Below are 57,214 nucleotides of genomic sequence, written 5' to 3' on the forward strand. Positions count from 1 at the left end.
GGACCGCGTGAACGTTGGGTTTGCAGCTTTGCAGATGAACAAGGATCTCGGTTTTTCGGCGTCGCAATTCGGCTTTGGCGCTGGCGTTTTCTTCATTGCCTATTTTTTCTTCGAAGTCCCATCGAATCTGCTGCTCGAGCGTTTCGGCGCGCGGCGATGGATTGCACGCATCATGTTCACGTGGGGCATCGTGGCGGCGGCCATGGCCTTTATCCCACACATTTCCCAATATACGGGCATGTCCAACACCAGCGTGTTCTATGGACTGCGTGTGCTACTCGGTATTGCCGAAGCGGGCTTCTTCCCCGGCATTATTTTCCTGCTGACGCTATGGTTTCCCGCTGTCTATCGAGGTCGAGTGGTCGGCTACTTCATGGCGGCGATTCCGCTTTCCACCGTGATCGGTGCGCCGATTTCGGGCGCGCTGCTGTCGCTCGATGGGCACGCGGGTCTCGCGGGCTGGCAATGGCTGTATCTGCTCGAAGCTTTGCCCGCGCTGCTGCTCGCGTTCGTCGTGTATTTCTATCTGACCGACAAGCCGTCGGATGCGCATTGGCTCGCCGCCGACGAGCGCGATTGGCTCGTGACGCGCCAGGCCGAGGAGCGCAAGCATCGTGAGGCTGTGCGTGCGTTCAGCGTGACGCAGGCGCTGTTCAATCCGCGCGTGCTCGCCATCGCGCTGATCTATTTCGGTGCGAATGCAACGAACTATGGCTTGAGTTTTTTTCTGCCGCAGATCGTCAAGTCGTTTGGTCTTAGCAACGTGCAAACCGGTTTTGTCACGTCGCTACCGTACGTCGTCGGCGTGATCAGCATGATCGTGTGGGGGCGTCATTCGGACCGCAAGCTCGAGCGCAAACGTCACGTCGGCATCGCGCTGCTTGTCGCGGCCGCCGGCATCGCCGCATCCGCGGGGCTCGACAATCCGGTGCTGAAAATGATCGCGTTGTCGATTGCGGGGTTTGGCATTTTCGGTTGTCTGCCCGTTATCTGGACCTTGCCTGCGGCATTCCTGTCGGGCGCAGCCGCGGCTGGGGGTATCGCTGCGATCAATTCGCTGGGCAACCTCGCCGGCTTCTTCGGCCCGTATGCGATGGGCTGGATCAAGGACAGCACCGGCGGTTTCGGCGCGGGCCTGATTTGCCTTGCAGGCGCGGGGCTCGTCGGGATGGCCGCGGCGCTGCTGCTCCATCACGATCGGGCGCTCGAAGCCGCGACGAACGGCGAGCTCGACGCGCACGAGGAAGGAAGCGTCGTGCGGCCCTGACACATAACGACACGAGCGCATGCGATAGCACAGTGATGGCGCTATCGCATCGCTGCCCGATGTTTGGCGCGCAACGATGCTATAGCAATCGGTTGTGGCACCGGCTTTCCGGATGGCGATTCGATCGCAATCGACGCACGCATCATGCACATGTCATAACATGTTATAATGGCGTTGCTGGCGGGAGTCAGCTGCTTCTGGTGCGCTGGCTCCCGGCAGCGCCTCCATCGTCGTTCACCTACCGTCAACCCATTGCGGCGCACGATGAGTCTCACCACTACACTCTGGCTGTTCTTCGCGGGCCTTGGCTCGAGCGCGCTCGGCGGCATGCTCGGCATGGCAAGCGGGCTCTTTATCGTGCCCATGCTCGTCGTGTTGTTCCACTTCGACCTGCATGTGGCGGTCGGCGCGAGCATCGTGTCCGTCATCGCGTGTTCATGCGGCGGCGCTGCCGATTTCTTGCGGCACGGCCTGACCAATGTGCGTCTCGCGCTGGTGCTCGAGACCGGCACGACGCTCGGCGCGTTGACCGGCGTGCTGGTGGCGGGCCTGATTCCGGTAGTCGCGCTCGATTTCCTGTTCGCGATAGTTCTGCTGGTGTCCGCCTGGCAGATGTATCTGCGCCGCACGGATCCGGTGGCCGGGGCAATGCCGGTGTCGCGCGGCGGTCTCGCTGCCGCGCTCGATCTGCATTCGAGCTATCGCGATCCGCGTCTGAACCGCGATGTCGCCTACGAAGTGCGGCGCGTGCCAGCCGGTCTTTCGCTGATGTACGTCGCGGGCCTCGTGTCCGCACTGCTGGGCATCGGCAGCGGCATCCTCAAGATTCCTGCGATGGACCACGCACTGCGGCTGCCGATCAAGGTGTCCACCGCGACGTCGAATTTCATGATCGGCGTAACCGCGGCCGCGAGTGCGGGTGCGTACTTTCTGCGCGGGGAGATCGTCGGAGCGATCGCGGGGCCGGTTGCGCTGGGCTCGGTCATCGGTGCCGTGATCGGCACACGCGTGCTGATGAAAGTGTCGAACGAAAAACTGCGGCTGCTGTTTTTGAGCGTTCTCGTGCTTGTTGCATGTGCGATGCTGCTGCAGGGATTCGGTATCGATCTCACGGCCCGGGTCGCATGATGAACGCGCCGCGACTGTCCCTTCCCGTGCTCGATCGTTGGCTCGCGATACTGCTTCAGTACGGCACGTGGATCGCGTGCACGGTGATCGGCGCCGGACTCGTGCTGAACGCGGCGGCGGGCGCCGGGATGTTGCAGGCCAAGTATGTGCCGTGGGGCGCCAACGTCATCACGGCGGGCGTCGGCCTGTTCGTGCTGCTGCCGGTTTCGCGCGTCGCGCTGATGCTCGTGGTGTTCGCACGGCAGCGTAACCGTCGATATGCGGCGATCGCGGCAACCGTTCTTGCGATCATCGCGGCAGGCTGCGTGCTCGGGATCCGCCTCGGGCCCGTCGGCGGATAGTCGCTGAAGGCGGCCGCGTAACGTAACATCGCGTGTGCGTAGTACTCGAAGTCGTTGCCGTTGCACGTCATCGTGCGCTCACCTTCCCTTACGATCCGCATTCGACCCATGAATCCAGATACCGTACGTTCTGCTTTCGCGCCCACAGGAAAATTGCGCGCGTCGATCAACCTGGGCAATCCGATTCTTGCGAACCGCCACCCGCAGACGGGTGAGCCAGGCGGCGTGTCCGTCGATCTCGCGCGTGCACTTGCCGGGCGGCTTGGCGTGGAGATCGAACTCGTCGTGTTCGATACGGCCGGCAAGTCCGTCGAGGCCGTGTCCGACGAACGCGCCGACGTCGGCTTCTTCGCGATCGATCCGCTGCGCGGCGCGAGCATCGCATTCACGGCGCCTTATGTGCTGATCGAAGGCTATTACCTCGTGCGCGACGCTTCGCCGATTCGTCGCAACGACGAAGTCGATGTACCGACGAATCGCGTCGCGGTAGGCCTCGGCAGCGCGTATGACCTGTTCCTCACACGGGAACTGAAGCAGGCGACGATCGTACGCGCGCCGAGTTCGCCGGCCGTCGTGCAAACCTTCCTCGATCAGGAACTCGAAGTGGCCGCTGGCGTGAAGCAGCAACTCGAAGCCGACGCCGCGCGCACGTCGGGCCTGCGGCTGCTCAACGAGCGCTTCATGGTGATCCAGCAGGCGATGGGCGTGCCGAAGAGTCGCGGCGACGCCGCCGCCGCGTTCCTTCGCGCCTATGTCGAGGACCAGAAGCGCAGCGGCTTCGTGGCACAGGCGCTCGCGCGTCACGGTATTAACGGCGCATCGGTGGCGCCGGCCGCCTGAGCAGATTTGCCGATTTTCGATAACACCCGGATTTGTGGCTGCCTAGCATCGGCTGATGCGTGCGCGTCTGCGGTTCGCCGTCCGAACCGCGACGGACGCCCATCTCAGGGAGCCCATGATGAAATCCGAGTCGAAATCGCAGCATGCCGGCGCCGTTACGCATCACGAACTGAAGCAGACCTTAGGGACCTGGCAGCTATGGGGCATTGCGGTCGGCCTCGTGATCTCCGGTGAATACTTCGGCTGGAGCTATGGCTGGGCGAGCGCCGGCACGCTCGGGTTCGTGATTACCGCGATCTTTATCGCGGCGATGTACACGACGTTCATCTTCAGCTTTACCGAACTCACCACGTCGATTCCGCATGCCGGCGGCCCGTTCGCCTATGCGCGGCATGCGTTCGGACCGACGGGCGGTTTTCTGGCGGGCGCGGCCACGCTCGTCGAATTCGTCTTTGCACCGCCGGCCATTGCGCTTGCGATCGGCGCATATCTACACGTTCAATTTCCGGGGCTCGAGCCGAAGCATGCGGCAATGGGCGCGTATCTCGTGTTTATGGCGCTGAACATCGCGGGCGTGCAGGTGGCGGCGACGTTCGAGCTATGCGTGACGCTGCTCGCGATCTTCGAGTTGCTCGTGTTCATGGGCGTCGTGTCGCCGGGATTTCAATGGGCGAACTTCGCGAAGGGCGGCTGGGCAGGCGCCGATCACTTTTCGCCTGGCGCGTTCCATGGCATGTTCGCCGCGATTCCGTTTGCGATCTGGTTCTTCCTCGCAATCGAAGGCGTCGCAATGGCGGCCGAAGAAGCAAAAAACCCGAAGCGCTCGATTCCGATCGCGTACGTAACCGGCATTCTGACGCTCGTTGCACTCGCTGTCGGCGTGATGGTTTTCGCAGGCGCGGCCGGCGACTGGACCAAACTGGCGAATATCAACGACCCGCTGCCGCAGGCGATGAAATACATCGTCGGCGCGAACAGCGGCTGGCTGCATATGCTCGTGTGGCTCGGCCTGTTCGGACTGGTCGCGTCGTTTCATGGAATCATCCTCGGCTACTCGCGGCAAATCTTTGCGCTTGCGCGAGCCGGATATCTGCCCGAATGGCTCGCGAAAGTGCACCCGCGTTTCAAGACGCCGCACCGCGCGATTCTCGCGGGCGGCGTGGTCGGCATCGCGGCCATCTATAGCGACGAACTGATTCAATTCGGCGGCCAGACGCTGACGGCGAACATCGTGACGATGTCGGTGTTCGGCGCGATCGTGATGTACATCGTCAGCATGCTGGCGCTCTTCAAGCTGCGGCGTGTCGAACCGGACATGGAGCGGCCGTTCCGCGCCCCGCTGTTTCCGTATTTCCCGGCGTTCGCGCTGTTTGCCGCGGTCATTTCGCTCGCGACGATGGTGTATTTCAATCTGCTCGTCGCGGTCGTGTTCGTCGCTTTTCTGCTGCTTGGGTACGGGTATTTCCTCATGACGCGGCATCAGCGGGAAGCGGCTCCTATCGACGCGTTGATCGAGGAGTGATCGGGCTGCATTTGCGGCGCGGTGCCCGCGCGCAGTGGCTTGCCGGCGAAACGCGTGACGCCTCCGGCATTTGGCGCTATCGTGGGGACATCGCCGTCATGGACGGGGCAGATCGCACGGCGCCGGCCGATGCCAGACAGGGAATGCAACGATGAGCTACACGGAGACGATCGGCGCGCGCTGCTACCGCTTCGCCGACCTGAAGACCTTGCTCGCGAAAGCGAGCCCGCTGCGCTCCGGGGACCAGCTCGCCGGCGTGGCGGCGGCGAGCGAAGAGGAACGCGTCGCCGCAAAAATGGCGCTTGCCGACGTGCCGCTGCGCACATTTCTCAACGAAGCGCTGATTCCCTACGAAAGCGACGAAGTTACGCGCCTGATCGTCGATACGCATTCGCCCCATGCCTTCGCCGGGATCTCGCATCTGACTGTCGGCGACTTTCGCAACTGGCTGCTCGCGACGAGCACGGATTCGGATGCGCTCGAACGCGTCACTGCGGGCCTCACTCCTGAGATGGTCGCTGCGGTGTCGAAGCTGATGCGCAACCAGGATCTGATCGTCGCGGCGCGCAAACGGCCGGTCGTCACGCGTTTTCGCAGCACGATCGGCCTGCCCGGCCGCCTGTCCGTGCGTCTGCAGCCGAACCATCCGACCGACGACGTCAAAGGCATCGCCGCTTCGATGCTCGACGGCCTGATGTACGGCTGCGGCGATGCGGTGATCGGCATCAACCCGGCGTCGGATAGTCTCGCCGCGATCACGAAGCTGTTGCAGATGATCGACGACTTCCGTCAGCGTTATCAGGTGCCGACGCAATCGTGCGTGCTGACTCACGTGACGAACACGGTTGCGGCGATCGAAAGGGGTGCACCGGTGGACCTTGTTTTCCAGTCGATCGCGGGCACTGAAAAAGCCAACGCGAGCTTCGGCATTTCGCTTGCGCTGCTGCAGGAAGCATACGAAGCCGCGCTTTCGCTCAAGCGCGGCACGGTCGGCGACAACGTGATGTATTTTGAAACGGGACATGGCAGTGCGCTTTCCGCAAACGCGCATCACGGTATCGATCAGCAGACCTGCGAAGTGCGCGCGTATGCGGTTGCGCGCAAGTTCAAGCCGCTTCTGACGAACACGGTGGTCGGCTTTATCGGACCCGAGTATCTGTACGACGGCAAGCAGATCACGCGCGCAGGTCTTGAAGACCACTTCTGCGGCAAGCTGCTCGGCGTGCCGATGGGCTGCGATATCTGTTACACGAACCACGCCGAAGCCGATCAGGACGACATGGACAACCTGCTGACGCTGCTCGGCGCCGCCGGCGTCAACTTCATCATGGGTATTCCGGGCGCGGACGATGTGATGCTCAACTATCAGAGCACGTCGTTTCACGATTCGCTGTATCTGCGCGAAGTGCTCGGCTTGCGGCGCGCGCCGGAGTTCGAAGCATGGCTCGAGTCGATGCAGATCACGGACGCACGCGGCGCGCTGCTGAACAGCGCCGCAGCGCGGCAGCCGCTGCTCGAAGGCGCGCGCGAATGGGTTGGGGCGGCGCCATGAGCGACCCTGTCGAGAAAAATCCGTGGGACGCATTGCGCGCCTTCACCCCTGCACGCATCGCATTGGGCCGCGCCGGCAACAGCGTGCCGACGGCGCCGCTGCTCGCGTTCAACCTGTCGCATGCGCAAGCACGCGATGCGGTTCATCATCCGCTCGACGCCGACGCGCTGCATCGGCAATTGCGCGAGCATGGCTTCGCCGCGACGCTCGACGTTCACAGTGCGGCGCCGGATCGTGAACACTATTTGCGACGGCCCGATCTCGGGCGCAGGCTGTCCGACGAGAGTCGCGGTCTGTTGGCGAAGGCTGCGGGCGCATCGCAGCCCGATGTCGTGTTCGTGGTCGCCGACGGGCTCTCCGCAGTTGCGGCGGCGAAGCAATCCGTTCCGATGCTGCGAGCGATTCACGCAAGGCTGCAGCAGGACTGGGAGATGGGCCCCGTGGTGGTGGCTCGTCAGGCGCGGGTTGCTTTGGGCGATGAAATCGGCCAAATGCTGCGCGCGCGGATCGTCGTCATGCTGATCGGCGAGCGGCCCGGCCTCAGCTCGCCGGACAGTCTGGGCATTTACCTGACCTACGCGCCGAAGGTCGGCTGCAGCGACGCGCAGCGCAACTGCATTTCCAACGTGCGCCCCGAAGGGCTGAATTTCGACGCGGCTGCGCACAAGCTCCACTATCTGCTCACGCATGCGCGTCGTCTGGGATTGACCGGTGTCGGACTAAAAGACGAAAGCGACGCGTTGCTCGACGCCACTGCGGCGGCCGGCAACGCCTCGCTTGCCGGCGGACGGTAGCGGCAGCGGTGACAACCCATCCGACACGCGATAAAACGCCTGGCTCAAGCGTCGGCGCGTTGTACCGGATGCGCCGCGAGCCATTCGTTCTCCGCATCGTCGTAGAGCCGCGAACGCGTCAGGAATCTCAGGCCAGTCGGGCGTTCAAGCGAGAACATCCCGCCGTTGCCGGGCACCACGTCGATAATCAGCTGCGTATGCTGCCAGTACTCAAACTGAGATTCGCTCATATAGAACGGCACGCCCGCGATCGCGCCGAGCTTCACGTCGGACGCACCCACCATGAATTCACCGGTCGGAAAACACATCGGCGCACTGCCGTCGCAGCATCCGCCCGATTGATGAAACAGGATCGAGCCGTGTTCGGTGGCCAGTTTTTGAATCAGCGAAACGGCGGCATCCGTCGCGACTACACGTTCAACAGACATTCGGTTCCCCGGCAAAAAGAAGCAGACCGCGACCGAGGCGACCTGCCTATGGACAAGCAAGCAGACGGACAAACACGAACCCATCAAGCGGAATAACAAACGTCTCGACGAGCGAGCCGATTGGCGCTTAGAAGAAGCCGAGCGGCTTGTCGCTATAGCTGACGAGCAGGTTCTTCGTCTGCTGATAGTGGTCGAGCATCATCTTGTGCGTTTCGCGGCCGATACCCGATTGCTTGTAGCCGCCGAACGCGGCATGCGCCGGATACGCGTGATAGCAGTTCGTCCAGACGCGCCCGGCCTGAATCTGCCGGCCGAAGCGATATGCACGCGTGCCGTCGCGCGTCCATACGCCGGCGCCAAGTCCATACAGCGTGTCGTTTGCGATATCGAGCGCTTCGTCTTCGTTCCTGAACGTCGTCACGGCAACGACCGGCCCGAAGATCTCTTCCTGGAAAATGCGCATTTTATTGTTGCCGCGAAACACGGTCGGTTTCACGTAGTAGCCCTTGCCGAGTTCGCCGTCAAGCGTATTGCGCTCGCCGCCGATCAGGCATTGCGCACCCTCCTGCTTGCCGAGATCGATGTACGAGAGGATCTTTTCGAGCTGTTCCTGCGAGGCCTGCGCACCGATCATCGTCTGCATATCGAGCGGGTGCCCTTGCGCAATGGCTGCGACGCGCTTGACCGCGCGCTCGATGAACCGGTCGTAGATCTTCTCTTCGATCAGCACGCGCGACGGACACGTGCACACCTCGCCCTGATTCAGCGCAAACATCGCAAACCCCTCGAGCGCTTTATCGAAGAAGCTGTCGTCATGGTCCATTACGTCGGCAAAGAAGATGTTCGGGCTCTTGCCGCCCAGCTCGAGCGTGACGGGAATGAGGTTCTGGCTCGCGTACTGCATGATGAGGCGGCCCGTGGTCGTCTCGCCGGTGAACGCGATCTTCGCGATGCGCTTATTCGAAGCGAGCGGCTTGCCCGCTTCGAGGCCGAAGCCGTTCACGACGTTCACCACGCCAGGCGGCAGGAGATCCTGAATCAGTTCCATCAGCACGAGGATGGAAGCGGGCGTTTGCTCCGCGGGCTTCAGTACGACGCAATTGCCGGCGGCGAGCGCGGGTGCGAGCTTCCACACGGCCATCAGGATCGGGAAATTCCACGGGATGATCTGACCGACCACGCCCAGCGGCTCATGAAAGTGATACGCGACGGTGTCTTCATCGATCTGCGAGATCGAGCCTTCCTGCGCGCGAATGCAGCTTGCAAAATAGCGGAAGTGGTCGATTGCAAGCGGGATATCGGCGGCCGTCGACTCGCGCAGCGGCTTGCCGTTGTCGATCGTCTCCGCGACCGCGAGACGCGCGAGATTCGCTTCCATACGGTCCGCGATCTTGCTGAGGATGTTCGCGCGCCCGGCGGCCGAGGTCTTGCCCCAGCTCGCTTTCGCGCGATGCGCGGCGTCGAGCGCGAGTTCGACGTCCGCTTCCCGCGAGCGCGGAATCGACGTGAATGCTTCGCCCGTGATCGGCGAGATATTGTCGAAATACTCGCCGCCGGCCGGCTTCACCCATTCTCCGCCGATAAAATTCGCGTACTGCTTTTTGTACGGGTAATCGGTGCTTAGAAACTGCATCTCCGCGTGATTCATCTGAATGCTCCTCACATGTGTCGGGTCGTTCGAGTCGGCAGCCTTATCGCATCAGCCGCGCGCTCGTTACGCCAGATCCATGCCAGTCGCCGCAAACCGCGTTTGATCGCGGTGCATCGGGCACCGTCGCAATGCATAGTCGTTTCGCATACCTAGATGTGTGCTTTCGAGGCGCATCGATACTGAACAGGTGTCTCAGCCGCTGTTCATGAACTGAACAACGGGTGCGCGCGAGTCGGCTGCAACGGCTTGCGCACAGCGCTTTTTTGAGCAGCTAGAGTGTCGAGGGCATCCATTGCACGACATTTGCTCCCCGGTGATCTCCATGACGACCGACACCGACCTTCCCGATGCCGCTGAGTCCGAGGCAGCGGCACATGCGCAGCGGCACGCGTTGTATCGCGTGCAGACGCGCATCGCTCACGACGCCGACGAACAGGCGCGCAATCTTCACGGCTGGCGGCAGACCTACGATCAACTGACGTCGGGCCGCTTTATCGGCCAACTCACGGGCTTGCATGTCGACGACATGCACGTGTTCCGCGAAACGACGAGCGAGACGCTGCGCCAGACATGCGAGGTCCAGTCGGACGCATACTGGCTCGGCATTCCCGTGAATCGCGGCGCGACGGGGCGCATCGACGGTGGTCTTATCGATGGCGAGACTGTTGCGTTGAGAGCGGGCGGCATCGAGTTCGAACTGGTGACGCCGGCCGGCTATGAAATCTTCGGTGTGGTCGTGCAGGGCGGCATCTTGCGTCGACATGCAGCGTTGGCGGGGCACGGTGATGCGCTGATCGATCGCGCGTCGCTTTCGCGCGTGCTGCGGATCGATCCTGCGCGCAAGACGCAGCTCTGCGCACGCCTCGCGCACATTCTGGCCGAAGGTGACGCCGCGCTCGCGACGTGCGCGCGGCCCCAGCTGCATGCATCGGTGCTCGACGCGCTGCTCGACGCATGCGCCACGACGACGGATGGCGAGCCGATAGAGGCGCCGTCGTCGCGGTCGCGCCGGCGCCGCATCGTCGGCGAATCGCGCGATTATGTGCTGGCGAACCGCGATCGTCCGGTGAGTGTGCCCGAACTCTGCGAGCACCTGCACGTGAGCCGGCGCACGCTGCAGTACTGCTTCGAGGACGTGCTCGGCATGGCGCCTGCGAGCTATCTGCGCGTGATCCGGCTGAACGGCGCGCGCCGCGAGCTCTGCGATGCCTCGCGCGGCGGCGCGCTCTCCGTGCAGAATGTGGCGGCCGCGTGGGGCTTCTGGCATCTGAGCCAGTTTGCGACCGACTACCGGAAGCTGTTCGGCATGCGGCCTTCGGATACGCTCAAAGCCGCGCAGATGCTGCACAGCGAACTCCGCTTTGCCCACTGACGCCGCGCCGGCCTGCCCTTTGCTGCGGCTTGCTACCGGGTGCCGACCCGGGTGCCGACCCGGGTGGTTGCGCAAGCTTTTCCTCCCGGTACGTGCGGTCCGCGATCGCCCATCCGCTAAAATCGCCCGATATCGAACGCATCTACCTGAGGAATCACCGTGTTTATCTGCAGAAACCAGTCCTGCGGCGCCGAGTGGGAGCTGTCGGACGTCGTCATCAAGAACGAGGGTCAGGGGCTGCTGTTCCGCTGTCCGATGTGCGGCGCGCGCAATTACGTCGAACGCTTCGAGTCGGACGACGGCGCCGTGCTCTACGAGCAGCTCGATGGCCGTCCTTATCAGGATTGAACATGAATAGCCCGACGTCTTCCACCGCCTTCGGCACGCTGCCGCTGTCGCCCGCCGCGCTCGCGAATCTCGCGCAATTGGGCTATGTCGACATGACGCCGATCCAGGCGGCCAGCTTGCCGCTCGCGCTGGCCGGCCACGATCTGATCGCGCAGGCGAAAACAGGCAGCGGCAAGACCGCGGCCTTCGCGCTGGCGCTGCTCGCGCGGCTCGACGCGCGCAAGTTCGACGTGCAGGCGATGGTGCTGTGCCCGACACGCGAGCTCGCCGACCAGGTCGCGCAGGAAATCCGGCGCCTTGCGCGCGCCGAGGAAAACATCAAGGTGCTGACCTTGTGCGGCGGCACGCCGATGCGCCCGCAGACCGCGAGCCTCGAACATGGCGCGCATATCGTCGTCGGCACGCCGGGACGCATCATCGATCATCTCGAGCGCGGCAGCCTGCCTTTGCAGGCGCTCAACACGCTCGTGCTCGACGAAGCCGATCGCATGCTCGACATGGGCTTCTTCGACGATATTGCGACCGTCGCGCGTCAATGTCCGAAGGAACGGCAGACGCTGCTTTTTTCGGCGACTTACCCTGACGGTATTGCGAAGCTGAGCCAGCAGTTCCTGCGCAACCCGAAGCAGATCACGCTCGAGGAGCGCCACGACGACAGCAAGATCCGTCAGCGTTTTTATGAAGTGACCGACGACGAGCGGCTGCACGCGGTCGGCCTGCTGCTCGATCACTATCGGCCTGTCAGCACGCTCGCGTTCTGCAATACGAAACAGCAGTGCCGCGATCTGCTCGACGTGCTACGTGCGCAGGGTTTTCACGCGCTTGCGCTGCATGGCGAACTCGATCAGCGTGAGCGCGATCAGGTGCTGATCCAGTTCGCGAACCGCAGCTGCTCGGTGCTCGTCGCAACCGATGTCGCCGCACGCGGACTCGATATCGCGCAGCTCGAAGCAGTCATCAACGTCGACGTGACGCCGGATCCCGAAGTGCACGTGCATCGGATCGGCCGCACGGGCCGCGCCGATCAGGATGGCTGGGCGCTGAGCCTCGCGAGCATGGACGAAATGGGCCGCGTCGGCAGCATCGAGAAAGCGCAGGGGCGCGAAGTGGAGTGGCATCCGCTCGCGGAGCTCGAGCCGAGCGGCACGAACGGCAGCACGCCGCACTTGCTGCCGCCGATGGAAACGCTGCAGATTCTCGGCGGCCGCAAGGAAAAGATTCGTCCCGGCGATGTGCTCGGCGCCCTGACTGGCGATGCGGGCTTCGACGGCGCGCAGATCGGCAAGATCAACGTGACCGAGTTCTCGACCTATGTGGCGGTGGAGCGCGGGATTGCGCGCGAGGCGCTGCGCAAGCTCAACGCCGGTAAGCTGAAGGGGAAGAGGGTCAAGGTGCGGCTGATGGACGAATAGATCCGAGCGAATAAACCCGGACGAATGAGGGCGGACGAATAAGGGCGAACCAATAAACCCGACCGAATAAAAGCGAACGCATCAAAGCAGACGAACAAAGCAGACGAGTACAAGCGGAGACACCCCATGCAAAGCGCGATGCAAACCCGCTCGAAGCTGCCCGATGTCGGCACGACGATTTTCACCGTGATCGCTCAACTGGCTGCCGAGCACGACGCGTTGAATTTGTCGCAAGGCGCGCCGAATTTCATGCCGGACGCTACGCTGATCGAAGACGTCGCGCAAGCGATGCGCGACGGTCACAACCAGTACGCACCGATGACCGGTATCGGCGCGTTGCGCGAAGCGCTCGCACGGAAGGTCGAGACGCTGTACGGCGTGCGATACGACGCATCGTCGGAAGTCACGGTAACCGCGAGCGCGAGCGAAGGGCTTTACGCGACGATCAGCGCGCTCGTGCATGCCGGCGACGAGGTGATCTACTTCGAGCCGTCGTTCGACAGCTATGCGCCGATCGTCCGCCTGCAAGGCGCCACGCCGGTGCCGATCAAGCTGTCGCTGCCCGATTTCCGCGTGAACTGGGACGAAGTGTCCGCGGCCATCACGCCGAAGACGCGGATGATCATCGTCAATACGCCGCACAATCCGACGGCCACGGTTTTCCGGGACCACGACATCGAACGCCTGAAGGCCGTCACGCGCAAGACGGACATCGTGATCCTGTCCGACGAAGTCTACGAGCACGTCATATTCGACGGCGCGAAGCACTACAGCATGGCATGCGATCAGGAGCTGGCCGGGCGCAGCGTGATCGTGTCGTCGTTCGGCAAGTCGTATCACGTGACAGGTTGGCGCGTGGGCTTCTGCGTCGCGCCCGCAGCGCTGATGGACGAAATCCGCAAGGTGCACCAGTTCATGATGTTTTCGGCCGATACGCCGATGCAATATGCGTTCGCCGCCGCGCTCGCGCAACCGCAAAGCTATCTCGGCCTTGCCGCCTTTTATCAGCAAAAGCGCGATCTGCTCGCGAACGCGCTGCGCGAGTCGCGTTTCGAACTGCTGCCGAGCGAGGGCAGCTTCTTTATGCTCGCGCGCTTTCGCGGTTTCTCCGACGAAAGCGACAACGACTTCGTGCTGCGCCTGATCCGCGACGCGCAAGTTGCGACGATCCCGTTATCGGCGTTCTATACGGACGGTACCGATTCAGGACTGATCCGCTTAAGCTTTTCGAAAGACGACGCGACGCTGCTCGAAGGCGCGCGCCGTTTGTGCGCGATCTGACGCATCGACTTCATGCTGTCTCGTCTGAATAAATTCATATCAAAAGGGAGAAAGTCGAAATGAAGCTGCCAGGAAACCGGTTATCGGGCGCGTTGCTGCTTGCGTGCGCATTCGCCTTGCTCACCGCCGCGGTTGCACCGCTGCCGGCGCAAGCCGCCGACGTGAAGACGCTGCGCTACGGCCTCGAGGCGCAATACCCGCCGTTTGAATCGAAGGGGCCGAACGGCGAGCTGCAGGGCTTCGATATCGACGTCGGCAACGCCGTCTGCAAGGCTGCGAAGCTCAAGTGCAGCTGGGTCGAGACGTCGTTCGACGGGCTGATTCCGGCGCTGCAGGGCCGCAAGTTCGACGCGATCAATTCGGCGATGAACGCGACCGACAAGCGCCGCGAGGCGATCGACTTCACGAATATCATTTACCGCGTGCCGACCGTGCTGATCGCGCGCAAGGACAGCGGCCTGCTGCCGACGTCCGAAACGCTGAAGGGCAAGCGCGTCGGCGTGCTGCAGGCGTCGATTCAGGAAACCTTCGCGAAGGCGCACTGGGAACCCGCCGGCGTGATGGTCGTGCCGTATCAGGATCAGAACCAGGTGTACGCGGACCTGCGCTCGGGGCGCCTCGATGCGACGCTCGTGCTCGCGCCGGCCGGCCTGACGGGCTTTCTGTCGCGGCACGAAGGCAAGGATTTCGCGTTTGTCGGGCAGCCGGTTCGCGACGACAAGATTCTTGGCAGCGGAATCGCCTTCGGCATCCGCAAAGGCGACGATGCGCTGCGCGAGCAGCTGAATGCGGCGATCGCCGCGGTGCAGGCCGACGGCACCGTGAAGGCCCTCGCGCGGAAGTACTTCGGGAACATCGACGTATCGGCGAAATAAGCCGCGTTCGGTGGCGCCCCGCCGTGCCGTCCGCAACAGTGGCGTTTGCCGGACGTCAGGATCGGGAATAAAGCGGCTCGTGACGCTGTTTGCGCATGGGAAGAGGCACCTTTTTCCACGCTCAGATCATGGCGCATAGCGATTTCACCACCGACTCACCGCTGACCGAAGCGGACATCCAGGCGTTTGCCGACGGGTCGCTGTCGCCTGAGCGCGCCGCGCGCGTGCAGCGCTACCTCGGCGCGATGCCGGGCGAGGCGAGCCGGATCGCGTTCTATCGCCGGTTGAATGGGCAAATGCAGCGTTCGTTCATGCCACATGCCTCCGCTCAGGCCGCCACGGGCAATTCGGTGAAGTTCGGCCGGCGCAACACCGCCCCGCGCGGCTGGCGGGCGACGCTGCATGTCGCCTGGCGCGCCATCTCGGGCTCCGTTGCGCAGCGCATCGCCTTGCTCGTGCTGGCATTGTGCGGCTGGGCGGCTACCGCGTTCGTCTCCGATCGTCAGTTGAACGCCGCGGCGGTGATGAGCTACGCGCAGTGGGCAGCGGCGTCGGCGCAGACAACGGCGCGGCAACCCGTTCCGGCGAATCGCGACCCGTTTTCGACCGAGTTCGCGCAGCTGGGCTGGCGGCTCGAATCGGCGAGGACGCTGCGGCTCGGCCTGATCGCCGACGCTCAGGAGTTCGACTATCGCAATGCGGAAGGCCAGCCGGTCGTGCTGCTGACGACGAGCGCGCCGTTCGTCTTCGACCGGCCGCGCTGGATGGGCCATCGCGTCGGCGAATGGCGGCTGCTCACGTGGACCGAGAACGGCACGCGCTATGTGCTGGCGGGCCGCGCCGACACGCACGGCCTGATGCGCGCGGCCGACGCGGCGACCTTCCGATGAACGCGTGCACGCCGCGGCGCGGCCTCGCGCCGGCTTGAATCCTACCCTTTTACGAAAGTTACATGGGCGGGGAATAGAATCGCTGGAATATTGTTCGCAGTGGTAGAACCGTCGTGCGCCGGGCAGGTGCGCGGCCCGCGATCCCTGACGGGTATAGAGAATGGACATCCGTGACGAACTGATGGAACACGTACCGCGTCTGCGCCGCTATGCGCGGGCGTTGGTCAACAACCGGGACTTTTCGGACGACCTCGTTCAGGACACGCTCGAACGCGCGCTGTCGCGGACCGAGAAGTTCAAGGAGGGCAGCGACCTGCGCGCGTGGCTCTTCACGATCATGCACAACGTGTTTATCAATCAGGTTCGCAAGGCGTCGACCAAGGCCGTGCACGTCTCGGTCGACGACGAGAGCGTGGTCGAAAGTGAATTTGCGGTGTCGCCGAACCAGACGCAGTCGCTCGAGGTGCGCGACCTCGACTACGCGCTGCAGCGGTTGCCGGCGGACCAGCGCGAAGTCGTGCTGCTGGTCGGCCTCGAGGAGATGAGCTATACGGAGGTCGCGCTTGCGCTGGACATTCCGATTGGTACCGTGATGTCGAGGCTGTCGCGCGGCCGCGAGCGGCTCAGGGCATTGATGGCGGGCGCGCATCCCGGCGCGAAATTACAGGTGGTGCGATGAGCGAACAGCAAACCCCGATCAGCGAAGAGGATCTCCACGCCTACGTGGACGGCGCGCTTTCCGAAGCGCGCCGCGAGCAGGTGGAGCGTGCACTCGAGCAGAATCCGGCGCTCGCGTCGAAGGTCAGCGATTACTTCTCGCTGAACAGCATGTTCCACGATCGCTACGACCGTGTGCTTGCCGAGCCGGTGCCGGCGCGTCTGCGCCCGCGCAAGACGCGCAACTGGCGCGAGGCGATGAACTGGCCGCAATTCGCGGGGATGGCGGCTGCGCTTGTGCTCGGTGTCGGGATCGGCGTCGGCACGAATATGGGCAAGAGCGTGCCGGGCGGCGGCTGGATGGGGATGGGCGCCTCGACCTCGGATACGCGGCCGGTCAGCGCGGACAGCACCGAAACGTTCGCGCGCAGGGTGGCCATCGCGCATGTCGTGTACATGCCCGCGGTGACACGGCCATCGGACCTGATGGGGCAAGGCCACGAGGAAGACTTCGTGCAGATCCTCGCAAGCCGCCTCGGCACCGACGTCCATCCGCCGATGCTGACGAAAAGCGGCTTTCAGCTCGACGGCGGCCGGATGCTGCCGGGCAAGGACGGCCCGATGGCTCAGTTCATGTACCGCAATGCGCAGGGCGAGCGCGTGACGCTCGTGATTTCGCACCGGAATACGAGCGCGAATACCACCGCGTTCAAGCTGTATCAGGATGGCCCGGTGAATGTGTTTTATTGGGTGGACGGCAATTTCGGCTATGCGGTGTCGGGCGGGCTCGATCGCAATGTGATGCTGCAGCTTGCGCACGACGTCTATGCGCAATTAACCGGGGCGACTGCGGGTTAAAGCGCGGCGTAAACGTAATTCGACGGGCGCTTTGCTTGTCGCTATAAGGCCGATCGGCGCGAGCCGGTCGGCTTTTTGTTTTGTTGCGTGCGGTTCAGGATCGCCGTCGTGCCGGCGTGAGTAAGCGTCGATCAAAGTAATTGTCGGGCAAACAAAAATATCAACCGTATGTCGGAAAACGGGTAATAGCTTATTGCGCGAATTAGAAAATATTCTCCGGGTACACTCGCGAGCCGGTTGCTTTACCCGATTAAACGTTTCTCCTTAACGGACTCACGGATTGCCCATGAAGACCACCCACACTACTGATATTTCTCTGCAGAATAGCCGCGTCGTCATCGCTGGCGGCACGTCGGGCATTGGCCTCGCGGTCGCGCAGGCGGCGGCGCGCGCCGGCGCGGAAGTGACGATTGCGTCGAGCGATATGCGGCGCGTGCAGGACGCACTCGAACTGCTGCCGAAGGGCACGCGCGGCGAGACCGTCGACTTCACCGACGAAACGCGCGTCAATGCCTTCTTCGAGCGCGTCGGCGCGTTCGACCATCTTGTCTATACCGCAGGCGAATCGCTGTTTCTGCAGACGCTCGCCGAACTCAGCATCGAAGAGGCACGCAAGGCCTTCGACGTGCGCTACTGGGGCGCGGTGACCACCGTCAAATACGCGGCGCCTTATCTGCGTACCGGCGGTTCGATCACGCTGACGAGCGGCGTGGCGTCGTCGCGGCCGTTATCGACATGGGTGATTCCGTCGAGCATTCTCGGTGCGATGGAATCGCTGACGCGCGCGCTGGCCGTCGAACTCGCGCCGCTGCGTGTGAACGCGGTGAAGCCGGGCGTGTTGCGCACGAACCTGTGGAGCAACATGACCGAGGACGACCGCAACGGCCTGTATGAGGTCGTCGGGAACAAGCTGCCCGTGCAGCGGGTCGGTGAAGCGAGCGAGGTCGCGAATGCGTATCTGTATCTGATGCAGCAGGGCTACAGCACGGGGCAGGTCATTGTCGTCGACGGTGGGCATATGCTTGTGTAGGGCGAGGCGGGCGTCGCTGCGGGCCGGCGCGGGTTCCGGTATTTTTTCGTATTGCAGCGCGCGTTACGCCTTTGGTGACTGATTAATGTCGGATTCCGTCTTGGGCTGCCTGACCTCGGCGTCCTACACTGCATCGCATTGACATTCACCGATGGGAGCAAGCAATGAGCATAAAGGACAAACTGCCGGCCGGAACGAAGCTCGGTTTCGGCACCGCGCCGCTTGGCAACATGTTCCGTGCGATTCCTGAAGAAGAAGCGGCCGCGACCGTCGAAGCGGCATGGCAGCACGGGATCCGCTACTTCGATACCGCGCCGTTTTATGGCGCGGGCCTTGCTGAAATCCGGCTGGGCGATATTCTCGCGAAGCACAAGCGCAGCGAGTACGTGTTGAGCTCGAAGGTCGGCCGCGTGATTCTCGATGAAATCGAAGACGTCAGTGCGCGCGAGCAAGGGGAAAAAGGCGGCGTGTTCGCGCATGGGCGTCCGAACAAGATCGTCAACGACTATTCTGCCGACGGCACGTTGCGTTCGATCGAAGATAGCCTGAAGCGGCTCAAGACCGATCGCATCGAGATTGTCTGGGTGCACGACATCGCACAGGATTTTTACGGCGACGATTGGCTGTCGGTGTTCGAAACGGCGCGCAAAGGCGCGTTTCGCGCGCTGACGCGGCTGCGCGAAGAAGGCGTGATCAAGGCGTGGGGCGTTGGCGTGAATCGCGTCGAGCCGTGCGAGCTTGCGCTCGATCTCAGCGAAACGAAGCCCGATGGCTTTCTGCTGGCGGGGCGTTATACGCTGCTCGACCACGAGCGCGCGTTGCAGCGTTTGATGCCGTCCGCCGCGAAGCATGGAGCCGAGATCGTGGTCGGCGGTCCGTACAGTTCGGGTATTCTCGCCGGCGGCGCGCACTTCGAATATCAGAAGGCGTCGCCGGATATTGTCGCGAAGGTCGAGAAGATCAAGGCGATCGCGAAACGTCATGGCGTCAGCGTGAAGGCCGCCGCCGTGCAGTTTGGACTTGCGAATCCGGTGGTGGCGGCGGTGATTCCAGGGGCGAGCAAGCCGGAGCGGATTGCTGAAGATCAGGCTGCCGTCAACGAAGTCATTCCGGCGGATTTCTGGCGTGAGATGCGGCAGGAGAAGCTCGTGGCGGAGAATGCGCCGTTGCCGATCGATCGATAAAGCCTGATCGCCTGCGCGCCTGACGGGTGGTTTCCGACTTCTGCGGGCCGGCCTGGCGGTCGGTCGGCGTTGGCGCGGGCGTGCGGCGGTCGGCGCATCGAGTGCGTTGTTGCGGGCCGGCACACCCTGAGTGTCGCGGTCATGCCGCGCTGCTTCACCGCTTTATTGACCGCCGCATGCGGTGTCGCCTTCCTGACAGTGCAACTGGCTATCGAGCAGTTTCGTTTGGGCTTTCGTGAGGTCGTCGAGACACGACGCGAGGACCATGCCGTGAATGCTGCCATCGCTCGAGCCCGACGCATTGAAATTGCACTGCGCATCGCGCCATGCGATCCACGCGCGCTGCGCTTTCTGTAGTTTGTCCTTGCCCGGCTTGCTGACTTTCGCCTGTAGTGCGCGGAAGGTCTGGTTGAGCTTTGCGTCCGAAGCCTTCAGGCTGTTGTTCGCGCATTGGGTTAGCGTGGCCTGGTCCGTCGCGTTCGCGCAGTCGAGCTGGGCGGCGAAGGCGGGATGGGCGGTGAGCACGAGTGCTGCTACCGTATACGGGATCGAGGCGCGCATTGGATGGGTCTCTTGCTGGTTGGCTAATTGGGGAATTCGGCAATTGAGCGAGCCGTTGAAAGGTACCGTGGTTAGCGCTTGATTGGCGGTATCTGAGCCGGTTTTGAAGCTTGATGGCACGAATGCGCATTAGCGATTATCTGCGAGACAGATATTGAGGGCGAGCATTCTGGCCTTTTAGGGAAGCCCGGTTTGGATACTAGGTTTGGCGGAATGCGTCGAGGGTTTGTTTGATTCACCTACGGCGGAATTCGACTGCGGCACACAGGCTGAACCACCCGACAGGTCGGTCTGTCCTCAGGCGACACGACAAAACAAAAAGCCCGGCCAATAGACCGGGCTTTCTGCTTGAATTTATTGGTGGGGCGTGAGTGACTCGAACACTCGACCTACGGATTAAGAGTCCGCTGCTCTACCAACTGAGCTAACGCCCCAACGAAGAGCGAGATTATGCAGCATTTTTCCGCACTTGCCTAGCCCTTTCCAAGGTCGCAAAAGCGAAAAAACCCGCGAAACGCGCTTTCGCTGCAGCGAAGCCCCACCCAAAGCGGGCTCAGCGCTTAAAAACGCGCGTGCACAATCGTCCCGGTATCATTTGCCACTCGCGCTGCGCCGCACGCACTGCGTATCTCCGAGGGCCGGACCAAGGACGAAAGATGGACGAAAGCGCAGTTCAGGAATTGCTCAACCGGGTACTCGCGCCCTGGGTGCGCGCGGTCGGTCTCGCGCCCGTGAACGCCAATGACGAAAGCGCGACGCTGCGCTTGCCGTTCTCCGGCGAACTGCGTCACAGTGGCGGCGTGATTTGCGGACAGGTTTTCATGGCAGCCGCCGACGCCGCGATGGTCGTTGCCATCTCGGCGGCGCTCGGCGGCTTCAAGCCGATGACCACCGTGTCGCTCAACATCAGCTTCATGCGCGCGGTACGCAAAGGCGATGTGCTCGTCACCGCGCGCGTGCTCAAACTCGGCCGCAATCTCGTGTTCGGTGAAGTCGAACTCGTCGACGAAGACGGCAAAATGGCGGTCCATGCAACGACGACGCACGCGTTGCCCGATTGATGCGAGAGATCGAAGTTACGCGAAGCTACCGATTGATTCCGCGCACAACACCACAACCAGACCGATGTTCGATCAAGTCGTATTCGCAGGCGGCGGCAATCGCTGCTGGTGGCAAGCGGGTTTCTGGGACATCGTTCAACCTGAGTTGCACATCCGTCCGCGCGTGATCGCGGGCATTTCCGCGGGCGCGGCCACCGCGTGCATGCTGTACACGCGCGACGCCGAATGGGTCATGCGCTACTACGAGCACGCGCTGCGCGACAACACGAAGAACGCCTATTGGGGCAATCTGTTGCGCGGCCGATCGGTGTTCCCTCACTACCGCATCTATCGACAGGCACTGCTCGACATCTACGGCGAAAATTTCGGCAAGCTTGCGCACGCGCCCGAGATTCGTGTCGGCGTATCGCACCTGCCGCGCTGGCTCGGCGCGCGCAGCGCCGTCGCCGCAGGATTGATCGCGTACAACATCGAGAAATACGTGCGCAAGACACTGCATCCGACGCTCGGCCAGACACTCGGCTTTCATCCGGAATTCGTGCGCGCACAAGATTGCGCGAGCGTCGACGATCTGGCCGACCTGGTCCTGCAATCGTCTTGCACGCCGCCGTTTACGCCTGTATTGCGGCGCAATGGGCGGCCGGTGCTCGACGGCGGCATGGTCGACAACGTGCCGGTCGGCGCGCTCGACGAAGCGTCAGGCGACGTGCTCGTGATGGTGACGCGTCTCTATCCGAGGCCGCGGATGTTCGTTGTGCCGCACGGCAACCAGCGGCGGCTCTACGTGCAGCCGTCCCGCAAAGTGCCGATTTCGAGCTGGGATTACACGAGAGCGTCGCAGATGCAGCACGCCTACAACCTCGGACGCGCCGACGGCGAGCAGTTCCTGCAACACTTGCCGCAACTGCTCGGCGCCGCAACACGCGATTGACGTCGCCTGGATCGACGTCGCTTACTTTCGCCGCACGAGCTGCAACGCTTGCGGATTCGCGACACTCGACGTGTCGCCTTGATCGAACGCGAGTATGTTCTTGAAGGCCGCGCTGAAGTACAGCTCATAGCTTTCGCGCTCCACGTAGCCGATGTGCGGCGAGCAGATCACGTTCTCCATTCGCAGCAGGCTATAGCCCTGCAAGATAGGCTCGCTTTCGTAGACGTCGATCGCGACCATCCCCGGCCGGTTGTGCGCCAGCGCGCCCAGGAGCGCGTTTTCCTCGAGCAGTTCGGAGCGGCTCGTGTTGACGAGCAGCGACGTCGGCTTCATGCGCATCAGGTCTTCCTGCTTGACGATGCCGCGCGTCTCGTCATGCAGACGCAGATGTAGCGAGAGCACATCGCTTTGTTCGAAGAACGCCTCGCGGCTTTCCGCGACGTTGTAGCCGTCTGCTTTCGCAGCCTCGCGCGTATGCTCGCGGCCCCAGATCAGCACGTTCATTCCGAACGCCTTGCCGTAACCTGCAACGAGCCGCCCGATCTTTCCATAGCCCCAGATGCCGAGCGTCTGCCCACGCAGCACCTGGCCCAGGCCAAAATTCGGCGGCATCGCCGACGTCTTGAGCCCCGACTGTTGCCACGCGCCCTGCTTCAGATTCGCGACGTACTGCGGGATGCGACGCTGCGCAGCCATGATCAGCGCCCACGTCAGTTCAGCAGGCGCGATCGGCGAACCGACGCCTTCGAGCACCGCGATGCCGCGCTCGGTACACGCATCGAGATCGATATGGCTCGACGCCTTGCCCGTCTGGCTGATCATGCGCAGATGCGGCAGCTTGTCGAGCAGTTGCGAATTGATGCGCGTGCGTTCGCGAATCAGCACGAGCGCATCGACTTCCGAGAGGCGGCTCGCGAGTTGACCGAGTCCGCGCACCGTGTTGTTGAAGACCTTGACATCGTGGTCGGCGAGCAGTTGAAAACAGTCGAGTTTACGGACAGCGTCCTGGTAATCGTCGAGGATGGCAATCTTCATGGCGAGAGTGTTTTGCGGCGCACCATCAGGGTGCGGAACGGAAACCGGCGCTTGCATGTCCCACGTGTGCTGTAGGGAACATGCCGGGCTTGATAGATGCTTTACCGTACAGACGCCGCCCTTTTGCACGGTCGCATTACGCGCGTCGTGACGTTCGTCGTGCAACTCGACGGCAGCTTCGTATGACGGAAAACATAACTGACCTCGTTTTTAACAGTTTGTTGCATGTCCGCGCAAGCCGCTTTACAACCCGTTTCATCGCGGCGAGGCGATGGCGGATCGACAGCGGACCCCATGCGGGACCACACGCGGTGCAACACGCTGATGGCCTTTGCGACCTGCGGGATCGCGCGCCACGCATGACGCGCTGATGCGCCGGTGTCGTGCGTGGTCGATGCGTCGATCGCGCTCCGGTATTGCGCCGTTTTGACAAGGCGCAATGCGGCGTCGCTGGGCGTGTACCGTTTTCAATTACTTTTCTAAAACGGAGACAGCTCAATGAATCATCCCGCGTTCAAGGCAGGCCAATCCACTCAGGTCGACGTGCATGCGCCTGCATGGGTTAGAAACCGCAAACTGATCGAATGGGTGCAGCGCATCGCCGCGTTGACGAAGCCGGCGCGCATCGAGTGGTGCGACGGCTCGCAGGAGGAATACGACCGGCTGTGCGCACAGATGGTCGAAGCGGGCATGCTGCGCAAGCTCGATCCCGCGAAACGCCCGAATTCCTATCTCGCGTGTTCGGACCCGTCGGATGTCGCGCGTGTCGAAGATCGCACGTTTATCTGCTCAAAGCATCGCGAAGATGCGGGCCCGACCAACAACTGGATCGAGCCTGGCGAGATGCGTACGACGCTCGACGGTTTGTTCGACGGCGCGATGCGTGGCCGCACGATGTACGTCGTGCCGTTTTCGATGGGACCGCTCGGCTCGCCGATCGCGCATATCGGCGTTGAACTCAGCGATAGTCCGTACGTGGTCGCCAATATGCGCATCATGACGCGCATGGGACGCAAGGTCTACGACGTGCTCGGCGAAGACGGCGAGTTCGTGCCGTGCGTGCATTCGGTCGGTGCGCCGCTCGCGGATGGCGCGCAGGACGTGCGCTGGCCATGCAACGATACGAAGTACATCGTGCATTTTCCCGAGGCGCGCGAGATCTGGAGCTATGGCTCCGGTTACGGCGGCAACGCGCTGCTCGGCAAGAAATGTTTTGCATTGCGCATCGCTTCGACGATGGGCCGCGACGAGGGGTGGCTTGCCGAACATATGCTGATCCTCGGCGTCACGTCGCCGGAGGGCCGCAAGCACTACGTCGCGGCCGCGTTCCCATCCGCGTGCGGCAAGACCAATTTTGCGATGCTGATTCCGCCAGAGGGACTCGACGGATGGAAGATTTCGACGATTGGCGACGACATCGCGTGGATCAAACCCGGCACCGATGGACGTCTTTACGCGATCAACCCGGAGGCCGGCTATTTCGGCGTCGCGCCGGGCACGAGCGAGAAGACGAACTTCAATGCGATGGCGACGCTGAAGGAGAACGTCATTTTCACCAACGTCGCGCTGACCGACGACGGCGACGTCTGGTGGGAAGGCATGACCGACACACCGCCCGCGCATCTGATCGACTGGCAAGGCAACGACTGGACGCCTGAACTCGCAAAGGAATCGGGCCGCAAGGCCGCACATCCGAATGCGCGGTTTACTGCGCCCGCCTCGCAGTGTCCATCGGTCGATGCCGATTGGGAGAATCCGGCGGGCGTGCCGATCGATGCGTTCGTCTTCGGCGGCCGGCGCTCGACGACGGTGCCGCTCGTGACGGAAGCGCGCGACTGGGTCGAAGGCGTTTACATGGCCGCGACGATGGGCTCCGAGACGACCGCGGCCGCGGCGGGCAAGCAGGGCGTCGTACGGCGCGATCCGTTCGCGATGCTGCCGTTCTGCGGCTACAACATGAGCGACTACTTCGACCACTGGCTCAAAACCGGCGCGCGCCTCGCGAAGCTCAATACGCCGATGCCGAAAATCTTTTGCGTGAACTGGTTCCGCAAGGGGCCGGACGGCAAGTTCGTCTGGCCAGGCTTCGGCGAAAACATGCGTGTGCTGCAATGGATGGTCGGCCGTATCGAAGGCAGCGCGGCCGCGGTCGAGCATGCATTCGGGTTCTCGCCGCGTTACGAGGACATCGACTGGAGCGGTCTCGATTTCACGCGCGAGCAGTTCGAGCAGGTGATTTCACTCGACGACGCCGCCTGGAAAGCCGAGCTCGCGCTGCACTCGGACCTCTTCGAGACGCTGCAACACGGGTTGCCGGTCGCACTCAAAGATACGCGCTCGGCATTGGAGCGAAAATTCGCCGCGTAGGCCGCGATCGTTTTGGTGCATGACGGGTGACCGCGAGTCATCAAAGCCGCCCTCGGGCGGTTTTTTTTCGCGCCCGCAAGACTTCCCTGTTTTCTTTGCGCTTTCGTGGAACAAAGCAGCCGCTTTCGCTGTTCACGTCTATGCAAGCCGCTTCGATGCATCGCAGCATATTGTTTCGAATCGCGGAACAATCCCTCACCCTGCATTCCGCTTACGAATATGATGGTGCGAATTTTCATTAAAAATGGTCGAAGTTGGGCAACTTCTGCACGTTTTCCCTAGTCGTAGGAGAATTCCAAATGTGCTTCCGGCCTCACCTTCGGATGGAAGCGGCAACACAGCAGGAGAGTCGTCAATGGATCATTTGCAGTCGATGAGAGTATTCGTCAGAGTGGCGGATCTCGGCAGTTTCGCCCGCGCGGCTAGCGCGATGGATATTTCGAACGCAGTCGCCACCCGTCATGTCGCGGATCTCGAAGGCCGTCTAGGCACGCGGCTGCTCAACCGCACGACGCGCAGCCTGTCGCTGACCGAGTCGGGCCAGGTCTATCTCGAGCGCGCCCGCCAGATTCTGGACGAGCTCGAAGACGTCGAGCAGATGGTCGTTGCGCGCAACCACGAGCCGGTCGGCACGCTGAGGATCGTCGCGCCTGTCGTGTTCGGGCTGCACAACCTCGCGCCGGTGCTCCAGACCTATGCGGAACGGTACCCGAAGGTCATTCCCGACGTGACGCTCGTCGACCGCCAGGTCGACCTCGTCGAAGAAGGTTTCGATGTCGGTGTCGTGATCGCGCGGAATCTGCGCAGCGCAAGCATCGTGACGCGGCGCCTGACTACGGGCTGCATGACCGTCTGCGCGACGCCTGCCTATCTGGAAAAACACGGTACGCCAACGCGGCCCGAACAGCTGCTCGAGCACCCGTGCCTTTCGCTGCCGTCCGAGTATTGGGGCGACGAGCGCGTGTTCACGGGCCCGGACGGCGAAGTGCGCGTGCGGCCGACCAATGTGATCGTCGCGAACAACACCGAAATGCTGCGGCAGTTCGCGCTGCTGGGCATGGGTATCGCGATCCTGCCGAGCTACCTGATCGGCCGCGACACGACGCGCGGCAAGCTCGTGCGTCTGCTGAGCGACTACCGGTTGCCGCAGGTCGAGATCAATATCGCCTATCCGAGCCGTCGCCATTTGCCGGCCAAGGTGCGTACGTTCATCGACCATCTCGTCGAGCACTTCAGCCAGACGCCGAACAGCCTGCTTGGCGAGCAATGGATCAAGGACGGGCTCGAACCCGTGCCGCTATCGTCGGCGATGCACGACGCGGGTGCGACGGTCATGGCTCCGGAAGCGTTTGATGGCGCGGAGCCGCTGTCCGCGTTGCTCGATAGCGAGCTTGGGCCGAAGAAGCAGCCGCCGGGCGTGCATCATCGCGCCCGGGGCGCTCTCCCGTCGCGTCTGGTGCGTTGACCGGACGCAAACGTGCCTGAGGGGTGCGACATGTTGACGCACCCTGCATGAGCGGTTTTGTAGGGTAGTTGTATGAAAAAGCGCAGCCGCGTTAGCGGACTGCGCTTTTTTGTTGCGGTGCGTTTTCGCGTCGAACGGCTGGCGGTCGCCGTGGGTCGGCGACCTTACCTTACGATTTACGAGCCTGTTTTTCGCGCCGTCGTTTTCGCAGCCGGCTTCGCCGCTGTTTTCTTCGCAGGCGCCTTCTTTGCCGCCGCTGTCTTGACTGCGGCACCCTTCGCCGCGGTCTTTGCCGATGGCTTTTCGGCCGTTGCGACTTCGGTATCTCCGCCTTCGTCGTTTGCCGCATCGGCGCTGCCGCCTGCCGCTGCCTTTGCGCTTGCCGCCTTCGCCGCAGCCTTTGCCGACGGCTCTTTCGGCTCCTTCTTCTCGAATTCGAAACCGATCTTGCCGTCGCTCTGTTTGACGAGGAACGCCTTGAAGTTGCGGCCCGTGCGTGACGACTTGAAGTTCGTCAGCAGATCGGTGCGACCGCCTTCCAGCAGTTTCGCCATCTGTTCGCGCGCGATCTCCTGCTGCAGGATCACCTTGCCCGAGCGGAAGTCACAGGTCTTCGGATTGGCGACTGAGTTCTCGCAGACATAGCTCATGCCGTGTTCGTACACGCGCGCGTGGCACTTCGGACACGCGCCGACCGGTTCCTGTGCGGAGAAGTCCGGCGGCTCGCCGTCCTCGCCGCCTTGATCCTGGCCGAAGTCGAATTCGAGCTTGAAATTCTTGATCTCGTCATCGAACGACAGCTTGAGGATGGCCGAGAACGGACGGCCCATCTTGCTGCGGAACCCGGAAAGCGGTCCGATTTCCTTCTTTTGCAGCAGTTCTTCGACTTCGGGAATCTCGAACTGCCGCCCGCCCGGGATCTTCGAGATCGAGAATTCGCACTTCGTGCAGGCGAAGCGCCGGTAGTTCTCTTTCACCTGGCCGCCGCAATGCGGGCAAGGCGTTTCGAGCGTCGCGTAGTCGCCGGGGATCGTGTCCGAATCGTATTCCTTCGCGCGCTTGACGATGGTCTGCGTCATGCGCGCGATTTCCTGCATGAACGCATCGCGCTGCAGATTGCCGCGCTCCATCTGCGAAAGCTTGTATTCCCATTCGCCGGTCAGTTCGGGCGCGGTCAGTTCCTTGACGTCGAGGCCGCGCAGCAGCGTCATCAACTGGAACGCCTTCGCGGTCGGGATCAGTTCGCGGCCTTCGCGAACCAGATACTTCTCGCCGAGCAGACCTTCGATGATCGCCGCGCGCGTGGCCGGCGTGCCGAGGCCCTTCGCGGCCATCGCCTCGCGCAGTTCGTCGTCTTCGACGAGCTTGCCCGCGCCTTCCATGGCCGACAGCAGCGTCGCTTCGTTGTACCGCGCGGGCGGTTTCGTGACCAGTTGCTGCGCGGCGATCTTGTCCGTCTTCACCTTCTCGTCTTTCTGCACGGGGACGAGATTGGCGTCTTCGCCTGACGTTTCCTTGCCGTACACCTGCAGCCAGCCCGGTTCGACGAGCACCTTGCCTTCGGTCTTGAAATGATGGCCGACGACTTCCGTGATACGCGTCGTCACCTTGTACTCCGCGGCCGGGAAGAATACGGCGAGAAAGCGCTTGACGACGAGGTCGTACAGCTTCTGCTCGGGCTCCGACAGCGACTTCGGCGCTTGCAGCGTCGGAATGATGGCGAAGTGATCGCTGATCTTCGAATTGTCGAAGATGCGCTTGTTCGGCTTCACCCAGCCCTTGTCGAGCACCTGCTTTGCGAACGGCAGATAGTTGTTGCTCTCCTTGAGCATATCGAGCGTGCTCTTGACCGTCTCCAGATAGTCTTCAGGCAGCGCGCGCGCGTCGGTACGCGGGTAGGTCAGCACCTTGTGCCGTTCGTACAGCGCTTGTGCCAGCCCGAGTGTGTTTTTCGCCGAGAAGCCGAAGCGGCCGTTCGCCTCGCGCTGCAGGCTCGTCAGGTCGAAGAGCGCCGGCGATAGCTGCGTCGACGGCTTCGATTCTTCGCTGACCGTGCCGATCTGGCCGCGGCACGCCGCGACGATCGTTTCGGCCGCCGGCAGGCTCCAGAGTCGCGAGTCGCGCTTTTCCGGATCGAATTCGTCCCGCTTGAACTTCGGATCGAACCATCGGCCTTCGTAGAAGCCTGACGCGCAGACGAACTCGGCCTTGACTTCCCAGTAATCGCGAGGCACGAAGCGGCGAATCTTTTCTTCGCGTTCGACGACGATCGACAGCGTAGGCGTTTGCACGCGGCCGACCGTGGTCAGGAAAAAGCCGCCGCCCTTGCTGTTGAACGCGGTCATGGCGCGCGTGCCGTTGATGCCGACCAGCCAGTCGGCTTCCGAGCGGCAGCGCGCGGCATCGGCGAGCGGCTGCATTTCTCCGTCGCTGCGCAGATGCGCGAAGCCGTCGCGGATCGCCGCGGGCGTCATCGACTGCAGCCACAGGCGCTGCACGGGCTGCTTCGCTTTTGCGTACTGCGTGATCAGGCGGAAAATCAGCTCGCCTTCGCGTCCCGCGTCGCATGCGTTGATCAGCCGGTCGATGTCCTTGCGCTTGAGCAGCCGCGTGAGCACCTTGAGCCGCGACTCGCTTTTTACGATCGGATTCAGGTCGAAATGCGGCGGGATAACGGGTAGATGAGCGAAGCTCCACTTGCCTCGTTTTACTTCGTATTCTTCGGGCGCGGCGATCTCGACCAGGTGGCCGACCGCCGACGAAATGACGTACTCGTCGCTTTCGAAATACTCGTCATGCTTGGTAAAGCCGCCCAAAGCGCGCGCGATGTCGTTCGCGACGGATGGCTTTTCGGCGATGATCAGTGCTTTGGACATGACTAATGTGAGTGGGTGAATGCGGGCGCAACCTCGGCGGCGCTGTTTTTTGACGCTCGTTCGCTTTCCCGGTTGCGTGTCTGCGGTTGGCGTGCCCGCGGTCGTGTATCTGCGGCTACGTACCTGCAGTCACGTACCCGTGGTTACGTACCATGGTTACGTACCTATTAACGACCGCTTTATAGCACACGCCGACGCGGCGGCAACCAGTGCCTGAAAAAAGCGGCCCATCATAATTGCGCGCCCGGGTATTGGGCAAGCGTCGCACAAGCCGGTCCCGCGCCTTTCGCAAATCGCATGCCGCCATGCTCGAGCCGACGCGCAAACATCTACTGCCGGCGGTGTCGGCCCTATTCAGCTTACGCCACGAGATGCGCGCGCCACCTAAACCGCGGCCAGCGCGGGCCTCAACTTCGGTGCACCGGTCACGCCCGGCAGCGCCGTCAGATCGACGAGCATACGTTCGACGATGCCCGGCTGCGGCAGCACAGTGCCGAAAAAGCGCGTCGTTACCGCGTCTTCGATCAGGATGGTCGGGAAATTCTCCACGTCCAGATCGTCGAAACGGTCCGCATGCGTTTCGATGTCGATCCATGCGAAACAGATGTCCGGATGCCGGTCGGCGATCGCGTCGAAGGCCGCCTGGTAGTCCCGGCACGTACCGCACCACTGCGCGCACAGACACGCAACGAACAACGTTTCGCGGTCGTTGACACGCTCTGCGATCCGGTCGTGGTCGGTGTCGAGGTTAAGCGCGGGCATGGGTATTCCTTGAGACACGTGTTTTCGTAAGCGATTTGGCGCGAATGTAGCATGGCGCGTCACTGGCCGTGGTCGTGGCCGAAGCGAGCGCGGACGTACCGCCCGCCCGGCAGCGCCGTCAGATGGCCCGACAGTTCTAGCCGCAGCAGCGTGCCCTGGAGCGCCGTATCGTCCATTTCGGTGCGCGCGGCGAGGATTTCAAGCGTCGCTGGCGCGTAACCGAGTGCGTCGAGCAGCCGTTGCGCGTCGGGCGGCAGCACGGATGGCGGTGCAAGCGGCGGTATCAGCGGCGGTATCAGCGGTGGTACAAGCGGTGGCGCGACGGCGTCTTGCGCTGGCAACGGCAGGCTGGCCTGGCGGGATTGAAAGACAGAATTCGCCTTCGCCCTCGCCCTGGTCCTGGCCGCATCGCCGGCTTGCATAGGCGGCGCGGGCTCAGGTGCCGGCGCGACGCCGAATTCCTCCAGCACATCTTCCGGCGATTCCACGAGCTTCGCGCCCTGTTTAATCATGCGATGGCAACCGCGCGACAAAGGCGCGTGGATCGAGCCAGGTAGCGCGAACACATCTCGCCCCATTTCGTTTGCGAGCCTCGCCGTGATCAGCGAACCCGATCGCATCGCGGCCTCGACGATCAGCACGCCATTGACGAGGCCCGCAATCAGCCGGTTGCGTTGCGGAAAATGCGCGGGCCGCGCTGGCGTGCCGAGCGGCCATTCGGACAGGATCGCGCCGTTCGTCGCGATTTCGTGCGCAAGCTGTTCGTGTCCCGGCGGATAGACGACATCGGCGCCCGTTCCGATGACCGCGACGGTACCGGTCCGACCCGACAAGGCGCCGCGATGCGCGGCCGCATCGATGCCAAGCGCGAGTCCCGACACGACGGCGAGGCCTGCGTCCGAAAACGCGCGGGAAAAGCGTTTCGCGTCCTCCGCGCCTTGCGGCGTCGCGCTGCGGCTACCCACGACGGCGACGCTGCGCGTATGCAGCAGCGCGAGCTGTCCCTTTACATATAGCAGCGGCGGCGGATCGGGCATTGTCAGCAGCAGGGGCGGATAGGCCGGGTCGTCGAGTGCAAGCAGCGTGTTGCCGGGCTGGGCGCGCCATGCGAGCACGGCGTCCAGCTGCGCCGCGAAGTCCGCGCCCGGCGTTCCGAGCACGGCGCGCGCCGCCCCCTCGTTCGTCACGCGTGCAAGCGACTCGAATGATTGGCCGAGCACGGCCTCGGGCAGGCCGAAAGCGGCGAGCAGCGCGCGCAGCGCCGCGGGTTTCAGGCCCGGCGCCATGGTCAGCCGCAGCCAGGCCGCTACTTCACGATCGGCTTTCACTATCGATTTCATTGAAACGTCTAACCTCCAGCGCGGCCACCATGCGCGGTCGCCATGCTAAAATTTTCATGATCCGAAATAATTCGACGCAAACAAACGGTGATGCCGCGTTTTCGCGCACGAACCTGTCGATTCGGGCCCGCATTCCGGCTGTTCTTCGCGTGTCGTTTCGGCCCCTCGCTCGTTGAATCGAAAGGCTTCTGTCGCTATCTATCCTCTGCGCATGCCGGGAGGCTGACAAGCTAGCCGAACGGCCAATTGCGCGACATCCGCGTCCGTGGCGGCGCTTCACTGAACCTGATGACCATGGCTTTACTGAACATCCTCAATTACCCGGACAAGCGCTTGCACAAGGTGGCGAAGCCCGTCGAGATCGTGAACGACCGCATCCGCAAGCTCGTCGCCGACATGGCCGAAACGATGTACGCAGCGCCGGGCGTCGGCCTCGCCGCGACGCAAGTCGACGTGCACGAGCGCGTGATCGTGATCGACGTGTCCGATACGCACGACGAACTGCGCGTCTTTATCAACCCCGAAATCGTCTGGTCGAGCAACGAGCGCAAGACATCGGAGGAAGGCTGCCTGTCGGTGCCCGGCATTTACGACAGCGTCGAGCGTGCCGAGAAAGTGCGCGTGCGCGCGCTCGACGAAAAGGGCGAAACGTACGAGATCGACTGCGAGGGCCTGCTCGCCGTCTGCATCCAGCACGAGATGGATCACCTGATGGGACGCGTCTTCGTCGAGTATCTGTCGCCGCTGAAGCAGACGCGCATCAAGTCGAAGATGAAGAAACTCGCGCACGCGATGTGACGCGCGCGTCCCGCTTCATCGTTTCGACTTTGTCTCGCACCGTTTCATCAGGACGCTTCCGCTCATGAGCCATTCGTTGCGCGTTATTTTTGCGGGCACGCCCGAGTTCGCGGCCGCGGCGCTGGCGGCGATCCATCAGGCCGGCTTCGCCGTGCCGCTCGTGTTGACGCAGCCCGATCGGCCTGCCGGACGCGGCATGAAACTGCAGGCGAGTGCAGTGAAGCGCTATGCGTCGGAGCACGGTCTCGCGGTCGCCCAACCACCGTCGCTGCGCCGTAACGGCAAGTTTCCGGCTGAAGCGACGGCAGCAATCGATCTGCTGCGCGCGACGCCGCACGATGTGATGGTAGTCGCCGCGTACGGACTGCTGTTGCCGCAGGAAGTGCTCGATATACCGCCGCACGGCTGCATCAATATTCACGCTTCGTTGTTGCCGCGCTGGCGCGGCGCGGCGCCGATCCATCGCGCGATCGAGGCCGGCGACATCGAAACCGGCATCACGCTGATGCAGATGGATGCGGGCCTCGATACTGGCCCGATGATCGCCGAAACTCGCATCGCGATTCATGACAACGACACCACGGCAACCCTGCACGACAAGCTCGCTGATGCGGGCGCGCGATTGATCGTCGAGGCGCTCGCGACACTCGAACGCGACGGCAGCTTGCCCGCTACGCCGCAGCCCGAAGCGGGCGCGACGTACGCGGAAAAAATCGGCAAGCACGAAGCCGCGCTGGACTGGCGGCGCACGGCGGACGAACTTGCGCGCCAGGTGCGTGCGTTCGATCCGTTTCCAGGCGGCGCGGCGACGCTCGACGGCGCGCCGCTCAAGATCTGGTCCGCTGCCGCGGTACCGTCGCCGCGTGCCTCAGCGGTGCCCGGCACGATTCTCGACGTCTCGCCCGAAGGCGTTGTCGTTGCATGCGGCGATGGCGCACTGCGCGTGACGCAACTGCAAAAGCCCGGCGGCAAACGTCTGCCGGCTCGCGAATTTCTGGCGGGTTCCACGCTCGCCGCCGACCAGCGCTTCGAGCAGTCGGACGAACCGGGCCGACAATAACAGGCTGCGCCGCGCGCCGCCATCGTCCGTTTGGCCGACTCGCGCGGCGCTATAGCCGCGCGTTAGAATCGTCGACGCAACATGCCATTTTTCGAGGCTTTCATGTTCGGCATCACCCACTTTGGTTTCTTTCTCGTCGCCGTTTTCCTGCTGAACGTCACGCCGGGTCCCGACACCGCGTACATCGTCGGCCGCAGTGTTGCGCAGGGGCGCGCGGCAGGACTGATGTCGGCGCTCGGTATTTCCGCCGGTTGCTGCGTGCACGCGCTCGCTTGCGCGTTCGGCCTGACGGCCGTGCTTGCTGCGTCGGCCACCGCGTTCACGGTAATCAAGTTCGTGGGCGCGATCTATCTGATCTATCTCGGCGTACGGCTTGTGTTCGCGAAGCAGGCGGCGAGCACGCCGGCGCCCGGCACAGCGGATGCCGTCGGCGAGCGGCGCACGTCGGCCGCTGCACCGAAGTCGATGCGCCAGTTGTTCCTGCAAGGCTTCATGACCAACGTGCTGAATCCGAAGGTCGTGCTGTTCTTCGTGTCGTTCTTTCCGCAATTCGTCAGCGCGGGCACCGATCACAAGGTCATCGCATTCCTCGCGCTCGGCGTCGTTTTCGTACTGATGAGCACCGTGTGGAACAGCTTTGTCGCGTGGGTGGCCGGCAGCGTCACGCGCCGTTTCTCCGGCAAACCGGGCGTCAAGAAGTGGCTCGACCGTGTGGTGGGCAGTGCGTTTGTCGGGCTGGGCGTGAAACTCGCCACGGCGTCGCGCTGATTGAATTTTTCCGGTATGCCCAAATCTAACAGTTCGCTTACAATCATTCGCCGTTATTGATGGCATGAAATGGGGTCTCGCAAGATCCCGCGTTCCGGGCAAGGAGTACTGGATATGTTCAACTGGGTTAAAACCGCGATGTTGATGGCCGCGATCACGGCGCTCTTCATCGTGATCGGGGGCATGATCGGCGGGCAGCGCGGCATGATGATCGCGCTGCTGTTCGCGCTCGGCATGAACTTCTTTTCGTATTGGTTCTCGGACAAGATGGTTCTGCGCATGTACAACGCGCAGGAAGTCGACGAGACCACCGCGCCGCAGTTTTACCGCATGGTGCGCGAACTCGCCACGCGCGCGAGCCTGCCGATGCCGCGCGTCTATCTGATCGACGAAGACCAGCCGAACGCCTTCGCGACGGGCCGCAATCCGGAGCACGCGGCGGTCGCGGCTACCACCGGCATTCTGCGAGCGCTGTCGGAGCGCGAAATGCGCGGCGTGATGGCGCATGAACTCGCGCACGTGAAGCATCGCGACATTCTGATCTCGACCATCTCGGCAACCATGGCAGGCGCGATTTCCGCTCTGGCGAACTTCGCGATGTTCTTTGGCGGCCGTGACGAAAATGGCCGGCCCGCGAATCCGATTGCCGGCATAGCGGTCGCGCTGCTCGCGCCGATTGCTGGCGCGTTGATCCAGATGGCGATTTCGCGGGCGCGGGAATTCGAAGCGGACCGCGGTGGTGCGCAGATTTCCGGCGACCCGCAAGCGCTCGCGTCGGCACTGGACAAGATCCATCGTTACGCGAGCGGCATTCCGTTCCCGACCGCGGAAGCGCATCCGTCTACCGCGCAAATGATGATCATGAATCCGCTGTCTGGCGGCGGCATCGCGAATCTGTTCTCGACTCACCCGTCAACCGAAGAGCGCATCGCGCGGCTGATGGAGATGGCTCGCACGGGCCGCTTCGATTAATACAGCGTCCGCGCGGCATCGGCGTTTCGCGATCGCGTCGGCCTTGCTGCAACCGCTGCCTGTCGGTCCATGCCAGCGCCGATGCTGGCGCGAACGACATCGGGCGAGTCGCGTCACGGCTCGCCCGATTTGCAACTGGCGCCCGCTCCTGGCTCCACTTCGCTTGCCGCCAACTCCACGCCCAGGCGCCCGCGAGCCTGTCTTCAGCCCCTCGAGCACAAACGAAGCCGCGCAGCCCCACTGTTGCTGATCGCGCACACATGCGCTGCCACCGGTCAGTCCGCCGACCGTGCCACGCTACAATGTGCCGTTTAAACCGCGTGCACGCCACGTGCTACCCAGCCCCTGTTCATGATCCGAAAGCCGTCCCCGCGCGCCGCTCAACCTGTAGCGCGCGCTCATGAGCCGCGCCTTTCCACGCTGCCGCTTGCCCCCGAGTCGCTCGGTTTCGCGCTCGACTGTGCTGCGCAGGCGGTCGGCGCAGTGCGTCTTGGCGCCGCGTTGCCCGCGGCGCTCGGCACGGTCTTCGCCTCCTTGCCCGAAGCGAGCGCTGCGGCATCGCACGGCGCGGTTCAGGACATCGCGTATCGAACGATGCGGCGTCTGGGGCTCGCCGAGTGGCTCGTCGCGAAGCTGGTGCGCAAGCCGCCACCCCCGCATGTCGCGCATCTGCTCGCATGCGCATTCGCGCTGCTGGTCGACGACGAAGAGTCGGCGGCCTATACGCCTTTCACTGTCGTCGACCAGGCCGTCGGCGCGATCGGTGCGCGTCGCGAGTTCGAATTTGCGAAGGGCCTCACCAACGCCGTATTGCGCACGTTCCTGCGTGAACGCGGCGCGCTGCTGGCCGAGTCGAAGCGCGACGAAGTCGCACGCTGGAACTACCCGACATGGTGGATCGATGCCGTGCGAAGAGCGTGGCCCGACACATGGCAAGCCATCCTCGATGCGGGCAACACGCAAGGCCCGCTGACGTTGCGCGTGAATGCGCGCCGCTCGAACGTCGGCGCCTACGTGCAAACGTTACACGAGCGCCAGATCGCCGCGACGCAGATCGGCCCGCAAGCGGTGCGGCTCGATACGCCGATGCACGTCGACCGCATCCCCGGCTTTCGCGATGGCATCGTCTCGGTGCAGGACGCCGGTGCGCAACTTGCCGCGCAATCGCTTGGCGTCGAGAACGGCATGCGCGTGCTCGACGCATGTGCGGCGCCCGGCGGTAAAACCGGCCACCTGCTCGAGCTTGCCGATATCGACCTCGTCGCGCTCGAAAGCGACCGTTTCCGCGCGCAACGCATCGGCGAAAACCTGCAGCGCCTGGGGCTCAGCGCGGACATCCGCATCGGCGATGCAGGCAACCCATCCGCGTGGCACGACGCGGTCGAGCCGCTGTTCGACCGGATCCTGGCCGATGTGCCGTGCTCCGCATCGGGCATCGTGCGCCGCCATCCCGACATCCGCTGGCTGCGCCGCGCGGCCGACATCGCCGCACTCGTCGCCGAGCAACGGCGCATTCTCGCCGCGCTGTGGCCGCTCGTGAAACCTGGCGGCGAGTTGCTGTATGTCACATGCTCGATCCTGCCCGATGAGGGCGAGTTGCAGGCACTGTGGTTTGAAAACAACCATCAGGATGCGGTACGATTGGACGCGCCGGGGCAACTGCTGCCCGCAGTCGCTCGCGCGCCCGCCGACACGTCGGCCGGTTCTCGCGCCGGAGGGACCACCGGCGCGAACCCAGACCACGACGGATTTTTCTACGCGCGCTTCCAGAAACGGTGATCATCAAACGCCTATTTCCGCTACGGCTCGCGGTCGCGCTCTGGGTGGCGTTGGCCCTTTGCCTGACCGCAGCCGGGCCGGCACGCGCCGATTCGATCGCGGTGCAGCGCGCGTCCCTGCAGTCGGACAGCAATGGATGGAGCCTCGATGCGCGGTTCGAATTCGAGCTGAACAGCAACCTGGAGGACGCGGTCAATAAAGGCATTCCGCTCTACTTCACGACCGACTTCGAGTTGAGCCGTCCGCGCTGGTACTGGTTCGACGAGCAGCCGGTCAGCGTGTCGCAGAGCATCCGCCTGTCGTTCCAGCCGCTCACGCGCGAATACCGCGTGTCGACAGGCGGCCTGCAGCTCGGTTTCAGTTCGCTGAACGAGGCGCTGTCGGTGATCAAGCATGTGACGTCATGGCATGTGATCGATCGCAGTCAGGTTCATACCGGGGAGACGTACACCGCATCGGTGCGCATGCAGCTCGATATCGCACTGATGCCCAAGCCATTCCAGATCGATGCGGTCAATAACCGCGACTGGAATCTTGCTTCCGACTGGAAGCGTTTTACCTTCACGGTGAGCGATCGTGCTAAATAAAGTGCGCCGCGCCACCAGTGTCAGCAGCATCGTCGTTCGTTTGCTGGTGTCGACGGTGGCGGTCACGGCCGTCCTGCTGCTCGTGCTGCTTGCGGCCGCGAGCGCGAATACCGAATTCTTCGACCGCTATTACCAGTGGCTCTACACGGCCAATATCGCGGTCGCGTTGATCTTCATGGGCATCGTGGCGGTGCTCGTCGTCGTGATCGTCACGCGCTTGCGCAAGGGCAAGTTCGGCACGCGGCTGCTCGCGAAGCTCGCGTTCTTCTTTGCGCTCGTCGGCGTGGTGCCGGGCGGCATCATTTACATCGTGTCGTACCAGTTCGTGTCGCGCAGCATCGAATCGTGGTTCGACGTGAACGTGGAAACCGCGCTGACGTCGGGCCTGAGCCTCGGCCGCGGCATGCTCGATGCGTCGCTGTCCGATTTGCAGACGAAGGGGCGGCTCATGGCCGAGCAGCTCGCGAATGCGGACTCTGCCGGTACGACGCTCACGCTGTTGCGTCTGCGCGATCAGTTCGGCGTGCAGGACGCGACGATCGTCGAGCCCGTGCGCAGCATGTCCGGTGCATCGCCGGAGATGCACGTGGTGGCGCAGGCCACCGGCAATTACGCGTCGCTCGTGCCGACCGACCTGCCCACGCCGCTCATGATCGAACAGGCGCGCGGCCGCGGCTTTGCGGCGATTGAAGGCGAAGTGGACGGCGACCCGCGCGCGCAGGGCAGCAAGGGCGTGCTGCGCCTGCGCATCGTGCAGCGCATTCCCGACGCCAACGCGACGCAGCTGCAACCGACCGACCGCTTCCTGCAGCTCACCCAACCGGTGTCGGCGTCGCTCGCGCGCAATGCCGACGCGGTGCAGCGCGCGTATCGCGAATATCAGGAAAAGTCGCTCGGGCGGACCGGCTTGCGCAAGATGTACATCGGCACGCTGACGCTCGCGCTGTTCCTCGCCACGTTTATCGCGATGATGCTCGCGCTCGCGCTCGGCAACCAGCTCGCGCGCCCGCTGTTCCTGCTTGCGCAGGGCACGAAGGAAGTGACCGAAGGCGACTACACGCCGAAGCGCGAAATCAAGTCGCGCGACGAACTGGGCTTTCTCACGCAGTCGTTCAATGCGATGACGCGGCAGCTTTCGGAAGCGCGCGCGGCCGTCGAAAACAACCGCATTGCGCTCGAGCATTCGAAGACCTATCTCGAGAGCATTCTCGCGAACCTGACTGCGGGCGTGTTCGTGTTCGACCGGCAGTTCAGGCTCACCACCGCGAACCGCGGCGCCGAGCGCATCTTCCGTCAGCCGTTCGCGACGGTGCTCGGTTCGCCGCTCGATCGGATCGCCGTCTTGAGCGAATTCGGCGCGATGATCCGCAAGGCGTTTGCGGACCGCGAGGCCGCAAGCAGCGACAACGAGCATGACGACGGCCACTGGCAGCAGCAGTTCTCGATGCAGGTGCCCGGCGAATCGGACCCGCTGACGCTGCTCGTGCGAGGCGCGCGGCTTCTGTCCGCGAGCACGTCATCGTCCGACGAGGCGGACGACCGGCAGACGGCCGGCTATGTCGTCGTGTTCGACGATATCTCCGATGTGATCTCCGCGCAGCGTTCGATCGCATGGGGCGAAGTCGCACGGCGCCTCGCGCACGAGATCAAGAATCCGCTCACGCCCATCCAGCTTTCCGCCGAGCGCTTGCAGATGAAACTCGCCGACAAGCTCACGCCGCACGATGCCGATGTGCTGAAACGCGGCGCGACGACCATCGTCAATCAGGTCGCGGCGATGAAGCAGATGGTCGACAATTTCCGCGACTACGCGCGCACGCCGCCCGCGGTGCTCGCCAATTTGCAGCTTAATGAACTCGTAAGCGAAGTGCTGACGCTGTACGGCATCGAGGAAGGCAAGAGTGCGATCGCCGTCGAGATGGGCGAATTGCCCGTGATCCGCGGCGATGCGACGCAACTTCGCCAGGTGATCCACAACCTGCTGCAGAATGCGCAGGATGCGGTATCGGAAGCACCGCATCCGCGCGTGGTGCTCGAGACGCGGACAGTAGAATATGGCGATCCCGATGCGGAAGGTAAAACACGCATCGCCGTGCGCCTCACTGTATCGGACAATGGACCCGGCTTTCCCGCGCGCATCCTCACGCGTGCGTTCGAACCTTATGTGACGACCAAAGCCAAAGGAACAGGGCTTGGCCTGGCGATGGTCAAGAAGATCGTCGACGAACACGGCGCGCGTATCGACATTCGCAACCGCCTCAAAGCGGGCGATGTGATCGAAGGCGCGCAGATCTCGATTCTCTTCCTTCAACTCGCAGACAATGCGGCGCCCGGCAACGGAACCCATGCGGGACCCGCAGCCGGATCGCAGACGGCGCGCCACAGCGCGTCGCAGGGAACGACAAAAGCAACAGTGCAGACAAGGGCAGCGTAAATGGCAACCATCCTGGTGGTAGATGATGAAATGGGCATCCGGGAATTGCTCTCGGAGATCCTCAGCGACGAAGGGCATGTTGTCGAAACCGCGGAGAACGCGCAGGACGCGCGCGAATCCCGCTTACGCCAGGCGCCTGACCTGGTACTGCTCGACATCTGGATGCCCGATACCGACGGCGTCACCTTGCTGAAAGAGTGGGCCGCGCAAGGGCAACTGACGATGCCCGTCATCATGATGTCGGGCCACGCGACGATCGACACCGCGGTCGAAGCGACGAAGATCGGCGCGCTGAACTTTCTCGAAAAGCCGATTGCGCTGCAGAAGCTGCTCAAGGCCGTCGAACAGGGGCTTGCGCGCGGCAGCGCGGCGCCGGCGCCAGGCGGTGCCGCAGCGAAGCCCGCATTGCCCGCGAATACATCGGCGGTGGCGTCGGCTGCAGCATTGCCGATGCTCGCGGCCGATAACGCGGGCGTCGGCGCATTGTCTGCGCAGCAGACCACGTCGATCTCGTTCGACATTCCGCTGCGCGATGCACGCGATGCGTTCGAGCGTGCGTACTTCGAGTACCACCTCGCGCGCGAGAACGGCAGCATGACGCGCGTCGCCGAAAAGACCGGGCTCGAGCGCACCCACCTCTACCGCAAGCTCAAGCAGCTCGGTGTCGATCTCGGCAAGAACAAGAGCGAATGACGGCAAATTCAGGGAGGGGGCTTGAGGCGTACGGCATGCTTTGTTATACTCTCGCTTCTTCGTTGGCCCGGTAGCTCAGTTGGTAGAGCAGCGGATTGAAAATCCGCGTGTCGGTGGTTCGATTCCGCCCCAGGCCACCAGAATTCGGCCCCAGGACATCGCAAGATTCCTGGGGCTTGTTTTATGTGCCGCTCCTTGCGGCGTCGCCTGACTTCACGTACGCCATGGCCACGCCCGTCGCCGGGCCGCTCGGGCACCGTCGGCAGTGCACGGTGCTGCATGATAAAATTTCAAATATTCAAGGACTTGCACTGTCCGGTCGCAAGTCCTTTTTTGTTTTGATGCCGGGTTCAGTGCAGCGATCGTCGGCCGATCGTTGCCATCGGGCAGGCCTGCTTCACGCAGCGGGCACTTGCCTATACTGCTTGAGCCGGCGTCCCCGCCGGTACGAGTCAGGCCGAAGTTGATCATTTGAGCCCTCACGGAGTAACACGGTGACCCGTCGACACGCGAAGCGCAGCGCGCTGGTGCTGTTTTCCGGCGGCCAGGATTCGGCCACGTGCCTTGCCTGGGCGCTCGACCGCTATGAAACGGTCGAAACGCTCGGCTTCGATTACGGACAGCGTCACCGCGTCGAACTCGAATGCCGCGACGCGTTTCGCACCGCGATTGCCGACGCATTCCCGGAATGGGGCACGCGCCTCGGCCGCGATCATCTGGTCGATCTGTCGGTGCTCGGCGCGATCAGCGATACCGCGATGACGCGTGAAATCGAAATCGAAACGGCCGCGAGCGGATTGCCGAACACGTTCGTGCCGGGCCGCAATCTGATGTTCATGACGATCGCCGCGGCGATCGCGTATCGGCGCGGTTTGCAGGTGCTCGTGGGCGGCATGTGCGAGACCGATTTCTCCGGTTACCCCGATTGCCGCGACGATACGATGAAGGCACTGCAGGCTGCGCTGAATCTCGGCATGGACAGCCGCTTCGTCGTCGAGACGCCGTTGATGTGGCTCGACAAGGCCGATACGTGGCGTCTTGCGCATGAGCTCGGCGGCGACGCGCTCGTCGAACTGATTCGCGTCGAGACGCATACGTGTTACGTCGGCGAGCGCGCGGAACTGCACGACTGGGGCTTCGGTTGCGGCGAGTGCCCCGCATGCCGTTTGCGCAAGCGCGGATACGAGGCGTATCTCGCGGGCGACCAGGTCGGCGAGCCAGTGTGAGCGAGGCGGCGGCGGCAACATTCATTAGAGCGCATCAGGCAGAACCAGCATGACGTACGCGGTCAAGGAAATCTTCTACACGTTGCAGGGCGAGGGCGCGAACGCCGGGCGCCCGGCCGTGTTCTGCCGGTTCTCCGGCTGCAATCTGTGGTCGGGCCGCGAAGAAGACCGCGCCGATGCGGTCTGCCGCTTCTGCGACACCGACTTCGTCGGCACCGATGGCGAAAACGGCGGCAAGTATCGCAGCGCCGGCGAACTCGTCGCGATGATCGCGTCGCTGTGGCCGGAAGGCGAAGGCCAGCGCTTCGTCGTCTGCACGGGCGGCGAGCCGATGCTGCAGATCGATCAGCCGTTCGTCGATGCATTGCATGCGGCCGGCTTCGAGATCGCGATCGAAACCAACGGCTCGCTGCCGGTGCCCGATACGATCGACTGGATCTGCGTGAGTCCGAAGGCCGATGCGCCGCTCGTCGTGACGAAGGGCAACGAACTGAAGGTGGTGATCCCGCAGGATAATCAGCGTCTGTCCGACTACGAGAAGCTCGACTTCGATCACTTCCTCGTCCAGCCGATGGACGGTCCGTCGCGCGATATCAATACGAAGCTCGCCATCGACTGGTGCAAGCGCCATCCGCGCTGGCGTCTGTCGATGCAAACCCATAAGTACCTGAACATCCCCTGATCGCCGTGCTGACCATTACCCGAAAACTCGAATTCGACGCGGGCCACCGCATTCCCGACCATCGCAGCCAGTGCCGCAATCTGCATGGGCACCGCTATGTGCTCGAGATCACGCTGCAGGGCGATCTGGTCGAAACGGAAGGCGCGCCGGACCGCGGCATGGTGATGGATTTCGCCGACGTGAAGTCGCTCGCGATGGAGCATCTCGTCGAAAAGTGGGACCACGCGTTCATCGTCTACGAAGGCGACACGCAACTGCGCCGCTTTCTCGATTCGATGCCGGACCACAAGACGGTCGTGCTCGACCGCATTCCGACCGTCGAAAATCTTGCGGCGGTTGCGTTCGGCATACTCGCGAACGTCTACGATGCGCACTACGGCGTGAACCTGCGGCTGCAGCGCGTGCGCCTGTACGAAACGCCGAATTGCTGGGCCGATTTCGTACGCGAATAGCGTGCGCTTCGTAGCCGATACAAGCGTTATTGTCACGGTATGATCGTGCCGGCACGTGCTAGCCATGTGCCGGGGACGTACGGCTCACTCTGTGCGCCTCATTAAATGCCATCACGTTGCAGTAGCCACCGGAGCGAGACCATGCCGGCCGCCACGACGCCTACCATCGCGCTGTCCGCAGAACCCTTCGTCGCGCAGCAGACGCAACGCGACGCACGCCGCTCGCGCCTTCCCGGCGCCGTTTCCCGGCTATCTTGCGGCGCAACGTGCCGCACGGAGGCGCGCTCATGAGCACGTTTACGAATCCGCTCAAATTGCGCCTCAAGGACCCCGATCCGTTGTACGGACTGTGGCTGTCGCTTGGCAGCGCGAGCGCTGCCGAAGCGCTTGCGCATGCCGGCTTCGACTGGCTGCTGATCGACATGGAGCATTCTCCGAACGATAGCGTCGACGTCACCGACCAGTTGCGCGCGATCGCCGCTGCCCACCTGCCGAGCGAGCCGGTCGTGCGCGTGCCGGCGGCCGAGCCGTGGCTCGTCAAGCGCGTGCTCGATGCGGGCGCGCGCACGCTGATGTTCCCGAATATCGAATCCGCCGAAGAAGCCGCGTACGCGGTGCGGCTCACGCAATATCCGACGGCCGAATCGCCGGACGGCTTGCGCGGCGTGGCCGGCGCGGTGCGCGCGGCCGCTTATGGCATGCGCCGCGATTATCTGCAGAATGCGAACGCGCAGATCGCGACGATCGTTCAGATCGAATCGGCGCGCGCGCTTGCGCAGGTCGAGCAGATCGCAGCGGTGCCGGGCATCGATTGCCTGTTCGTCGGGCCGGCCGATCTCGCGGCAAGCCTCGGACACCTTGGCGATTCGAAGCATCCGGAAGTTCAGGAAGCAATGGCACATATCGTGCAAGTTGCGAAGAGTGCCCATATCGCCGCAGGCATCTTCGCGATGGACGTCGTCAATGCGCGGCAGTCTCGCGAGGCGGGCTTTCGCTTTATCTCGCTCGCCGCGGACGTAATGTGGCTGTTGCGCGTGACGCGGCAGTCGTTGCAGGAGGTCAGGTCATGAAGAAGATTTCGCCGCACCGGGCGCGCGCAGCGTCGCGTACCGGCGTCCTGTTTGCGCTGAGCGTGTCGGTGGCGCTCGCATCAGCGACTGGCCTGACGGCAAGCGGCGCACGCGCGGCCGACGCCCAGGCGTTCGGTCAGAAGCCCGCCGCGGAAGCGGAAACGCAGACCGCGGTCGCCGACTACAACGCCGGCAATCTGACCTCGGCGCTGGCCGAATTCCGCAAGGCCGCGCAGCGCGGCAACCGTCTCGCCGAATTCAACTACGCGATGATGCTGCTGAACGGCGAAGGCGGTCCGGCCAACGTCGACGAAGGGAAGAAGTGGCTGCGCAAGGCCGCGGACGCGAACATGTCGCATGCGCAGTACGTATACGGCAAGATGTACGACGACGGCGAATTCGTGGGCCGCGATCCTGCGCAAGCGCATCAGTGGTTCATGAAGGCCGCGAAGCAAGGGCATGTTCAGGCGGAGCTCGCGCTGGCGAACCAGTTTCTCGATGGCCGCGGCACGACGCGCGACAACCAGCAGGCGTTCGTCTGGTACAAGAAGGCGGCCGAAGGCGGCGACATGACCGCGCAATATGTGACGGGCTCGTTCTATGAACGCGGCGGCGACGGCGTCAAGCAGAACCTGAACGTGGCACGCGCGTACTATGCGGCCGCGGCCGCGCAGGGCGACCCGGCGGCGCGGCTCAAGTACCAGCAATTGAGCACGCAGTTGCGCGAGTCGCACGAAGCGAAGCCGCAGTAAGCGGCCCGCGCGGCTAGCTCTGCATCAAGCGCTTCTGCCGCGATACGCTCATGATCAGTCCGATCGCGACGCCGAGCGTCGTCAGCGCGGTGCCGCCATAGCTCATGAACGGCAGCGGTACGCCGACCACGGGCAGAATCCCGCTCACCATGCCGATGTTGACGAAGGCGTACGTGAAGAACGCCATCGTCAGCGAGCCGGCCAGCAAGCGACCGAACAGCGTCGCACCGTTCGCCGCGATAAAGAGCCCGCGCGCGATCAGCGCCATATAAAGCGTGAGCAGCACGAGCCCGCCCGCGAGGCCGAATTCCTCGGCGTACACCGCGAAGATAAAGTCCGTGTGCTTTTCCGGGATGAACTCGAGGTGCGCCTGCGTGCCCTTCAGCCAGCCTTTGCCGAGCGGTCCGCCCGAACCGATCGCGATGACCGCCTGAATCGTGTGGAAACCCTTGCCGAGCGGGTCGGACGTCGGGTCGAGCAGCGTGCAGATGCGGTGTTTCTGATAGTCGTGCATCAACGGCCACTGCACGTCAGGCTGGCAGATCTTGTCCTGAAACGTCGCGATCGACGCGACCGCGATCACGCCGGCGATCAGCACCGGCACGATCAGCTTGAAGCTCAGGCCCGCGAAATAGATCACGAAAAGACCCGACGCGAAGACGAGCACGGCAGTACCGAGATCGGGCTGCTTCGCGATCAGCCCGACTGGTATCGCGAGAATCACGAGCCCGACGAGATAGTCGTACCAGCGCATCACGCCTTCGCGCCGCTGGTAGTACCACGCGAGCATCAGCGGCGTCGCGATCTTCAGAATCTCGGACGGCTGGATCACGATGCCGACGTTGATCCAGCGCTTCGCACCCTTGCGCGTGAGCCCGAATAGCGCGACCGCGATCAGCAACGCGACGCCGAACGTATAGGCCGGCACCGCGAAGCGCATCAGCGTATTCGGCGGCACGTTCGCGAGAATCCACATCAGCACGAACGTCAGCATGATGTTGCGCAGTTGATCCTCGACACGTCCGGGCACGTCGAGGCTCGCGCTGTACAGCGTGACGATGCCGACGCACAGCAGCAGGAACACGATCAGTGCGAGCGGCTTGTCGAAGCCCGCGAACATTTTCTTGATGCGATCGAGCCAGGCGCGCTTGTCGAATTGCATGCCTCTCTCCTTTATTCGTCGATGCCGCCGCTGGCGCGCGCGGGCGTCGGCGCGGGCGACGCGCCGTCTTCACGCGATGGCGCCACGGCGACCGGTACGGCGTCGCTGGCCGGACGCCGCGGATGCGGGCCGGCGGGACGCGAGGTCCTCGCCGGGACAGAGGCCGCGGCGGCATCACGCGCACCCGAAGCGCCCGCAGGCGCTCGAGGCGCGGCGACCGACGCGCCCACCGCTTCACTCGCCGCCTGCGCGTCCGACGCCGCGGCCGGCGCGGAAGCCGGCTTCGCGGCGCCCGGCGGCGGCAACGGCGTATAGCCGGCCGCGATGGTCACCGGCTGCACGGCATCGGTCGCGCTTGCGCCAAACGGAGCCAGGGCCGGTGCCGAAGCCGCGTCGCCGATCGCCGGCTCCGATGCCCCTTCGGTTGCCGATGCCGCCGCGCTCACCGCTGCTTCCTGAGCGCCGGGCTTGAGCCTGTCGATCAGATAGTAGTCGAGCACGCGCTTCGCAATCGGCCCGGCCGCCTGTGCGCCCCAACCGCCGTTTTCGACGATCACGGCGACCGCGATCTTCGGGTTTTCCGCCGGCGCGAACGCGATAAAGAGCGCGTGGTCACGCAGTTTCTCGGCGAGCGCATGACCGCGGTACTTCTGCCCCTGCAGCGAAAACACCTGCGCGGTGCCGGTCTTGCCCGCGACGAGATACGGCGAATTGCGGAACACCTGATACGCGGTGCCCGACGGATTCGACGTGACGTTTTCCATGCCACGCTTGACCACGTCGATATCGGCCTGCGAGACGTTGATGCGCCCTTCGTCGCGCGGCACGGTCAGCCGCATCTGGTGCGAGATCGGATTTTCGATTTCCTTCACGAGGTGCGGCTTCATCAGCACGCCGTTGTTGGCGAGCGTCGCGGTCGCGTGCGCGAGCTGCAAGATCGTGAACGAGTTGTAGCCCTGGCCGATGCCGAGGCTGATCGTCTCGCCTTCGTACCACTTCTGCTGCTCGGGCTTGCGATACGCCTTGCGTTTCCATTCGGTCGACGGCAGGATGCCGCGCGCCTCGCCGGCGATATCGATGCCGGTAATCTGGCCGAAGCCCCACGGCTTCATGAAATTCGCGATCGCGTTCACGCCGAGATCGTGCGCGAGCATATAGAAGTAGGTGTCGTTCGACACCATGATCGCGCGGTTCATGTCGATCCAGCCCTGACCCTGCGGCACGTCGTTGCGGAACGTGTGGCCGCCGAACGTGTACGAGCCCGGATCCTGGAAGCCCCATTGCGGCGTGCGCTTGTGCAGCGTCAGCGCGGCGAGCGCCATGAAAGGCTTGTAGGTCGAGCCCGGCGGATACGTGCCGTGCAGCGGCCGGTTCAGCAGCGGGTGATCGGGCGAATTGTTGAGCTCGTCCCACGTCTGCTGGTCGATGCCGTCGACAAACGAATTCGGGTCGAAGCTCGGCGCGGACACGAAGGCGAGCACGTCGCCGGTCGACGGTTCGATCGCGACGAGCGCGCCGCGCTTGCCCGCGAACGCCTGCTCGGCGACCTGCTGCAAGCCGATATCGATCGACAGCACGAGGTTGTTGCCCGGTGTCGCCTGCGTGCGCGACAGCGTGCGCACGGGCCGCCCGCCCGCCGTGACCTCGACTTCCTCGAAGCCGGTCAGGCCGTGCAGCTCGGTTTCGTAGCTCTGTTCGACGCCGATCTTGCCGATGTAGTCCGTGCCCTTGTAGTTGTTCGCGTCGAGGCGCGGATCGTAGTGATCGGGGTCGCTATCGTTCTGGTCGGAAATGTCGTCGATGCGTTCCTGGTCGCGCTGCGAAATGCGGCCGATATAGCCGATCACGTGCGCGGCAGTCGGCCCGAGCGGATATTGGCGGAACAGGCGCGCGCGCACTTCGACGCCGGGGAAGCGGAAGCGCTGCGCGGTGAAGCGCGCGACCTCGTCGTCGGTCAAACGCGTGCGGATCGGCAGGCTTTCGAAGTTCTTCGAGTCTTCCTGCAGCTTCTTGAAGCGGCGGCGGTCGCGTGCATCGATCGTGATCACCGTCGACAGTTTGTCGATCACGTTTTCAAGCGTGTCGTTGAGCTTCGACGGCGTGATTTCGAGCGTGTACGCCGAGTAGTTCTTCGCGAGCACCACGCCGTTGCGATCGGTGATGATGCCGCGATTCGGCACGATCGGCGCGACCGAGATGCGGTTTTCGTCCGCTTGCAGCGAATACTTGCTGTAGTGCCAGACCTGCAGGAACAGGAAGCGGAACGCGATCAGCCCGAAGCAGACGAACACGAACAGCCCCGCCGCGGCGACGCGCAAACGGAACCTGTTCAGTTGCTGCTGGGTGTCTTTGAATTCGGTCATGCGGTTTTGCGTCGGCTCCGGTTCATGCCGGCGGCCTCGACATCAGATAGGCCGGGTGTCGTCCGGATCGGCCGGACGGCGCTGCGGCATCAGCAGCAGCACGCTCGCGAGCGGCCACAGCGCGGCTTCGACGAAACCGTCGATCAGATATCCCCAGCCGGGAAATGCCGCGCCGGTCAGGAGGCGGATCACGAACGGCACGACCTGTGCGACGACGAGCAGCGGCATGACCGCGAAAATCTGCACGGGCAGCGTCATCCACAGCACGCGGCGGTGAATCGTGATCGCACCGTACGACAGCAGCGTATAAGCGAGCGCGTGCTCGCCGAGCAGGCTTGCATTGTGCACGTCCATCAGCAGGCCGAGCATGAACGCGATGCCCATGCCGACCTTGCGCGGCTGATGCACGTTCCAGAACAGCAGCACGAGCGCGACGAAGTCGGGCACCCCGACGAGGCGCCCCCACGGCATCATGTTCAGCAGGAACGCGGCCGCGAGGCTGAACGCGATGAAGTACGGGTTGACCGGCTGCAGGATGTATTGCGGACGGTTCACTGTCCGGTCCCCCGAGCCGTTTGCGGCGTTTCTCGAGCCGCTTGCGGCTTTGCGGCCGATTTCGTCGCCGGCTTGGTTGTCGGTTCTGCCGCGGCCGGCGCCGTGGCCGACGCTGCAGCCGGCGCTTTCGGAGCCGCGCTGCCCGCTGCATTCCCGTCGCCGGCTTTGGCGCCGCTCTTGTCCTTGTCGGGCGTTGCCGTCTTGTCCGTCGCCTTCGCGCCCTTCTTCTTCGCGTCTTTCGCCGCGGTGGCCGCATCGGGCTCGTCGGCGGGCCGCGGCGGCACGTCGTTCTGATAGTGGAGCACGAGCAGTTGCCGCGCACCGCGCACCTGCGCGATCGGCAGACAGACGACATGCGCGAACGCGGTATCGGCCTGCTTGTCGACGCGCACCACCTTCGCGACCGGCAGCCCCGGCGGATAGACGCCATCGAGGCCGCTCGTGACGAGTTCGTCGCCCGCGAGCACGTCGGCGCTGATCGGCACGAAGCGCAAATCGAGCGTGTCGCCCTTCGGCGTGCCGTAGATCACGCTGCGCAAACCGGTACGCACGATCTGCACGGGCACGGCCTGGTCTTTATCCGTAAGCAGCGTGACTTCCGCCTGCATCGGAAACACGCGCGTGACCTGACCGACCACGCCATCTTCGTTGACGACCGGCGAGCCGTCCTGGATGTCTTGCTGCGAGCCGCGGCCGATCACGACTTTTTGCGTGAACGGATCGCGCGTGTCGTACTGGATTTCGGCGGGCGTCGACTGAATGGGCGAGCGTTGCGACAGTTGCAGCAGCGCACGCAGATGCGCGTTTTCCGCCGCGAGCTGCGCGGATTCGTTGGCCTGCTGCGAAAGCCGCAAGTTGCGCGCGCGCAATTGCGCGTTGTCGGCACGCAACGTGGCGCTCGTCACGGCGAGATCGGCCGCGCCCATGAAGAGGTCGCGCGGCACGAGGGCCGCGCGCTGCAGCGGATAAAGCCCCGCGCCGAGCACGCCGCGAACGATTTCGAGCGTTCTGAAGCGCGCATCGGAAATCAGCAGGGCAAGCGCGAGCACGACGAAAAAGATCAGCCGTGCAAGCGCCGACGGGCCTTGCTTGAACAGGGGCGGCGGACTGTATTCCATGGTCGGCGCCGTGGACGTGAGCGGTTAGATGAAACTTTGACGCGCGACAGGGCGCGTGGTGCGGCGAAAAATGTCGCACACCCAGCGCGCGGCGGCTGGAGAAGCCAGCCGTACGATCCGCGCCACTGACATGGAGACCCGCTTACTCGTAAGAGAAGATGCTGCCGAGCTTGTCCATGCGCTCGAGCGCCATGCCCGACCCACGCACGACGCACGTGAGCGGGTCTTCGGCGACGAGCACCGGCAGGCCGGTTTCTTCCGCGAGCAGACGGTCGAGGTCGCGCAGCAGCGCGCCGCCGCCCGTGAGCATCATGCCGCGTTCCGCGATGTCGGCGCCGAGTTCCGGCGGCGTTTGCTCGAGTGCGATTTTCACCGACGACACGATCTGGTTCAGCGGATCGGTCAGGGCTTCGAGGATTTCGTTGCTCGAGATCGTGAAGCTGCGCGGAATGCCCTCCGACAGGTTACGGCCCTTCACTTCCATTTCCTTGACTTCGGAGCCCGGGAACGCGGAACCGATTTCTTTCTTGATTGCTTCGGCCGTCTGCTCGCCGATCAACATGCCGTAGTTGCGGCGGATGTAGTTGACGATCGCTTCATCGAACTTGTCGCCGCCGACGCGCACCGAGCCCTTGTAGACGATGCCGCCCAGCGAGATCACGCCGACTTCGGTCGTGCCGCCGCCGATATCGACGACCATCGAACCCGTGGCTTCCGACACCGGCAGGCCCGCGCCGATCGCGGCGGCCATCGGTTCTTCGATCAGGTACACCTGCGAGGCGCCCGCGCCGTGTGCGGCTTCCTTGATCGCGCGGCGCTCGACCTGGGTCGAACCGCACGGCACACAGATGATGATGCGCGGCGACGGCGAGAACATCCGCGATTCGTGTGCAGTCTTGATGAACTGCTTGATCATCTGCTCGGTGACGGTGAAGTCGGCGATCACGCCGTCCTTCATCGGGCGGATCGCTTCGATGTTGCCCGGCACCTTGCCGAGCATCTGCTTCGCTTCGCGGCCGACGGCCTGGATGGTTTTCTTGCCGTTCGGTCCGCCTTCCTGGCGGATCGAAACAACGGAGGGTTCGTCGAGAACGATGCCTTTGCCACGCATGTAGATGAGCGTATTGGCGGTGCCGAGGTCAATGGCCAGATCGTTGGAGAAATAGCTGCGCAAAAAACCAAACATTCAAAATCCTGTCTCGCTTGGGGCCGGGCCTCGCACCGTACGCGGGAGGGCGGCAGCGGAAAAATTAAACAGCTTCACCTTCGGGGCGACTCAACCGGGCTTCGCATGAACGCCGACAGACGCAGGACATCGGACGTACGGAAACCACTGGAAATCACGCGGAAAACTGAAGCTGCTGGAGAATCTACTGTGCAACGAACCGGCAACTGCCGGAGACCTGATCACAAGGCTGTTTCAGCTTCACTTCTGCGCTTTGCTTCAGCGCGTGCCCAGAAAGGCCTTGGTAAGTCGGTCCGGGTTTGGGTCGAACGCGTAATGATACCTTATAATTTTGCTGGATTTGAAGGAAACGAGCGGCACTTTTTGCCGCCGCGCGGCCCTATTTCGACGGGCCGCGCCAATGATTTAACCCGCTGTCGCAGCATCGTTTTTCCTCGTTGCGGCAGTCCGGGTCCCATTCCGGTGAAACAATGGCTTTGACCCTGACCGATGTGAAACGCATCGCCCATCTTGCGCGGCTCGAACTGGCCGATGCCGATGCCGAACATACGCTTGCGCAACTCAACGAATTCTTCGGTCTCGTCGAGCAGATGCAGGCGGTGGACACCACCGGCGTCGCGCCGCTTGCGCACCCGATCGAGCAGATCGAAGACGTCGCATTGCGTTTGCGCCCCGACGCGGTGACCGAAACGGTACGCCGCGAAGACTTCCAGCGCCCCGCGCCCGCGGTGCAGGACGGCCTGTATCTGGTGCCGAAAGTTATCGAGTAATTGTCCGTACAGGAACACCGCAATGCATGAGAAGAGCCTGACAGAACTGCGTGCCGCACTCGCCGCGAAGCAATGCTCCGCGGTCGAACTCGCGGACCTGTACCTGAAGCGTATCGCGTCAAGCAAGAGCCTCAACGCGTTCGTCCACGTCGACGAAGCGCGCACGCTCGAAGAAGCGAAGGCCGCCGACGCGCGCCTCGCGGGCGGCGACGCGGGCCCGCTGACGGGCCTGCCGATCGCGCACAAGGACGTATTCGTCACGCGCGGCTGGCGCGCGACCGCCGGCTCGAAGATGCTCGAGAATTACACGAGCCCGTTCGACGCAACGGTCGTCGAGCGTCTGGCGCGCGCGGGCATGGTGTGTGTCGGCAAAACGAATATGGACGAGTTCGCGATGGGTTCGTCCAATGAGAACTCCCATTTCGGTCCCGTGCACAACCCGTGGGACACGGCGGCGGTGCCGGGCGGCTCGTCGGGCGGTTCGGCCGCGGCGGTGGCCGCGCGCCTCGCGCCCGCTGCAACGGGCACGGACACCGGCGGCTCGATCCGTCAGCCCGCGTCGTTTTCGGGCATCACCGGCATCAAGCCGACGTACGGCCGCGTGTCGCGTTACGGGATGATCGCGTTCGCGTCTTCGCTCGACCAGGGCGGTCCGTTTGCGCAGAGCGCGGCCGATTGCGCGCTGCTGCTCAACGCAATGGCCGGTTTCGACGAACGCGATTCGACGAGTCTCACGCACGACGACGAAGACTTCACGCGTTATGTCGGACAGGCCTGGCAACGTGCCGCGAGCGGTCGCGACAAGCCGCTCGCCGGCCTGCGCATCGGCTTGCCGAAGGAATATTTCGGCGACGGTCTTGCCGACGATGTGCGCGCGTCGATCGACGCCGCGCTCAAGACCTACGAGTCGCTCGGCGCGACGCTCGTCAGCGTCTCGCTGCCGAAAACCGAGCTGTCGATTCCGGTCTATTACGTGATCGCGCCGGCCGAAGCCTCGTCGAACCTGTCGCGTTTCGACGGCGTGCGCTACGGGCATCGCGCGGCGGACTACCGCGATCTGCTCGACATGTACAAGAAATCGCGCGCCGAAGGCTTCGGGCCCGAAGTGAAGCGCCGCATTCTGGTCGGCACGTATGTGCTGTCGCACGGCTATTACGACGCATACTACCTGCAGGCGCAGAAAATCCGCCGCATCATCGCGCAAGACTTCCAGGAAGCGTTCAGGCAGTGCGACGTGATCATGGGGCCAGTTTCGCCGACGGTCGCGTGGGATATCGGCGCGAAGGGCGACGATCCGGTGCAGATGTATCTCGCCGATATCTACACGCTGTCGGTGAGCCTCGCGGGTCTGCCCGGCATGAGCGTGCCGTGCGGCTTCGGCGCGGGCGCGAATGCGAAGCGGCCGGTCGGCTTGCAGATCGTCGGCAACTATTTCAACGAAGCACGCATGCTGCAGGTTGCGGACGCGTTCCAGCGCGTGACCGACTGGCATCGCAAGTCGCCGGCGGGAGTCTCGGAAGCATGATCATGAGCAAAGAATGGGAAGTCGTAATCGGTCTCGAGACACACGCGCAACTGTCGACGGTCTCGAAGATATTCTCGGGCGCCGCGACGCAATTCGGCGCGGAACCGAACACGCAAGCGTGCCCCGTCGACCTCGCGTTGCCCGGCGTGCTGCCGGTGGCGAACCGCGGCGCAGTCGAGCGCGCGATCCGCTTCGGCCTCGCGATCGGCGCGACGATCGCGCCGCGCAGCATCTTCGCGCGCAAGAACTACTTCTATCCGGATTTGCCGAAGGGCTACCAGATCAGCCAGTACGAGATTCCGGTCGTGCAGGGCGGCAAGCTCACGATTCAGGTGCCCGCCAATGAAAAGGCCGGCAAGGACGCGTACGAAAAGACGATCAACCTGACGCGCGCGCACCTCGAAGAAGACGCAGGCAAGTCGCTGCACGAAGACTTCGCGGGCATGACCGGCATCGACCTCAATCGCGCCGGCACGCCGCTGCTCGAAATCGTCACGGAGCCGGAAATGCGCAGCGCCGCCGAAGCGGTCGCGTATGCGAAGGCGCTGCATGGTCTCGTCGTGTGGCTCGGCATCTGCGACGGCAACATGCAGGAGGGCTCGTTCCGCTGCGACGCAAACGTATCGGTGCGGCCGGTCGGGCAGCAGGAATTCGGCACGCGCGCCGAGATCAAGAACCTGAACTCGTTCCGCTTCCTCGAAGAGGCGATCCAGTACGAAGTGCGTCGCCAGATCGAACTGATCGAAGACGGCGGCGCGGTAGTGCAGGAAACGCGTCTGTACGATCCGGACAAGCGCGAAACGCGTTCGATGCGCTCGAAAGAAGACGCGCACGACTATCGCTATTTCCCCGATCCGGACCTGATGCCGCTCGTCATCGAATCCGCGTGGATCGAGCGCGTGAAGGGCGAGATGCCCGAGCTGCCCGAAGCGATGCAGCAGCGGTTCGTCGAGCAGTACGGACTCACGCGCTATGACGCGGGCGTGGTCGCATCGAGCAAGGCGATGGCCGCGTATTACGAAGCGGTGGTCGCGAAAACGGGCGCCGCGCAGGCGAAGGTCGCGGCGAACTGGCTGATGGGCGAAGTATCGTCGCAACTGAATCGCGAAGACCTTACCATCGATGCGAGCCCGGTCAGCGCGGCTCAGCTCGCGCTGATCCTGCTGCGCATCGCCGACGGCACGATCTCGAACAAGATCGCGAAGGAAATCTTCGTTGCGATCTGGGAAGAGAAAGCGACCGACGACGCCGCGGCCGATCGCATCATCGAAGCGAAGGGGCTCAAGCAGATCTCGGATACCGGCGCACTCGAAGCGATCATCGACGAAGTGCTCGCGGCAAACCAGAAGTCGGTCGACGAGTATCGCGCGGGCAAGGAGAAGGCGTTCAACGCGCTGATCGGCCAGGCGATGAAGGCGACCAAAGGCAAGGCAAATCCGCAGCAGGTCAACGAACTGCTGAAGAAGAAGCTGTCCTGACGCGCCCGAAGCAGCGCGATTTCGCCAATGCCGATGTGCTGCGTGTGCTGCATGTGCTGCATGTACTGCACAAAGGGCGCGCTTCGTTCATGATGGGCTGTTGCCGGATCGAAAGGCCCGGACAGCAGCCCTTTGCATTTGAGCGTGCATCGTCAAATCAGGAAGGAGACGGACCCAATGGCAAAGAAACCGGAACTCGACGATTTCCGCGTACCGTTCTTCGAAGAAGGCAAGAAGAGCGGCGCGTTCAAGCTATCCGATTTCGATCCGGGCACGAAGCCATTCTCGAGCGGCACGAAAGAGTCCGATCGCGAGACTCTGCTCGAGCTCGGCACGAAGCTCGACGCGCAGCAGGAGCGTTTGCATGCGCAACGCCGCCACCGCGTGCTGCTCGTGCTGCAAGGCATGGACACGAGCGGCAAGGACGGCACGATTCGCGCAGTGTTCCATGAAGTCGATCCGCTCGGGCTTCGCATCGTGCCGTTCAAGGCGCCGACGCCCACTGAAGCGGCGCACGATTTTCTCTGGCGCGTGCACGCGCAGGCGCCGATGGCGGGCGAGCTGACGATCTTCAACCGCAGTCACTATGAAGACGTGCTCGTGCCGACCGTGCTCGGGCAATTGGGCAAGGCGCAGCGCGAACGCCGTTACCGCCATATCCGCGACTTCGAAGCGATGCTTGCGGACAGCGGCACGACGATCGTCAAATGCATGCTGCACATTTCGAAGGACGAGCAGCGCGAGCGGTTGCAGGCGCGCATCGACGATCCGACGAAGCACTGGAAGTTCGAACTGTCCGATCTCGATGCGCGCAAACTCTGGGACAAATATCAGGATGCCTATAGCGACGCGCTCGCTGCGACGTCGACCGACTACGCGCCGTGGTACATCATTCCCGCGAATTCGAAGTCCCATCGCAACGTGATGGTCGCCGCGCTACTGGTGCGCATGATGGAGTCGCTGAAGCTCGACTATCCGCCGGCGAAAGAATCGTTGAAGGGCGTGATAGTCGAATGAGCGTCGAATTTCGCGACGGCGTTCGCGTCGCTGCTGCACGAAAAACAACCGATCGAATCGACAATAAAGGAATGACATGTTGCGCGTGATCACGGCCAATCTGAACGGCATCCGCTCTGCGTCGAGCAAAGGCTTTTTCAACTGGTTTGGCGAGCAGAATGCCGACGTGCTGTGCGTGCAGGAAATCAAATGCTCGCAGGACGATATGACGCCCGAGTTTCTCGCGCCGCACGATTTCACCGGTTATTTCCAGCATGCGGTGAAGAAAGGTTACAGCGGCGCGGGCGTCTATACGCGGCACGAACCCGACGAAGTGGTCATCGGCTTCGGCAGCGAAGAGTTCGATGCCGAGGGGCGTTACGTCGAACTGCGGTTCGGCGAGCTATCCGTGGTGTCGGTCTATGTGCCGTCGGGGTCGAGCGGCGAAGACCGGCAGCAGGCGAAGTACCGCTTCATGGATCTCTTCATGCCGCATCTCGCGGCGCTGCGCAAAAAGCGCGAAGTGATTTTGTGCGGCGACGTGAACATCGTGCACAAAGAGATCGACATCAAGAACTGGAAGAGCAACCAGAAGAACTCGGGCTGCCTGCCCGAAGAGCGCGCGTGGCTCTCGAAGCTCTTCGACGAAGTCGGCTACGTCGACGTGTTTCGCACGCTCGACCAGCGGCCCGAGCAGTACACATGGTGGAGCAATCGCGGACAGGCGTATGCGAAGAACGTCGGGTGGCGCATCGATTATCAGATCGCGACGCCGGGCATTGCGTCGAAGGCGAAGCGCGTCGATATTTTCCGCGACATCAAGTTCAGCGATCATGCGCCGCTGACGATCGACTACGATCACACGCTCGCGAGCTGACGATGGGCGCGTGCGCGCGCGTGGTACCGCACCGGGCTCGGCGCGCCTGTTAATCCCGCGCCGCGGTCCGCCGCGAACGGCCG

52 protein-coding genes and 2 tRNA genes (2 of these 54 running past the window's edge) are annotated in these 57,214 nt (G+C 63.3%); 40 read left to right on the top strand and 14 right to left on the bottom strand.

The window, feature by feature from the left end:
• The 7 genes from BTO02_RS01010 to eutC all read left to right on the top strand — a co-directional run.
• Positions 1–1,267, top strand: partial view of an MFS transporter gene (locus BTO02_RS01010; RefSeq protein ID WP_075155435.1) — the 3' portion only. The gene continues 83 nt to the left of window position 1, outside the view; the window shows 1,267 of its 1,350 coding nt (coding positions 84–1,350); its start codon lies beyond the left edge, outside the window; the stop codon is at positions 1,265–1,267.
• Positions 1,268–1,531: 264 nt separating this feature from the next.
• Positions 1,532–2,395, top strand: coding sequence for a sulfite exporter TauE/SafE family protein (locus BTO02_RS01015; protein WP_075155436.1), 864 nt, complete (start codon positions 1,532–1,534; stop codon positions 2,393–2,395).
• Entirely contained in the window at positions 2,392–2,736 is a 345-nt protein-coding gene (locus BTO02_RS01020; RefSeq protein ID WP_232243418.1) for a DUF1634 domain-containing protein, read from the top strand. The genes BTO02_RS01015 and BTO02_RS01020 overlap by 4 nt, the downstream gene beginning before the upstream one ends.
• A gap of 108 nt (positions 2,737–2,844) precedes the next feature.
• Complete coding sequence (locus BTO02_RS01025; protein ID WP_075155437.1) at positions 2,845–3,576, top strand: ABC transporter substrate-binding protein; 732 nt, start codon at positions 2,845–2,847, stop codon at positions 3,574–3,576.
• Positions 3,577–3,694: 118 nt separating this feature from the next.
• Positions 3,695–5,098: an ethanolamine permease gene (gene eat / locus BTO02_RS01030; RefSeq protein ID WP_075158502.1), complete on the top strand. Its 1,404-nt coding sequence runs from the start codon at positions 3,695–3,697 to the stop codon at positions 5,096–5,098.
• A gap of 151 nt (positions 5,099–5,249) precedes the next feature.
• Complete coding sequence (locus BTO02_RS01035; protein ID WP_075155438.1) at positions 5,250–6,650, top strand: ethanolamine ammonia-lyase subunit EutB; 1,401 nt, start codon at positions 5,250–5,252, stop codon at positions 6,648–6,650.
• Positions 6,647–7,444: an ethanolamine ammonia-lyase subunit EutC gene (eutC, locus tag BTO02_RS01040; protein ID WP_075158503.1), complete on the top strand. Its 798-nt coding sequence runs from the start codon at positions 6,647–6,649 to the stop codon at positions 7,442–7,444. The genes BTO02_RS01035 and eutC overlap by 4 nt, the downstream gene beginning before the upstream one ends.
• A gap of 44 nt (positions 7,445–7,488) precedes the next feature.
• Here eutC and BTO02_RS01045 read toward each other — a convergent pair whose 3' ends face one another.
• Entirely contained in the window at positions 7,489–7,872 is a 384-nt protein-coding gene (locus BTO02_RS01045; RefSeq protein ID WP_075155439.1) for a DUF779 domain-containing protein, read from the bottom strand.
• A 127-nt stretch (positions 7,873–7,999) separates the two neighbouring features.
• Positions 8,000–9,520, bottom strand: coding sequence for an aldehyde dehydrogenase (gene adh, locus BTO02_RS01050; protein ID WP_075155440.1), 1,521 nt, complete (start codon positions 9,518–9,520; stop codon positions 8,000–8,002).
• 325 nt (positions 9,521–9,845) lie between these two features.
• Between adh and BTO02_RS01055 the strand changes: the two genes are divergently transcribed.
• The 10 genes from BTO02_RS01055 to BTO02_RS01100 all read left to right on the top strand — a co-directional run bounded on the left by BTO02_RS01055 (position 9,846) and on the right by BTO02_RS01100 (position 19,430).
• Positions 9,846–10,895, top strand: coding sequence for a helix-turn-helix domain-containing protein (locus tag BTO02_RS01055; RefSeq protein WP_083614941.1), 1,050 nt, complete (start codon positions 9,846–9,848; stop codon positions 10,893–10,895).
• Between the two features lie 159 nt (positions 10,896–11,054).
• Positions 11,055–11,243 carry a hypothetical protein gene (locus BTO02_RS01060; protein WP_075155441.1) on the top strand — a complete coding sequence of 63 codons (189 nt, stop codon included), beginning with the start codon at positions 11,055–11,057 and terminating at the stop codon, positions 11,241–11,243.
• A gap of 2 nt (positions 11,244–11,245) precedes the next feature.
• The gene (gene dbpA, locus BTO02_RS01065) at positions 11,246–12,655 is read left to right on the top strand and encodes an ATP-dependent RNA helicase DbpA (RefSeq protein WP_075155442.1); all 1,410 of its coding nucleotides are present in this window, start codon (positions 11,246–11,248) and stop codon (positions 12,653–12,655) included.
• A 126-nt stretch (positions 12,656–12,781) separates the two neighbouring features.
• Complete coding sequence (locus BTO02_RS01070) at positions 12,782–13,936, top strand: pyridoxal phosphate-dependent aminotransferase (protein WP_075155443.1); 1,155 nt, start codon at positions 12,782–12,784, stop codon at positions 13,934–13,936.
• Between the two features lie 59 nt (positions 13,937–13,995).
• A complete protein-coding gene (locus BTO02_RS01075) occupies positions 13,996–14,811 on the top strand; it encodes an ABC transporter substrate-binding protein (protein ID WP_075155444.1) in 816 nt (271 codons plus the stop codon).
• 95 nt (positions 14,812–14,906) lie between these two features.
• Positions 14,907–15,701 (top strand): anti-sigma factor family protein, encoded by a 795-nt coding sequence (locus tag BTO02_RS01080; protein WP_232243419.1) that lies wholly within the window; start codon positions 14,907–14,909, stop codon positions 15,699–15,701.
• A gap of 160 nt (positions 15,702–15,861) precedes the next feature.
• Complete coding sequence (locus tag BTO02_RS01085) at positions 15,862–16,380, top strand: RNA polymerase sigma factor (protein ID WP_075155446.1); 519 nt, start codon at positions 15,862–15,864, stop codon at positions 16,378–16,380.
• The gene (locus BTO02_RS01090) at positions 16,377–17,216 is read left to right on the top strand and encodes an anti-sigma factor family protein (RefSeq protein WP_075155447.1); all 840 of its coding nucleotides are present in this window, start codon (positions 16,377–16,379) and stop codon (positions 17,214–17,216) included. Before BTO02_RS01085 ends, BTO02_RS01090 begins: the two co-directional genes overlap by 4 nt.
• 286 nt (positions 17,217–17,502) lie before the next feature.
• On the top strand, positions 17,503–18,246 hold the full coding sequence (locus BTO02_RS01095) for an SDR family oxidoreductase (protein ID WP_075155448.1): 744 nt from the start codon (positions 17,503–17,505) through the stop codon (positions 18,244–18,246).
• Between the two features lie 164 nt (positions 18,247–18,410).
• Complete coding sequence (locus tag BTO02_RS01100) at positions 18,411–19,430, top strand: aldo/keto reductase (RefSeq protein WP_075155449.1); 1,020 nt, start codon at positions 18,411–18,413, stop codon at positions 19,428–19,430.
• 162 nt (positions 19,431–19,592) lie between these two features.
• On the opposite strand, the gene BTO02_RS01105 is transcribed toward BTO02_RS01100, so the two are convergent.
• Positions 19,593–19,991 (bottom strand): lysozyme inhibitor LprI family protein, encoded by a 399-nt coding sequence (locus BTO02_RS01105; RefSeq protein WP_075155450.1) that lies wholly within the window; start codon positions 19,989–19,991, stop codon positions 19,593–19,595.
• A gap of 358 nt (positions 19,992–20,349) precedes the next feature.
• A tRNA-Lys gene (locus tag BTO02_RS01110) sits at positions 20,350–20,425 on the bottom strand.
• A gap of 222 nt (positions 20,426–20,647) precedes the next feature.
• Between BTO02_RS01110 and BTO02_RS01115 the strand changes: the two genes are divergently transcribed.
• Both BTO02_RS01115 and BTO02_RS01120 read left to right on the top strand, forming a co-directional pair.
• Positions 20,648–21,052, top strand: coding sequence for a PaaI family thioesterase (locus BTO02_RS01115; RefSeq protein WP_075155451.1), 405 nt, complete (start codon positions 20,648–20,650; stop codon positions 21,050–21,052).
• A gap of 64 nt (positions 21,053–21,116) precedes the next feature.
• The gene (locus BTO02_RS01120) at positions 21,117–21,983 is read left to right on the top strand and encodes a patatin-like phospholipase family protein (protein ID WP_075155452.1); all 867 of its coding nucleotides are present in this window, start codon (positions 21,117–21,119) and stop codon (positions 21,981–21,983) included.
• A 21-nt stretch (positions 21,984–22,004) separates the two neighbouring features.
• On the opposite strand, the gene BTO02_RS01125 is transcribed toward BTO02_RS01120, so the two are convergent.
• Positions 22,005–23,018: a D-2-hydroxyacid dehydrogenase family protein gene (locus BTO02_RS01125; protein ID WP_075158505.1), complete on the bottom strand. Its 1,014-nt coding sequence runs from the start codon at positions 23,016–23,018 to the stop codon at positions 22,005–22,007.
• Positions 23,019–23,516: 498 nt separating this feature from the next.
• Here BTO02_RS01125 and BTO02_RS01130 point away from each other — a divergent pair, with 498 nt between their 5' ends.
• The gene (locus tag BTO02_RS01130; RefSeq protein ID WP_075155453.1) at positions 23,517–25,385 is read left to right on the top strand and encodes a phosphoenolpyruvate carboxykinase (GTP); all 1,869 of its coding nucleotides are present in this window, start codon (positions 23,517–23,519) and stop codon (positions 25,383–25,385) included.
• A 355-nt stretch (positions 25,386–25,740) separates the two neighbouring features.
• Positions 25,741–26,850: a LysR family transcriptional regulator gene (locus BTO02_RS01135; protein ID WP_075155454.1), complete on the top strand. Its 1,110-nt coding sequence runs from the start codon at positions 25,741–25,743 to the stop codon at positions 26,848–26,850.
• 176 nt (positions 26,851–27,026) lie between these two features.
• On the opposite strand, the gene BTO02_RS01140 is transcribed toward BTO02_RS01135, so the two are convergent.
• From BTO02_RS01140 to dprA, 3 genes are all read right to left on the bottom strand, one after another.
• Positions 27,027–29,726 (bottom strand): DNA topoisomerase III, encoded by a 2,700-nt coding sequence (locus BTO02_RS01140; RefSeq protein ID WP_075155455.1) that lies wholly within the window; start codon positions 29,724–29,726, stop codon positions 27,027–27,029.
• Between the two features lie 384 nt (positions 29,727–30,110).
• Positions 30,111–30,488, bottom strand: coding sequence for a thioredoxin family protein (locus tag BTO02_RS01145; RefSeq protein WP_075155456.1), 378 nt, complete (start codon positions 30,486–30,488; stop codon positions 30,111–30,113).
• Positions 30,489–30,547: 59 nt separating this feature from the next.
• On the bottom strand, positions 30,548–31,828 hold the full coding sequence (gene dprA, locus BTO02_RS01150; protein WP_075155457.1) for a DNA-processing protein DprA: 1,281 nt from the start codon (positions 31,826–31,828) through the stop codon (positions 30,548–30,550).
• 294 nt (positions 31,829–32,122) lie between these two features.
• Between dprA and def the strand changes: the two genes are divergently transcribed.
• From def to BTO02_RS01220, 14 genes are all read left to right on the top strand, one after another.
• Positions 32,123–32,626: a peptide deformylase gene (def, locus tag BTO02_RS01155; protein ID WP_075155458.1), complete on the top strand. Its 504-nt coding sequence runs from the start codon at positions 32,123–32,125 to the stop codon at positions 32,624–32,626.
• 64 nt (positions 32,627–32,690) lie between these two features.
• Positions 32,691–33,686: a methionyl-tRNA formyltransferase gene (gene fmt, locus BTO02_RS01160; protein ID WP_075155459.1), complete on the top strand. Its 996-nt coding sequence runs from the start codon at positions 32,691–32,693 to the stop codon at positions 33,684–33,686.
• Positions 33,687–33,788: 102 nt separating this feature from the next.
• Positions 33,789–34,454, top strand: a complete 666-nt coding sequence (locus tag BTO02_RS01165; protein ID WP_075158506.1) for a LysE family translocator — start codon at positions 33,789–33,791, stop codon at positions 34,452–34,454.
• Positions 34,455–34,568: 114 nt separating this feature from the next.
• On the top strand, positions 34,569–35,426 hold the full coding sequence (htpX, locus tag BTO02_RS01170; RefSeq protein ID WP_075155460.1) for a zinc metalloprotease HtpX: 858 nt from the start codon (positions 34,569–34,571) through the stop codon (positions 35,424–35,426).
• A gap of 351 nt (positions 35,427–35,777) precedes the next feature.
• Positions 35,778–37,205 (top strand): 16S rRNA (cytosine(967)-C(5))-methyltransferase RsmB, encoded by a 1,428-nt coding sequence (rsmB, locus tag BTO02_RS01175; RefSeq protein WP_075155461.1) that lies wholly within the window; start codon positions 35,778–35,780, stop codon positions 37,203–37,205.
• Complete coding sequence (locus BTO02_RS01180) at positions 37,202–37,792, top strand: DUF4390 domain-containing protein (protein WP_075155462.1); 591 nt, start codon at positions 37,202–37,204, stop codon at positions 37,790–37,792. The genes rsmB and BTO02_RS01180 overlap by 4 nt, the downstream gene beginning before the upstream one ends.
• Complete coding sequence (locus BTO02_RS01185; protein ID WP_075155463.1) at positions 37,782–40,226, top strand: sensor histidine kinase; 2,445 nt, start codon at positions 37,782–37,784, stop codon at positions 40,224–40,226. The genes BTO02_RS01180 and BTO02_RS01185 overlap by 11 nt, the downstream gene beginning before the upstream one ends.
• Positions 40,227–40,919, top strand: a complete 693-nt coding sequence (gene esaR / locus BTO02_RS01190) for a response regulator transcription factor EsaR (RefSeq protein WP_075155464.1) — start codon at positions 40,227–40,229, stop codon at positions 40,917–40,919.
• Between the two features lie 64 nt (positions 40,920–40,983).
• Positions 40,984–41,059: transfer RNA gene (locus BTO02_RS01195), tRNA-Phe, on the top strand.
• Positions 41,060–41,413: 354 nt separating this feature from the next.
• Entirely contained in the window at positions 41,414–42,145 is a 732-nt protein-coding gene (queC, locus tag BTO02_RS01200) for a 7-cyano-7-deazaguanine synthase QueC (protein ID WP_075155465.1), read from the top strand.
• A gap of 49 nt (positions 42,146–42,194) precedes the next feature.
• On the top strand, positions 42,195–42,827 hold the full coding sequence (gene queE, locus BTO02_RS01205; protein ID WP_075155466.1) for a 7-carboxy-7-deazaguanine synthase: 633 nt from the start codon (positions 42,195–42,197) through the stop codon (positions 42,825–42,827).
• Positions 42,828–42,835: 8 nt separating this feature from the next.
• The gene (gene queD / locus BTO02_RS01210; protein WP_156883864.1) at positions 42,836–43,279 is read left to right on the top strand and encodes a 6-carboxytetrahydropterin synthase QueD; all 444 of its coding nucleotides are present in this window, start codon (positions 42,836–42,838) and stop codon (positions 43,277–43,279) included.
• A 287-nt stretch (positions 43,280–43,566) separates the two neighbouring features.
• Positions 43,567–44,349: an HpcH/HpaI aldolase family protein gene (locus BTO02_RS01215; RefSeq protein WP_075158507.1), complete on the top strand. Its 783-nt coding sequence runs from the start codon at positions 43,567–43,569 to the stop codon at positions 44,347–44,349.
• Complete coding sequence (locus tag BTO02_RS01220) at positions 44,346–45,101, top strand: tetratricopeptide repeat protein (RefSeq protein ID WP_075155468.1); 756 nt, start codon at positions 44,346–44,348, stop codon at positions 45,099–45,101. Before BTO02_RS01215 ends, BTO02_RS01220 begins: the two co-directional genes overlap by 4 nt.
• A gap of 13 nt (positions 45,102–45,114) precedes the next feature.
• Here BTO02_RS01220 and rodA read toward each other — a convergent pair whose 3' ends face one another.
• The 5 genes from rodA to BTO02_RS01245 all read right to left on the bottom strand — a co-directional run bounded on the left by rodA (position 45,115) and on the right by BTO02_RS01245 (position 51,485).
• A complete protein-coding gene (rodA, locus tag BTO02_RS01225) occupies positions 45,115–46,263 on the bottom strand; it encodes a rod shape-determining protein RodA (protein ID WP_075155469.1) in 1,149 nt (382 codons plus the stop codon).
• Between the two features lie 11 nt (positions 46,264–46,274).
• A complete protein-coding gene (gene mrdA / locus BTO02_RS01230; RefSeq protein ID WP_075155470.1) occupies positions 46,275–48,626 on the bottom strand; it encodes a penicillin-binding protein 2 in 2,352 nt (783 codons plus the stop codon).
• A gap of 42 nt (positions 48,627–48,668) precedes the next feature.
• Entirely contained in the window at positions 48,669–49,181 is a 513-nt protein-coding gene (gene mreD, locus BTO02_RS01235) for a rod shape-determining protein MreD (RefSeq protein ID WP_075155471.1), read from the bottom strand.
• Complete coding sequence (gene mreC, locus BTO02_RS01240) at positions 49,178–50,299, bottom strand: rod shape-determining protein MreC (protein WP_075155472.1); 1,122 nt, start codon at positions 50,297–50,299, stop codon at positions 49,178–49,180. The genes mreD and mreC overlap by 4 nt, the downstream gene beginning before the upstream one ends.
• A gap of 142 nt (positions 50,300–50,441) precedes the next feature.
• A complete protein-coding gene (locus tag BTO02_RS01245; RefSeq protein ID WP_017772379.1) occupies positions 50,442–51,485 on the bottom strand; it encodes a rod shape-determining protein in 1,044 nt (347 codons plus the stop codon).
• Between the two features lie 470 nt (positions 51,486–51,955).
• Between BTO02_RS01245 and gatC the strand changes: the two genes are divergently transcribed.
• The 5 genes from gatC (at position 51,956) to BTO02_RS01270 (ending at position 57,131) form a co-directional block, all read left to right on the top strand.
• Complete coding sequence (gene gatC / locus BTO02_RS01250) at positions 51,956–52,255, top strand: Asp-tRNA(Asn)/Glu-tRNA(Gln) amidotransferase subunit GatC (RefSeq protein ID WP_075155473.1); 300 nt, start codon at positions 51,956–51,958, stop codon at positions 52,253–52,255.
• Positions 52,256–52,277: 22 nt separating this feature from the next.
• The gene (gatA, locus tag BTO02_RS01255; protein ID WP_075155474.1) at positions 52,278–53,780 is read left to right on the top strand and encodes an Asp-tRNA(Asn)/Glu-tRNA(Gln) amidotransferase subunit GatA; all 1,503 of its coding nucleotides are present in this window, start codon (positions 52,278–52,280) and stop codon (positions 53,778–53,780) included.
• A gap of 2 nt (positions 53,781–53,782) precedes the next feature.
• On the top strand, positions 53,783–55,258 hold the full coding sequence (gatB, locus tag BTO02_RS01260; RefSeq protein WP_075158508.1) for an Asp-tRNA(Asn)/Glu-tRNA(Gln) amidotransferase subunit GatB: 1,476 nt from the start codon (positions 53,783–53,785) through the stop codon (positions 55,256–55,258).
• Positions 55,259–55,435: 177 nt separating this feature from the next.
• Positions 55,436–56,275 carry a PPK2 family polyphosphate kinase gene (locus tag BTO02_RS01265; RefSeq protein WP_075155475.1) on the top strand — a complete coding sequence of 280 codons (840 nt, stop codon included), beginning with the start codon at positions 55,436–55,438 and terminating at the stop codon, positions 56,273–56,275.
• Between the two features lie 76 nt (positions 56,276–56,351).
• Entirely contained in the window at positions 56,352–57,131 is a 780-nt protein-coding gene (locus BTO02_RS01270; RefSeq protein ID WP_075155476.1) for an exodeoxyribonuclease III, read from the top strand.
• Positions 57,132–57,180: 49 nt separating this feature from the next.
• Here the strand turns inward: BTO02_RS01270 and BTO02_RS01275 are convergent, their stop codons facing one another.
• Positions 57,181–57,214, bottom strand: partial view of a M48 family metallopeptidase gene (locus tag BTO02_RS01275; RefSeq protein ID WP_075155477.1) — the end only. It continues 1,247 nt past the right edge of the window; the window shows 34 of its 1,281 coding nt (coding positions 1,248–1,281); its start codon lies off the right edge, out of view — the gene reads right to left on this strand; it ends in the stop codon at positions 57,181–57,183.

This window comes from Paraburkholderia sp. SOS3 (genome assembly GCF_001922345.1).
Lineage (GTDB): Bacteria > Pseudomonadota > Gammaproteobacteria > Burkholderiales > Burkholderiaceae > Paraburkholderia.

What these genes read in the sequence shown, in the direction of transcription:
- BTO02_RS01015 (WP_075155436.1), top strand. Translation starts at nt 1,532, where the DNA reads ATGAGTCTCACCACTACACTCTGGCTGTTCTTCGCGGGCCTTGGCTCG.
- BTO02_RS01020 (WP_232243418.1), top strand. Translation starts at nt 2,392, where the DNA reads ATGATGAACGCGCCGCGACTGTCCCTTCCCGTGCTCGATCGTTGGCTC.
- BTO02_RS01025 (WP_075155437.1), top strand. Translation starts at nt 2,845, where the DNA reads ATGAATCCAGATACCGTACGTTCTGCTTTCGCGCCCACAGGAAAATTG.
- eat (WP_075158502.1), top strand. Translation starts at nt 3,695, where the DNA reads ATGAAATCCGAGTCGAAATCGCAGCATGCCGGCGCCGTTACGCATCAC.
- BTO02_RS01035 (WP_075155438.1), top strand. Translation starts at nt 5,250, where the DNA reads ATGAGCTACACGGAGACGATCGGCGCGCGCTGCTACCGCTTCGCCGAC.
- eutC (WP_075158503.1), top strand. Translation starts at nt 6,647, where the DNA reads ATGAGCGACCCTGTCGAGAAAAATCCGTGGGACGCATTGCGCGCCTTC.
- BTO02_RS01045 (WP_075155439.1), bottom strand. Translation starts at nt 7,872, where the DNA reads ATGTCTGTTGAACGTGTAGTCGCGACGGATGCCGCCGTTTCGCTGATT.
- adh (WP_075155440.1), bottom strand. Translation starts at nt 9,520, where the DNA reads ATGAATCACGCGGAGATGCAGTTTCTAAGCACCGATTACCCGTACAAA.
- BTO02_RS01055 (WP_083614941.1), top strand. Translation starts at nt 9,846, where the DNA reads ATGACGACCGACACCGACCTTCCCGATGCCGCTGAGTCCGAGGCAGCG.
- dbpA (WP_075155442.1), top strand. Translation starts at nt 11,246, where the DNA reads ATGAATAGCCCGACGTCTTCCACCGCCTTCGGCACGCTGCCGCTGTCG.
- BTO02_RS01070 (WP_075155443.1), top strand. Translation starts at nt 12,782, where the DNA reads ATGCAAAGCGCGATGCAAACCCGCTCGAAGCTGCCCGATGTCGGCACG.
- BTO02_RS01075 (WP_075155444.1), top strand. Translation starts at nt 13,996, where the DNA reads ATGAAGCTGCCAGGAAACCGGTTATCGGGCGCGTTGCTGCTTGCGTGC.
- BTO02_RS01080 (WP_232243419.1), top strand. Translation starts at nt 14,907, where the DNA reads ATGGGAAGAGGCACCTTTTTCCACGCTCAGATCATGGCGCATAGCGAT.
- BTO02_RS01085 (WP_075155446.1), top strand. Translation starts at nt 15,862, where the DNA reads ATGGACATCCGTGACGAACTGATGGAACACGTACCGCGTCTGCGCCGC.
- BTO02_RS01090 (WP_075155447.1), top strand. Translation starts at nt 16,377, where the DNA reads ATGAGCGAACAGCAAACCCCGATCAGCGAAGAGGATCTCCACGCCTAC.
- BTO02_RS01095 (WP_075155448.1), top strand. Translation starts at nt 17,503, where the DNA reads ATGAAGACCACCCACACTACTGATATTTCTCTGCAGAATAGCCGCGTC.
- BTO02_RS01100 (WP_075155449.1), top strand. Translation starts at nt 18,411, where the DNA reads ATGAGCATAAAGGACAAACTGCCGGCCGGAACGAAGCTCGGTTTCGGC.
- BTO02_RS01105 (WP_075155450.1), bottom strand. Translation starts at nt 19,991, where the DNA reads ATGCGCGCCTCGATCCCGTATACGGTAGCAGCACTCGTGCTCACCGCC.
- BTO02_RS01115 (WP_075155451.1), top strand. Translation starts at nt 20,648, where the DNA reads ATGGACGAAAGCGCAGTTCAGGAATTGCTCAACCGGGTACTCGCGCCC.
- BTO02_RS01120 (WP_075155452.1), top strand. Translation starts at nt 21,117, where the DNA reads ATGTTCGATCAAGTCGTATTCGCAGGCGGCGGCAATCGCTGCTGGTGG.
- BTO02_RS01125 (WP_075158505.1), bottom strand. Translation starts at nt 23,018, where the DNA reads ATGAAGATTGCCATCCTCGACGATTACCAGGACGCTGTCCGTAAACTC.
- BTO02_RS01130 (WP_075155453.1), top strand. Translation starts at nt 23,517, where the DNA reads ATGAATCATCCCGCGTTCAAGGCAGGCCAATCCACTCAGGTCGACGTG.
- BTO02_RS01135 (WP_075155454.1), top strand. Translation starts at nt 25,741, where the DNA reads ATGGATCATTTGCAGTCGATGAGAGTATTCGTCAGAGTGGCGGATCTC.
- BTO02_RS01140 (WP_075155455.1), bottom strand. Translation starts at nt 29,726, where the DNA reads ATGTCCAAAGCACTGATCATCGCCGAAAAGCCATCCGTCGCGAACGAC.
- BTO02_RS01145 (WP_075155456.1), bottom strand. Translation starts at nt 30,488, where the DNA reads ATGCCCGCGCTTAACCTCGACACCGACCACGACCGGATCGCAGAGCGT.
- dprA (WP_075155457.1), bottom strand. Translation starts at nt 31,828, where the DNA reads ATGAAATCGATAGTGAAAGCCGATCGTGAAGTAGCGGCCTGGCTGCGG.
- def (WP_075155458.1), top strand. Translation starts at nt 32,123, where the DNA reads ATGGCTTTACTGAACATCCTCAATTACCCGGACAAGCGCTTGCACAAG.
- fmt (WP_075155459.1), top strand. Translation starts at nt 32,691, where the DNA reads ATGAGCCATTCGTTGCGCGTTATTTTTGCGGGCACGCCCGAGTTCGCG.
- BTO02_RS01165 (WP_075158506.1), top strand. Translation starts at nt 33,789, where the DNA reads ATGTTCGGCATCACCCACTTTGGTTTCTTTCTCGTCGCCGTTTTCCTG.
- htpX (WP_075155460.1), top strand. Translation starts at nt 34,569, where the DNA reads ATGTTCAACTGGGTTAAAACCGCGATGTTGATGGCCGCGATCACGGCG.
- rsmB (WP_075155461.1), top strand. Translation starts at nt 35,778, where the DNA reads ATGATCCGAAAGCCGTCCCCGCGCGCCGCTCAACCTGTAGCGCGCGCT.
- esaR (WP_075155464.1), top strand. Translation starts at nt 40,227, where the DNA reads ATGGCAACCATCCTGGTGGTAGATGATGAAATGGGCATCCGGGAATTG.
- queE (WP_075155466.1), top strand. Translation starts at nt 42,195, where the DNA reads ATGACGTACGCGGTCAAGGAAATCTTCTACACGTTGCAGGGCGAGGGC.
- BTO02_RS01215 (WP_075158507.1), top strand. Translation starts at nt 43,567, where the DNA reads ATGAGCACGTTTACGAATCCGCTCAAATTGCGCCTCAAGGACCCCGAT.
- BTO02_RS01220 (WP_075155468.1), top strand. Translation starts at nt 44,346, where the DNA reads ATGAAGAAGATTTCGCCGCACCGGGCGCGCGCAGCGTCGCGTACCGGC.
- rodA (WP_075155469.1), bottom strand. Translation starts at nt 46,263, where the DNA reads ATGCAATTCGACAAGCGCGCCTGGCTCGATCGCATCAAGAAAATGTTC.
- mrdA (WP_075155470.1), bottom strand. Translation starts at nt 48,626, where the DNA reads ATGACCGAATTCAAAGACACCCAGCAGCAACTGAACAGGTTCCGTTTG.
- mreC (WP_075155472.1), bottom strand. Translation starts at nt 50,299, where the DNA reads ATGGAATACAGTCCGCCGCCCCTGTTCAAGCAAGGCCCGTCGGCGCTT.
- BTO02_RS01245 (WP_017772379.1), bottom strand. Translation starts at nt 51,485, where the DNA reads ATGTTTGGTTTTTTGCGCAGCTATTTCTCCAACGATCTGGCCATTGAC.
- gatC (WP_075155473.1), top strand. Translation starts at nt 51,956, where the DNA reads ATGGCTTTGACCCTGACCGATGTGAAACGCATCGCCCATCTTGCGCGG.
- gatA (WP_075155474.1), top strand. Translation starts at nt 52,278, where the DNA reads ATGCATGAGAAGAGCCTGACAGAACTGCGTGCCGCACTCGCCGCGAAG.
- gatB (WP_075158508.1), top strand. Translation starts at nt 53,783, where the DNA reads ATGAGCAAAGAATGGGAAGTCGTAATCGGTCTCGAGACACACGCGCAA.
- BTO02_RS01265 (WP_075155475.1), top strand. Translation starts at nt 55,436, where the DNA reads ATGGCAAAGAAACCGGAACTCGACGATTTCCGCGTACCGTTCTTCGAA.
- BTO02_RS01270 (WP_075155476.1), top strand. Translation starts at nt 56,352, where the DNA reads ATGTTGCGCGTGATCACGGCCAATCTGAACGGCATCCGCTCTGCGTCG.